At 71.0% G+C, this 57,671-nt stretch carries 48 protein-coding genes and 1 tRNA gene (2 of these 49 running past the window's edge); 17 read left to right on the top strand and 32 right to left on the bottom strand.

What is annotated here, in order from left to right; translation table 11 throughout:
• The 10 genes from PH203_RS31245 to bldG all read right to left on the bottom strand — a co-directional run.
• Positions 1–752, bottom strand: the 5' portion of a protein-coding gene (locus PH203_RS31245) for a DNA polymerase III subunit delta' (RefSeq protein WP_289924149.1). Its footprint begins 454 nt before the window's first position; the window shows 752 of its 1,206 coding nt (coding positions 1–752); the start codon lies at positions 750–752; the stop codon falls past the left edge of the window.
• A gap of 221 nt (positions 753–973) precedes the next feature.
• The gene (gene tmk / locus PH203_RS31250; RefSeq protein WP_289924150.1) at positions 974–4,177 is read right to left on the bottom strand and encodes a dTMP kinase; all 3,204 of its coding nucleotides are present in this window, start codon (positions 4,175–4,177) and stop codon (positions 974–976) included.
• Positions 4,178–4,354: 177 nt separating this feature from the next.
• Positions 4,355–7,201 carry a type I DNA topoisomerase gene (gene topA, locus PH203_RS31255; RefSeq protein WP_289924151.1) on the bottom strand — a complete coding sequence of 949 codons (2,847 nt, stop codon included), beginning with the start codon at positions 7,199–7,201 and terminating at the stop codon, positions 4,355–4,357.
• Positions 7,202–7,444: 243 nt separating this feature from the next.
• Positions 7,445–7,642 carry a hypothetical protein gene (locus PH203_RS31260; RefSeq protein WP_289924152.1) on the bottom strand — a complete coding sequence of 66 codons (198 nt, stop codon included), beginning with the start codon at positions 7,640–7,642 and terminating at the stop codon, positions 7,445–7,447.
• A 166-nt stretch (positions 7,643–7,808) separates the two neighbouring features.
• Entirely contained in the window at positions 7,809–10,301 is a 2,493-nt protein-coding gene (locus PH203_RS31265; RefSeq protein ID WP_289924153.1) for a serine/threonine-protein kinase, read from the bottom strand.
• A 214-nt stretch (positions 10,302–10,515) separates the two neighbouring features.
• Entirely contained in the window at positions 10,516–12,042 is a 1,527-nt protein-coding gene (locus PH203_RS31270) for a class I SAM-dependent methyltransferase (RefSeq protein WP_289924155.1), read from the bottom strand.
• A gap of 63 nt (positions 12,043–12,105) precedes the next feature.
• Positions 12,106–12,696 carry a small secreted protein gene (locus PH203_RS31275; RefSeq protein ID WP_289924157.1) on the bottom strand — a complete coding sequence of 197 codons (591 nt, stop codon included), beginning with the start codon at positions 12,694–12,696 and terminating at the stop codon, positions 12,106–12,108.
• Positions 12,697–12,891: 195 nt separating this feature from the next.
• Positions 12,892–15,297 (bottom strand): sodium-translocating pyrophosphatase, encoded by a 2,406-nt coding sequence (locus PH203_RS31280; protein ID WP_289924158.1) that lies wholly within the window; start codon positions 15,295–15,297, stop codon positions 12,892–12,894.
• A gap of 321 nt (positions 15,298–15,618) precedes the next feature.
• On the bottom strand, positions 15,619–16,056 hold the full coding sequence (locus PH203_RS31285; protein ID WP_289924159.1) for an ATP-binding protein: 438 nt from the start codon (positions 16,054–16,056) through the stop codon (positions 15,619–15,621).
• Positions 16,057–16,173: 117 nt separating this feature from the next.
• A complete protein-coding gene (gene bldG, locus PH203_RS31290; RefSeq protein ID WP_003975386.1) occupies positions 16,174–16,515 on the bottom strand; it encodes an anti-sigma factor antagonist BldG in 342 nt (113 codons plus the stop codon).
• 81 nt (positions 16,516–16,596) lie between these two features.
• On the opposite strand from bldG, the gene PH203_RS31295 reads away from it, so the two are divergent.
• Positions 16,597–19,248 carry a DEAD/DEAH box helicase gene (locus PH203_RS31295; RefSeq protein WP_289924160.1) on the top strand — a complete coding sequence of 884 codons (2,652 nt, stop codon included), beginning with the start codon at positions 16,597–16,599 and terminating at the stop codon, positions 19,246–19,248.
• Here the strand turns inward: PH203_RS31295 and PH203_RS31300 are convergent.
• The 7 genes from PH203_RS31300 to ssd all read right to left on the bottom strand — a co-directional run bounded on the left by PH203_RS31300 (position 19,208) and on the right by ssd (position 24,484).
• On the bottom strand, positions 19,208–19,666 hold the full coding sequence (locus PH203_RS31300; RefSeq protein ID WP_289924408.1) for an Rv3654c family TadE-like protein: 459 nt from the start codon (positions 19,664–19,666) through the stop codon (positions 19,208–19,210). The two genes, PH203_RS31295 and PH203_RS31300, sit on opposite strands and share 41 nt — an antisense overlap.
• A 38-nt stretch (positions 19,667–19,704) precedes the next feature.
• The gene (locus PH203_RS31305; RefSeq protein WP_289924161.1) at positions 19,705–20,064 is read right to left on the bottom strand and encodes a TadE family type IV pilus minor pilin; all 360 of its coding nucleotides are present in this window, start codon (positions 20,062–20,064) and stop codon (positions 19,705–19,707) included.
• On the bottom strand, positions 20,051–20,266 hold the full coding sequence (locus PH203_RS31310) for a DUF4244 domain-containing protein (RefSeq protein ID WP_289924162.1): 216 nt from the start codon (positions 20,264–20,266) through the stop codon (positions 20,051–20,053). Before PH203_RS31310 ends, PH203_RS31305 begins: the two co-directional genes overlap by 14 nt.
• Before the next feature lie 115 nt (positions 20,267–20,381).
• Positions 20,382–21,167 (bottom strand): type II secretion system F family protein, encoded by a 786-nt coding sequence (locus PH203_RS31315; RefSeq protein WP_289924163.1) that lies wholly within the window; start codon positions 21,165–21,167, stop codon positions 20,382–20,384.
• A gap of 37 nt (positions 21,168–21,204) precedes the next feature.
• On the bottom strand, positions 21,205–22,050 hold the full coding sequence (locus tag PH203_RS31320; protein WP_289924409.1) for a type II secretion system F family protein: 846 nt from the start codon (positions 22,048–22,050) through the stop codon (positions 21,205–21,207).
• A 23-nt stretch (positions 22,051–22,073) separates the two neighbouring features.
• Positions 22,074–23,381 carry a TadA family conjugal transfer-associated ATPase gene (locus PH203_RS31325; RefSeq protein WP_289924165.1) on the bottom strand — a complete coding sequence of 436 codons (1,308 nt, stop codon included), beginning with the start codon at positions 23,379–23,381 and terminating at the stop codon, positions 22,074–22,076.
• Positions 23,378–24,484, bottom strand: coding sequence for a septum site-determining protein Ssd (gene ssd / locus PH203_RS31330; RefSeq protein ID WP_289924166.1), 1,107 nt, complete (start codon positions 24,482–24,484; stop codon positions 23,378–23,380). Before ssd ends, PH203_RS31325 begins: the two co-directional genes overlap by 4 nt.
• 585 nt (positions 24,485–25,069) lie before the next feature.
• Between ssd and PH203_RS31335 the strand changes: the two genes are divergently transcribed.
• Positions 25,070–25,903 (top strand): HAD family hydrolase, encoded by an 834-nt coding sequence (locus tag PH203_RS31335; protein ID WP_289924167.1) that lies wholly within the window; start codon positions 25,070–25,072, stop codon positions 25,901–25,903.
• 357 nt (positions 25,904–26,260) lie between these two features.
• Here the strand turns inward: PH203_RS31335 and PH203_RS31340 are convergent, their stop codons facing one another.
• Positions 26,261–27,085: an oxidoreductase gene (locus tag PH203_RS31340; protein ID WP_289924169.1), complete on the bottom strand. Its 825-nt coding sequence runs from the start codon at positions 27,083–27,085 to the stop codon at positions 26,261–26,263.
• A 101-nt stretch (positions 27,086–27,186) separates the two neighbouring features.
• Here PH203_RS31340 and PH203_RS31345 point away from each other — a divergent pair, with 101 nt between their 5' ends.
• Positions 27,187–28,167 carry an ATP-binding protein gene (locus PH203_RS31345; RefSeq protein ID WP_289924172.1) on the top strand — a complete coding sequence of 327 codons (981 nt, stop codon included), beginning with the start codon at positions 27,187–27,189 and terminating at the stop codon, positions 28,165–28,167.
• Between the two features lie 14 nt (positions 28,168–28,181).
• On the opposite strand, the gene PH203_RS31350 is transcribed toward PH203_RS31345, so the two are convergent.
• Entirely contained in the window at positions 28,182–29,453 is a 1,272-nt protein-coding gene (locus PH203_RS31350; protein ID WP_289924173.1) for a hypothetical protein, read from the bottom strand.
• A 299-nt stretch (positions 29,454–29,752) separates the two neighbouring features.
• On the opposite strand from PH203_RS31350, the gene PH203_RS31355 reads away from it, so the two are divergent.
• On the top strand, positions 29,753–32,302 hold the full coding sequence (locus PH203_RS31355; protein WP_289924175.1) for a SulP family inorganic anion transporter: 2,550 nt from the start codon (positions 29,753–29,755) through the stop codon (positions 32,300–32,302).
• Between the two features lie 63 nt (positions 32,303–32,365).
• Here PH203_RS31355 and PH203_RS31360 read toward each other — a convergent pair whose 3' ends face one another.
• Both PH203_RS31360 and PH203_RS31365 read right to left on the bottom strand, forming a co-directional pair.
• A complete protein-coding gene (locus PH203_RS31360) occupies positions 32,366–32,956 on the bottom strand; it encodes a hypothetical protein (protein ID WP_289924176.1) in 591 nt (196 codons plus the stop codon).
• Between the two features lie 2 nt (positions 32,957–32,958).
• Positions 32,959–33,594, bottom strand: coding sequence for an RNA polymerase sigma factor (locus PH203_RS31365; RefSeq protein ID WP_289924178.1), 636 nt, complete (start codon positions 33,592–33,594; stop codon positions 32,959–32,961).
• Between the two features lie 255 nt (positions 33,595–33,849).
• On the opposite strand from PH203_RS31365, the gene acs reads away from it, so the two are divergent.
• The 5 genes from acs to PH203_RS31390 all read left to right on the top strand — a co-directional run bounded on the left by acs (position 33,850) and on the right by PH203_RS31390 (position 39,227).
• Positions 33,850–35,808, top strand: coding sequence for an acetate--CoA ligase (gene acs, locus PH203_RS31370; protein ID WP_289924179.1), 1,959 nt, complete (start codon positions 33,850–33,852; stop codon positions 35,806–35,808).
• Between the two features lie 155 nt (positions 35,809–35,963).
• Entirely contained in the window at positions 35,964–37,400 is a 1,437-nt protein-coding gene (gene nhaA / locus PH203_RS31375; RefSeq protein WP_289924180.1) for a Na+/H+ antiporter NhaA, read from the top strand.
• A gap of 93 nt (positions 37,401–37,493) precedes the next feature.
• Positions 37,494–37,982, top strand: coding sequence for a phage holin family protein (locus tag PH203_RS31380; protein WP_289924181.1), 489 nt, complete (start codon positions 37,494–37,496; stop codon positions 37,980–37,982).
• Entirely contained in the window at positions 37,979–38,920 is a 942-nt protein-coding gene (locus PH203_RS31385; RefSeq protein ID WP_289924183.1) for an alpha/beta hydrolase, read from the top strand. The genes PH203_RS31380 and PH203_RS31385 overlap by 4 nt, the downstream gene beginning before the upstream one ends.
• Positions 38,921–39,047: 127 nt before the next feature.
• Complete coding sequence (locus PH203_RS31390) at positions 39,048–39,227, top strand: hypothetical protein (protein WP_289924184.1); 180 nt, start codon at positions 39,048–39,050, stop codon at positions 39,225–39,227.
• Positions 39,228–39,267: 40 nt separating this feature from the next.
• On the opposite strand, the gene PH203_RS31395 is transcribed toward PH203_RS31390, so the two are convergent.
• The 3 genes from PH203_RS31395 to nth all read right to left on the bottom strand — a co-directional run bounded on the left by PH203_RS31395 (position 39,268) and on the right by nth (position 42,751).
• Positions 39,268–40,467 (bottom strand): MarP family serine protease, encoded by a 1,200-nt coding sequence (locus tag PH203_RS31395; protein WP_289924185.1) that lies wholly within the window; start codon positions 40,465–40,467, stop codon positions 39,268–39,270.
• A 48-nt stretch (positions 40,468–40,515) separates the two neighbouring features.
• The gene (locus PH203_RS31400; protein WP_289924186.1) at positions 40,516–41,205 is read right to left on the bottom strand and encodes a CoA pyrophosphatase; all 690 of its coding nucleotides are present in this window, start codon (positions 41,203–41,205) and stop codon (positions 40,516–40,518) included.
• 595 nt (positions 41,206–41,800) lie between these two features.
• Positions 41,801–42,751, bottom strand: a complete 951-nt coding sequence (gene nth, locus PH203_RS31405) for an endonuclease III (RefSeq protein WP_289924187.1) — start codon at positions 42,749–42,751, stop codon at positions 41,801–41,803.
• 276 nt (positions 42,752–43,027) lie between these two features.
• On the opposite strand from nth, the gene PH203_RS31410 reads away from it, so the two are divergent.
• Together PH203_RS31410 and PH203_RS31415 are read left to right on the top strand one after the other, a co-directional pair.
• On the top strand, positions 43,028–43,702 hold the full coding sequence (locus tag PH203_RS31410) for a Crp/Fnr family transcriptional regulator (RefSeq protein ID WP_266824125.1): 675 nt from the start codon (positions 43,028–43,030) through the stop codon (positions 43,700–43,702).
• Positions 43,703–43,804: 102 nt separating this feature from the next.
• On the top strand, positions 43,805–44,686 hold the full coding sequence (locus PH203_RS31415) for a nucleotidyltransferase domain-containing protein (RefSeq protein WP_289924190.1): 882 nt from the start codon (positions 43,805–43,807) through the stop codon (positions 44,684–44,686).
• Between the two features lie 38 nt (positions 44,687–44,724).
• On the opposite strand, the gene PH203_RS31420 is transcribed toward PH203_RS31415, so the two are convergent.
• The 4 genes from PH203_RS31420 to PH203_RS31435 form a co-directional block, all read right to left on the bottom strand.
• Positions 44,725–45,555 carry an MBL fold metallo-hydrolase gene (locus PH203_RS31420; RefSeq protein ID WP_289924192.1) on the bottom strand — a complete coding sequence of 277 codons (831 nt, stop codon included), beginning with the start codon at positions 45,553–45,555 and terminating at the stop codon, positions 44,725–44,727.
• Positions 45,556–45,589: 34 nt separating this feature from the next.
• Positions 45,590–46,453: an NUDIX hydrolase gene (locus PH203_RS31425; RefSeq protein WP_289924193.1), complete on the bottom strand. Its 864-nt coding sequence runs from the start codon at positions 46,451–46,453 to the stop codon at positions 45,590–45,592.
• A gap of 638 nt (positions 46,454–47,091) precedes the next feature.
• Positions 47,092–47,556 carry a RidA family protein gene (locus tag PH203_RS31430; protein WP_289924194.1) on the bottom strand — a complete coding sequence of 155 codons (465 nt, stop codon included), beginning with the start codon at positions 47,554–47,556 and terminating at the stop codon, positions 47,092–47,094.
• A complete protein-coding gene (locus PH203_RS31435) occupies positions 47,553–47,711 on the bottom strand; it encodes a DUF4177 domain-containing protein (protein WP_003967454.1) in 159 nt (52 codons plus the stop codon). The genes PH203_RS31430 and PH203_RS31435 overlap by 4 nt, the downstream gene beginning before the upstream one ends.
• Positions 47,712–47,838: 127 nt before the next feature.
• Between PH203_RS31435 and PH203_RS31440 the strand changes: the two genes are divergently transcribed.
• Together PH203_RS31440 and PH203_RS31445 are read left to right on the top strand one after the other, a co-directional pair.
• Positions 47,839–48,816, top strand: a complete 978-nt coding sequence (locus PH203_RS31440; protein WP_289924229.1) for an ArsA-related P-loop ATPase — start codon at positions 47,839–47,841, stop codon at positions 48,814–48,816.
• Positions 48,813–50,144 carry an ArsA family ATPase gene (locus tag PH203_RS31445; protein ID WP_289924230.1) on the top strand — a complete coding sequence of 444 codons (1,332 nt, stop codon included), beginning with the start codon at positions 48,813–48,815 and terminating at the stop codon, positions 50,142–50,144. The genes PH203_RS31440 and PH203_RS31445 overlap by 4 nt, the downstream gene beginning before the upstream one ends.
• Positions 50,145–50,308: 164 nt before the next feature.
• Here PH203_RS31445 and wblA read toward each other — a convergent pair whose 3' ends face one another.
• Positions 50,309–50,647 (bottom strand): transcriptional regulator WblA, encoded by a 339-nt coding sequence (gene wblA / locus PH203_RS31450; RefSeq protein WP_063757766.1) that lies wholly within the window; start codon positions 50,645–50,647, stop codon positions 50,309–50,311.
• Positions 50,648–51,121: 474 nt separating this feature from the next.
• Between wblA and PH203_RS31455 the strand changes: the two genes are divergently transcribed.
• Positions 51,122–53,389 carry a transglycosylase domain-containing protein gene (locus PH203_RS31455; protein WP_289924234.1) on the top strand — a complete coding sequence of 756 codons (2,268 nt, stop codon included), beginning with the start codon at positions 51,122–51,124 and terminating at the stop codon, positions 53,387–53,389.
• A gap of 171 nt (positions 53,390–53,560) precedes the next feature.
• On the opposite strand, the gene PH203_RS31460 is transcribed toward PH203_RS31455, so the two are convergent.
• Complete coding sequence (locus PH203_RS31460; RefSeq protein ID WP_289924236.1) at positions 53,561–54,028, bottom strand: GatB/YqeY domain-containing protein; 468 nt, start codon at positions 54,026–54,028, stop codon at positions 53,561–53,563.
• A 124-nt stretch (positions 54,029–54,152) separates the two neighbouring features.
• Between PH203_RS31460 and PH203_RS31465 the strand changes: the two genes are divergently transcribed.
• From PH203_RS31465 to PH203_RS31475, 3 genes are all read left to right on the top strand, one after another.
• Entirely contained in the window at positions 54,153–55,079 is a 927-nt protein-coding gene (locus PH203_RS31465; protein ID WP_289924238.1) for a metallophosphoesterase, read from the top strand.
• A gap of 151 nt (positions 55,080–55,230) precedes the next feature.
• Positions 55,231–56,028 carry a Pr6Pr family membrane protein gene (locus PH203_RS31470; RefSeq protein ID WP_289924239.1) on the top strand — a complete coding sequence of 266 codons (798 nt, stop codon included), beginning with the start codon at positions 55,231–55,233 and terminating at the stop codon, positions 56,026–56,028.
• Positions 56,029–56,070: 42 nt separating this feature from the next.
• Positions 56,071–56,144, top strand: a tRNA-Pro gene (locus PH203_RS31475).
• An 83-nt stretch (positions 56,145–56,227) separates the two neighbouring features.
• Here the strand turns inward: PH203_RS31475 and PH203_RS31480 are convergent.
• Positions 56,228–57,433: a site-specific integrase gene (locus PH203_RS31480; RefSeq protein WP_289924240.1), complete on the bottom strand. Its 1,206-nt coding sequence runs from the start codon at positions 57,431–57,433 to the stop codon at positions 56,228–56,230.
• A 74-nt stretch (positions 57,434–57,507) separates the two neighbouring features.
• On the bottom strand, positions 57,508–57,671 hold the 3' portion of the coding sequence (locus tag PH203_RS31485; RefSeq protein WP_289924242.1) for a helix-turn-helix domain-containing protein. Its footprint extends 46 nt past the window's final position; 164 of the gene's 210 nt are visible here — the last part of the coding sequence; the start codon falls outside the window, past its right edge — the gene reads right to left on this strand; the stop codon is at positions 57,508–57,510.

Raw genomic sequence — 57,671 nt, forward strand, 5'->3', positions numbered from 1 at the left:
CCGCCGATGTCCTCGACGCGCAGGGGCAGTTTCAACACCGCCGCCCTGCGCTCTCGCGCGGCCGGGTCGGTGGCCAGCCGCCGGGCCCGGTCGACATGCCCCTGCGTGGCCCGCGCGACGGCCGCGGCGACATCGGGCTCGATGCCTTCCCGCCGTACGAGCAGGTCGGCGACGGCGTCCACGGAGGGCGTCCGCAGATTGAGGTGGCGGCAGCGGGAGCGGATGGTGGGCAGGACGTCCTCGATGGAGGGGGCGCAGAGCAGCCAGACAGTACGGGGGGCGGGCTCCTCCACGGCCTTCAGCACCGCGTTGGCCGACTTCTCGTTGAGCCGCTCGGCGTCCTCGACGAGGATCACCTGCCAGCGCCCGGTCGCCGGCGACGTGAACGACTTCCGTACGGTGTCCCTCATGTCGTCGGCGAGGATCTGCGTGCCGACGGCGGCGACGGTGGTGACGTCCGCGTGCGTCCCGATGAGCGCCGTATGGCACCCGTCGCAGAACCCGCACCCGGGCACCCCGCCGAGCGCCCGATCCGGACTCACGCACTGCAGCGCGGCGGCGAAGGCCCGCGCGGCCTGCGTACGCCCGGCCCCGGGCGGCCCGGTGAACAGCCACGCATGCGTCATCTTCGACGCCTCGGGCGGCGGAGCGTCGACAGCAGCCGCGGTGACGAGCGCATCGGCATCCCGAGCGGCAGCGGTCAGCTGCTCACTCACCTTCTCCTGGCCGACAAGGTCGTCCCAGACGGTCATGCGCGGTGCCGCCCTTTCGTCATGGTCGCGGGTACGAAGTCCATTGTGGGGCCCACCACTGACAACGCCCCCTGCCGCTCCCCAGCTCACGGGCAGTCGTGCCGCTTGGGGCGGCACGGGTGGGCGCTGGGGGTCCCCCCTCTGGGGGAGGCACCCCGCCGGCGCGGGCGAGCGAACCCACCCGACAGCGCACCCGCCCCGGCCGCCCCGTCGAACCGGCCTCAGCCCCGACGCCCCCGACCACGCCTGCCCCGCTCGTCCCCGAACTCCTCGCCCTCCCGCGGACCGAGCAACTCGTCCGCCAGGGAAGGCAGGTCGTCCAACGGAGTCTCCTCGGCCCAGTCCGACCGGGCCCGCCTCCGGGGCGCCCCCGACTCATCGACCTGAGGCATCTCCCGCGTACGGTCCTCCGCCCCGTCGGGCGACGCCTGCTCCTCCCGGAAGAACCCCGGCGGCACCCGGTCCGCAGGAGCCTCCCCCGGCACCGGAGGCAGCACGGCGGTCTCGTCCGCCGCACCCGGCACGGGCGGCAGCACCGCGGTCTCATCCGCCGCACCCGGCGCCACAGGAGGCAGCACAGCCGTCTCGTCCGAGGCCCCAGCGCCGGCGCCGGCGCCGGCCGGAGGCTTCGGCAGCTCCGCCGTCACCTCGTTGTCGCCGCCCCCCGCGGCCTTCTCGTCCCGCACCGGCCGCAACACGGCCGTCTCCTCCACCGGCCCGCCCGACGCGTTCGTCGGAGTCACCACCGGCGTGGGCACAGTCGCCGCCTCCGGAGGAGCGGCCACCGGAGGCGTACCCTTCTTCGGGCCCGCCTCCGCGACCGCCGCCGCCTGCTCGGCGAGCCGCCGCGCCTCCTCGGCCCGCAGCAGCGCCTCCTCGGCCTTCCGCTGCTTCTCCACCCGCCGGGCCTCGGCTTCGGCCCGCAGCCGCGCCTCCTCCTCGGCCTGCTTGCGACGCCGGTCCTCCTCAGCCTTGCGCCGCGCTTCCTCCTCGGCCCGCGCCTTCTCCTCGGCAAGGAGCCGGGCCCGCTCCTCCTCGGCACGCTTGCGCGCTTCCTCGGCCCGCAGCCGGGCCTCTTCCGCCTGCCGTTCGGCCTCGCGCCGCTGCGCCTCCTCCAGCTCGCGCCGCTTGCGCTCCTCCTCCTCGGCGCGCAGCCGCTCCAGCTGCTCCTGGCGCTCGCGCTCCAGACGCTCTTCCTCGGCCTTGCGCGCGGCCTCTTCCTCGGCCTTGCGGCGCGCTTCCTCCTCGGCCTTGCGCCGGGCCTCCTCCTGCTCCCGGATCTCCTGCTCGGAGAGCGGCAGCAGCTGGTCGAGCCGGTGGCGTACGACGGTGGTGACCGCCTCGGGCTCCTGCCCCGCGTCCACCACCAGGTACCGCCCCGGATCGGCCGCGGCCAGCGTGAGGAACCCGGACCGCACGCGCGCGTGGAACTCCGCCGGCTCCGACTCCAGCCGGTCCGGCGCCTCGGTGAACCGCTCACGGGCGATCTCCGGCGAGACGTCCAGCAGGACCGTCAGGTTCGGCACGAGCCCGTTCGTGGCCCACCGGTTGATGCGGGCGATCTCCGTCGGCGACAGGTCACGCCCCGCCCCCTGGTACGCCACGGACGAGTCGATGTACCGGTCCGAGATCACGACCGCACCCCGCTCCAGCGCGGGCCGCACGACCGTGTCCACATGCTCCGCGCGGTCCGCCGCGTACAGCAGCGCCTCCGCCCGATGCGACAGCCCGGCGCTGGACACGTCCAGCAGGATCGACCGCAGCCGCTTGCCCACCGGAGTCGCCCCCGGCTCGCGCGTCACCACGACCTCGTGTCCCTTGGCCCTTATCCACTCGGCGAGCGCCTCGGCCTGGGTGGACTTCCCGGCCCCGTCGCCGCCCTCGAGCGCGATGAAGAAACCGGAGGACGCGGGCGCGGTCACCGGGTCGTCCCCGCCGAGCAGCGCGTCCCGCAGGTCCTGCCGCAGCGGCACCCCGGACCGGTCGTCGACCTTGGCCAGCACCAGCGCGGCGACGGGCAGCAGCAGCGCACCCACCAGCATCAGCGTGAACGCCGCGCCCCCGTGCGCGAACACGAACTTGCCGTTCTCCAGCCGGTGCGGCCCGATCAGCGCGGCCACCAGCGGTGCGATCACCGCGCCGAGCGCCACGAGGACCCGTACGACCGCGTGCAGATGCTCGGTCGTGCGTCCGCGCCGGTAGTCCTCGGTCTCCTGGTCCAGCAGGGTGTGTCCGGTGTTGGCGGCGACGCCCGCGCCGACTCCGGCCAGCGCGACGATCAGGATGACGGTGGTGACGTCCGGGACGAGCCCGGCCGCCAGCAGCGCGACGCCGGTGAAGGCGATCGCCAGCGCGAGCAGCCGCCGCCGCGACAGCGTGACGAGCACCTTGGGCGCCGTACGGATGCCGACGACGACCCCGCCGGTCAGCCCCAGCACCAGCAGGCCGTACGTCACCGGGCCGCCGCCCAGGTCCTTGGCGTGCAGCACGGACACCGCGACGGCCGCCGCGATCGCCCCGGCGACGGCCGCGGAGGCCAGCACCAACAGGGGCAGCGCGCCCGTGCGGCCCGTGTCGACGCCGGAGCCCGTCTTGGGGCGGCGCATGCCCTCCAGCGGGGAACGCGCGCGTGGCGTACGCGTGTCGGGCAGTTCGAGGAAGGTCAGGACGGACAGGGACGCGGCGAACAGGCCCGCCGCGACATATGAGGCGAGGGCCGCCTGGTGCTGGGCGAACCAGTCGATCCCGGCACCCAGCAGGTTGTTGAACAGCGAGGCGGTGACGAGCGCGGCGGCGGCGAGGGGGATCGCCACGAAGCTCGTACGCAGCGACAGGCGGCGCAGCGCGTCCATGTGGTCCGGCAGCGGTCGCACCGTCGCGCCCTCCGGCGGCGGCGCCGGCAGCAGGGCTGGCGCCGCGCTCTCCCGGCACACCGTCCAGAAGCGCTCGGCGACACCCGTCACGAAGGCGGTCACCAGAAGGACGGCCAGGGCGTCCTGCGGCGTCCAGTCGATCCACAGGGGGGCGACGATCAGCGCCAGCGCCCGTACGGCGTCCGCGCCGACCATGGTCCAGCGGCGGTCGAGCGGTCCCTCCTGGGAAGTGAGGGACGTCAACGGGCCAAGGAGCACCGCCCCGAACAGCAAGGTGGCCAGAATCCGCACTCCGAAGACGGTCGCCACTGCGAACGCCACACCGCGGTAGCCGCCGCCGAAGGAGCCCTCGGCGATCGCCGCCTGGAGGGCCAGGACGACCAGCACCAGCAGGGCGAGGGCGTCGCCGACACCCCCCACCAGCTGCGCGCTCCACAGCCTCCTGAGCTGCGGTCGCCGCAGCAGAGCGCGGACGGCACGCTCGCGGGAGTCCGCTGCAAGGGCGTCGTCGGGGGCCTGGTGGTGGGCCGTTGGCTGCTCGGCTCGCGTCATGCTTTCAGCCTATCGGGCAGCACCGACAGACCGCGGCGCCCGTCCGAACGTGCGCACGCCCCGACACCAAACCGATGCCGGGGCGTTCGTTTTGCGAACCGGTGGTGAAGTCCACGGCGCGACTCGGTCACATCAGACGCGGCAAGCCCGTCCGACACTTCGGTCGCGCCGGGCTCCTCAGTCCTCGGAGGCCGCCTTCGAAGCCGCCGCCTTCTTGGCCGTGGCGGTGGTCTTCTTCGCCGCCGTCTTCTTCGCCGCCGTCTTCTTCGCCGCGGTGGTCGTCTTCTTCGCGGCGGTCTTCTTGGCGGCCGTCGCCTTCTTGGCCGGGGCCTTCTTCGCGGGCGCCTTCTTCGCCGTCTTCTTGGCGGGGCCCTTGGCGCGCTTCTCGGCGAGCAGCTCGTAGCCGCGCTCCGGGGTGATCTCCTCGACGCTGTCGGCGGAGCGCAGGGTCGCGTTGGTCTCCCCGTCGGTGACGTACGCCCCGAAGCGGCCGTCCTTGACCACGACCGGCTTGCCGCTGACCGGGTCGGTGCCGAGCTCCTTCAGCGGCGGCTTGGCGGCGGCCCGGCCACGCTGCTTGGGCTGGGAGTAGATCGCGAGCGCCTCTTCGAGGGTGATCGTGAAGAGCTGGTCCTCGGTCTGGAGCGAGCGCGAGTCCGTGCCCTTCTTCAGGTACGGCCCGTAGCGCCCGTTCTGCGCGGTGATCTCCTGGCCCTCGGCGTCAGCGCCGACGATGCGCGGCAGCGACATCAGCTTGAGCGCGTCCTCAAGGGTCACCGTGTCCAGGGACATCGTCTTGAACAGCGAGGCCGTCCGCGGCTTCACGGCGTTCTTGCCGGTCTTCGGGGTGCCCTCGGGGAGCACCTCGGTGACGTACGGGCCGTAGCGGCCGGCGCGGGCGATGATCTGGTTGCCGCTGACCGGGTCGGCGCCGAGCTCGAAGTCGCCGCTCGGCTTGGCGAGCAGTTCCTCCGCGAGTTCGACGGACAGCTCGTCCGGCGCGAGGTCCTCGGGGACGTCCGCGCGCTGGTGGCCCTCGGCGTCCTTCTCGCCCCGCTCGATGTACGGGCCGTAGCGCCCGACCCGCAGCACGATGCCGTTGCCCACCGGGAACGACGACACCTCGCGCGCGTCGATCGCGCCCAGGTCGGTCACCAGCTCCTTGAGGCCGCCGAGGTGGTCCCCGTCGCCGTTGCCCGCCTCGGCCGCGCCGCCGCTCTCCGGGGTGCCCTCGCCGAAGTAGAACCGCTTCAACCACGGCACGGACTGCGCCTCACCGCGGGCGATGCGGTCGAGGTCGTCCTCCATCTTGGCGGTGAAGTCGTAGTCGACGAGCCGCCCGAAGTGCTTCTCCAGGAGGTTGACCACGGCGAAGGACAGGAAGGACGGGACGAGTGCCGTGCCCTTCTTGAAGACATAGCCGCGGTCGAGGATCGTGCCGATGATCGACGCGTACGTCGACGGCCGGCCGATCTCGCGCTCTTCGAGCTCCTTGACCAGCGAGGCCTCGGTGTAGCGGGCCGGGGGCTTGGTGGCGTGCCCGTCGACCGTGATCTCCTCGGCGGAGAGGCGGTCGCCCTCGCTGACCTGCGGCAGGCGGCGCTCACGGTCGTCCAGCTCGGCGTTCGGGTCGTCCGCGCCCTCGACGTAGGCCTTCAGGAAGCCGTGGAAGGTGATCGTCTTGCCGGAGGCGCTGAACTCGACGTCCCGGCCGTCGGCGGCGGTGCCACCGATCTTGACCGTGACGGAGTTGCCGGTCGCGTCCTTCATCTGGGAGGCGACGGTCCGCTTCCAGATCAGCTCGTACAGCTTGAACTGGTCGCCGGTCAGACCGGTCTCGGCGGGCGTGCGGAAACGATCACCCGAAGGCCTGATCGCCTCGTGCGCCTCCTGCGCGTTCTTGACCTTCCCGGCGTACGTCCGCGGGGCCGACGGCAGGTAGTCGGCGCCGTACAGCTGCGTGACCTGCGCACGGGCCGCGGCGACAGCGGTGTCGCTGAGCGTCGTGGAGTCCGTACGCATGTAGGTGATGAAGCCGTTCTCGTACAGCTTCTGCGCGACCTGCATGGTCGCCTTCGCGCCGAAGCCCAGCTTGCGGCTGGCCTCCTGCTGGAGGGTCGTCGTACGGAACGGGGCGTACGGCGAGCGGCGGTACGGCTTGGACTCGACGGAGCGGACGGCGAAGTCCGTGTTCTCCAGCGCGGCGGCCAGCGCGCGGGCGTTCGCCTCGTCGAGGTGGAGGGTGTTGGCGCCCTTCAGCTGGCCCAGGGAGTCGAAGTCACGGCCCTGGGCGACGCGCTTGCCGTCGACGCTCTGGAGCCGGGCGACCAGGGTCGACGGGTCGCTCGGGTCACCGGCGCGGCCGGTGCCGAAGGTGCCCGTCAGGTCCCAGTACTCGGCGGAGCGGAAGGCGATGCGCTCGCGCTCCCGCTCGACGACGAGCCGGGTGGCGACGGACTGGACACGGCCGGCCGAGAGGCGCGGCATGACCTTCTTCCACAGGACCGGCGAGACCTCGTAGCCGTAGAGGCGGTCGAGGATACGGCGGGTCTCCTGGGCGTCGACCATGCGCTGGTTGAGATCGCGCGGGTTCGCGACGGCGGCCCGGATCGCGTCCTTGGTGATCTCGTGGAACACCATGCGCTTGACCGGGACCTTGGGCTTGAGGACCTCCAGGAGGTGCCACGCGATGGCCTCGCCCTCGCGGTCCTCATCGGTGGCGAGGAAGAGCTCGTCGGAGTCCTTCAGCAGGTCCTTGAGCTTCTTGACCTGGGCCCTCTTGTCGGCGTTGACGACATAGATGGGCTCGAAGTCGTGCTCGACGTCCACGCCGAGGCGGCGCACCTCGCCGGTGTACTTCTCCGGCACCTCCGCGGCGCCGTTGGGGAGGTCGCGGATGTGCCCGACGCTCGCCTCGACGACGTAACCAGGGCCGAGGTAGCCCTTGATGGTCTTCGCCTTGGCAGGCGACTCGACGATGACGAGTCGGCGGCCGCCCTTTGCGGTCTCGCTGGTCGGGGACAACTTCGCTCTTCTCTCCGGTCGACGCTGGGGCCTCCCCCGCGTTCCCCCGGGGTCGGGTCATGGTGACGCTGCGGAGTGTGACGGTACATCCCGCCCCCGTGTCAAACGGGAAAAGCCCGCAACGGCCACTCGAACGGTAACCCGACTACCGCCATTCCTGCCGCCCGGAGTGCCCACCGGCTATTTCGAGCCTTACCGGAGGCGGACCTCCCAATTACTCGGACCTCGGCTTTTCCATGATCCTCAGATACGGGTGAAGCACCATGCGCCGACGGCCAGCGCCGCAACCGCGGCAAGGCTCGCGAGAGCGGCCGATGCGACCGGGTTCACACCGTGCGCGACCGGTTCGCGCTGTCGCAGCCGGGCCGCGGTCCACACCAGTAGTCCGCTTCCGAACAGGGCGAACACCACACCTGCGAAGATCGCCGGTCCCGTCTCCATGACGCCCCTGCCCCCTTTTGTCCCGTCCGCGAGTGTCCAGCCCCGGGAGGCTGTCACGCGCGGGCGGCGGCCAGGCGAACCTCAGGTGAACGCCGGGCCGACACGGCTGTGGACACTCCCCGGGGGCACCCCTGGACGCCCCCGGGCGGCACTCCCGCGGCCAGGCTCAGACGGCGCCGGGCGCGGGTATCTTTCCGGTCGTCTTCTCGTTGTCGGTCCGGCTCACGGTGCATACGGCCTTCTTGAACCCCAGATTCCAGTCGTCCTCATCCGCCACCCAGCCGTACACGGTTCGCTCCGAACCCGGCGCCCAAGTCGACTCGAATTTGTTCCCGCAGAGCTTGGTCGCGTTGTCCGCGCCTTTGTCGTAAGTCATGCTTCCGGGCGCCGCGACGGCCCCGATCACCTGGTCGGTGTGCGGTTTCGCGCAGTCGGTGAGCGGGGCGTTGTAGCCCTCCTCCTCTTCCTCGTAGACCCAGCAGTCGCCGACGCTCATCTGACCGACCCACAGATTGGAGCCCTCGTCCCGGAACCGGCCCACTTCACCGCCTATCGCGGCATGGCGGCCCAGTACGAGACATGCCGTACCGCTGTTGGCCGCGGTGAACCCCTCCTTCGTCGGTACGACGGCGTAGCCGCCCGCGTCCGGCAGGGCGTCGACGACCGCGCGCGTCTGGCTCTCACAGCGCCCCGCGCCCTCGGCGGCCGCGTCGGCGTGGTCGGTGGCCGTGTCGACCGCCACGACCTGCCCGTCCGGCCAGTCGTCGGTACAGCTCACCACGCCCAGATTCGGCGCCGACTTGAACGGCGTCCCCGACCACACCGCCTGCACACAGTCCCCGGTCTCCAACGGCTCGCTCAGCCCGACGACATCGCCGTACGGCAGCACGGGCCCGGACGGCGGCGCCGAGACCTTGGGCGAACTGGAGGTCGACGGCTTCTTCGGCGTGGCCACGTCGTCGTCGCCACCGCCGCCCCCGGTCAGCGAGACGGCCAGCCAGGTCCCGCCGGCGACGACGAGCACGACGGCCACGACGAGCGCGACGACCGCCAGCCGCTTCCGGGCGGGGTTGGGCGGTGGCATCGCCGGCCCGCCACCGGGCACCCCCGTCCCACCGGTCCCCCACCCGGCACCGAAGGTGCCACCGGGGTACGGCGCGTTGGAGGAACCGTCCGAGTAGGGCGGGTTCGGATTTCCCGCGCCGGGGACGCCACCCGCGTACGGCCCGTACGGCGTGGGGCCGCCGCCGCCCGCCGGGGGAGGCTGCGCGTAGGGATTTCCGGGTACGGCGGGCTGCGGCGGCGGAGCGGCCTGCCGCCACGGGTCGTAGGGCCCGGCACCCGGCGCTCCGGCCGGCGTCGCCGGTCCGCCGGCCCCGCCCGGACCGCCGGGACCGTACCCGCCCGCACCAGGACCCGCGGCTCCCGGCGTGGCCGGCCCCGCCGCCCCCTGGGGCGTACCGGCCGGGGTGTGCGGCGTCTGAGGCGTGCTCGGCGTCGGCGGCGCTCCCGGTGTCTGCGGGGCCCCGGGTGTCTGGGGTGTGCCCGGGGTCTGGGGTGTGCCCGGGGTCTGGGGTGTGCCCGGTCCCGCCGCCGCGGCCCATCCGGGCGGCGCGCTCGCGGCGTACCCGGGCGGACTCCCCACCGTCGGCAGGGCGTACCCGGGCGGAGGGCCGTCCGGCGGGGCTCCCCGGCCGCCGGGCGAGCCGCCCGCGACGGCCCCGAACGCCTGAGCGGGCGGCCCGAAGCCGTCCGGTGTGCCGCCCGCCGCCGCGGGCCAGGCCGGTGACGCCCCCTGCACCACCCGCTCCAGCCCCCGCGCCACCGTCTCCGGCGAGGACCTCCGCACCGGGTCCTTCACCAGCAACCCCTGCAGCACGGGCGCGAGTTCACCGGCCCGCACCATCGGTGTCGGCTCCTCGCCCAGCAGGGCCGTCAGCGTGGCGTAGTCGCCGTGCCGGTCGAAGGGCCCGCGTCCCTCCACCGCGGAGTACAGCGTCGCCCCCAGCGAGAACAGATCCGCGGCCGGTGTCGGCGGCTCCCCACGCGCGCGTTCCGGCGCCAGGTAGCCCGGTGTGCCGAGGATGCCTGCCGTGGCGGTGAGCCGGGGTTCGCGGGACTCGGGCTGGAGGGCGATGCCGTAGTCGGTGAGCAGCACGCGCGCGTACGGGTCGCCCGAAGCGTCCGACGCCAGCAGGATGTTGGCCGGTTTCACATCCCGGTGCAGGATGCCGATCCGGTGCCCGGCGGTCAGCGCGTCGAGCACGGCGAGCCCGATGCGGGCCGCCTGGACGGGCAGCAGCGGCCCTGAACGCCGTACGACCGCCTGGAGGTCCACCGCGTCGGGCACGTACTCCATGACGATCCACGGCAGGCCTTCATGCACCACCACGTCATGGACCGTCGCCACGTGCGGGTGGCCGCGCAGCCGCGCCGCGTGCCTGGCCTCGCTGCGGGCCCGGGCGATGCGCTGCGCGGGCTCGGTGGCGTCCATCGGCACGTCCGGGAGCGCGATCTCCTTCATCGCGACCTCGCAGGCCAACTCCTCGTCGTGCGCGAGCCAGACGCGGCCCATGCCGCCCGCGCCGAGCGTCCGCAGCAGCCGGTACCGGCCGTTGATGACCCTGCCTTCACCTTGATCCGGCGTATCCCCCGCCATCACGCCTCCCCCCGAGACCCGAGACAGCGCGCCTCCCCCGAGAACGCGTGAACTCTGTCTCTCGAAGGTAGCTTCGCACCTGCCACTGACAGGAGCCCTTTTCAGGAGCAATCCCAACAGATCGGGCACATGGGCCTCAGGGGTGCGCGCACGCCTCAGCGGTCACGCGGATCAGGCGTCAAGCGGAACCCGTCTCACACCGGATCAACGCGTTTCACGCCGGATCGAGGAACCCCTGCTCCACCAGGAGCCGGATCTGCGCCGGCGTACGGTCCCGCAGCAACACCGGATCCTCGCCGACCAGTTGGGCGATCGCGTCCAGGATCCGCCCCGCGCTCAGCGTCCCGTCGCACACCCCGGCGAACCCCGCGCCGACCGTGTCCACCTTGGTGGCCCGGCGCATTCCGCGGTTCTGCCGCAGCACCACATGCTCGGGATCCTCGGCACCGGGCAGCCCGACCTGCTCCTGGACGATCTCGGGCGCGAGCTTGAAATGCCCCGCCAGCAGCGCCGCGTCGTCATGCGCCCGCAGATAGTCGAGCCGCGCGAAGTGCGCCCGTACGGTGTCGCCGAGCGGCTGCTCGACGGGGTGCGGCCACTCCTCGGCGACGACGGAGGGCTCGGCGGCACTCGTCCTGCGCAGGGTGATCCAGCCGAACCCGACGGACCTCACCTTGCGCGCCTCGAACTCGTCCAGCCAGGCGTCGTACAGCGCCTGGTACTCGGCCGGGTCCCCGCGGTGGTCACCGGCGTCCCTGAGCCACAGCTCGGCGTACTGCGTGACGTCCTGCACCTCGCGCTGGACGATCCACGCGTCGCACCCGCGCGGCACCCACGACCTGAGCCTGTCCTGCCAGTCCTCCCCCTCCACGTGCTGCCAGTTGGCGAGGAACTGCGCGAACCCGCCCTCGTTCAGCCGCTCCCCCGCCTGCTGAACGAGCGACCGGCACAGATCGTCCCCGCCCATCCCGCCGTCCCGGTACGTGAGCCGCGCACCGGGCGAGATCACGAACGGCGGGTTCGACACGATCAGGTCGTACGTCTCCCCGTCCTTGACCGGCTCGAACAGCGAGCCCTCCCGCAGCTCGGCCGCCGGGACGCCGGACAGCGCCAGCGTGAGCCCGGTGATGTGCAGCGCGCGCGGGTTGAGATCGGTCGCCGTCACGCGCGTGGCGTGCTGTGCGGCGTGCAGGGCCTGGATGCCGGAGCCGGTCCCGAGGTCGAGGGCGGACGCCACCGGCGTACGGACCGTGATGCCCGCGAGGGTCGTGGAGGCGCCGCCGACGCCGAGCACGACGCCCTCGTCGCGGCTGCCGATGCCTCCGGCGCCCCCGACGGCGCATCCGAGGTCGGACACGATGAACCAGTCCTCGCCGGCGGGCCCGCCGTACGGCCGTACGTCCACGGTGGCGGCGACCTCATCGCCGGAAGGACCGCCGACCCGCGTGAGCCACCCGCTGTCCAGACACGCGTCGACGGGCAGTACGTCCGCCACGCGCGCGTGGAGCACCGGCTGCTGCAGCAGGAAGAGCCGTACGAGCGTCTCCAGCGGGGTGTCCCCGCGGGTCGCCCGGAGCGCGGGCACGGTCTCGCTGCGGGCGAGCGCCGCGTACGCGGGAGCGCCGAGCAGGTCGAGGAGCCCGTCGGCGGTGAAGGAGGCGCCCAGAAGGGCCTCCCTCAGGCGCGCGGCGACGTCGGGGCGGTCGGCGGAGGGCAGGGGGGCAAGGCTGGCGTTACTCACCCGTCCATTGTGAACCGGCGCCGCAGGCGATGCCTACGGCGCCGGGACCGCACAGGGGCGGAATCAGCTGGTGGTCGCCGACGCCGAGGCAGAGGCGCTCTTGCAGCTCTCCTGCTCGGACATCGCCTTGCCGACGTCGCCCTCCTCCAGGGTCTTCAGCGCATCGCTGCCGCTGGTGCTGAGCTTGTCGAGCTCGGTGGCGATGCCCTTGAGGCCGTCGGCGAACTTGGCCTGGTCCTTGGTGTCGAGCTTCTCGACCTTCTGCTGCAGGGAGGCGTACGACGCCGAGATGCCGTTGAGCTCCTTGACGGCGTTCTTCTGCTTCGTCTCGCCGTTCTCGACGTCCGGCGCCCCGGCCTTCGTCACCGCGGCCCCGATCGCCTTGTAGGCGTCGGACATGTCCTGGAAGGCCTGCGCGTCGGTCTTCTGGACGTCCTCCGGCGTGCTGTTGTCCGAGGTCTCCTTCTGGATCGCGGCGTTGGCGGCCTCGATCTTCTTGGCCTGCGGCTGTACGGCGTCGCAGACCTCCTTCGCCCAGGAGTTCAGCTTGTCGCTGTTGTCGTCGCTGCTGCATCCCGACAGCGCCAGTACCAGTACCGCACCGCCGGACAGTGCGGCCGCGAGCTTCTTGTTCACCGGATTGGTCCCTTCCATGGCTCTCGGCCCCGGAAGATACACGCCGGGCGGACCACGACCGCGCGCCGGTGCTCCGGTTAGGCATCTTTTGTAACCATTTGCACCAAGAGAGAGAAGGCTCACGATGAGGGCGCGAACGCACACAGGGCGGGCGGGCGACGCGTCAATGCGCGCCACCCGCCCGCCCCTTGAGCAGGCGCCCTCCAGGACCGTCTACGAAACCACCGCGGGATCAGCCGGCTTGACCGACCTTTTGGCGCTCTCCTCGTCTCCCACGGCGATCCCGCGCCGCTTGGAGACATAGACCGCACCGACGATCACAAGGAGCGAGAGCACGGCGATGGTGATGCGTACGCCGATGCTCTTGTCGTCGCCGTAGCTGAACTTGATGACCGCGGGCGCGATGAGCAGCGCGACGAGGTTCATCACCTTCAGCAGCGGGTTGATCGCGGGACCGGCGGTGTCCTTGAAGGGGTCGCCGACCGTGTCGCCGATCACCGTCGCCGCGTGGGCCTCGCTGCCCTTGCCGCCGTGGTGACCGTCCTCGACGAGCTTCTTGGCGTTGTCCCAGGCGCCACCGGAGTTGGCGAGGAACACCGCCATGAGCGTGCCCGCGCCGATCGCGCCGGCGAGGTACGCGCCGAGCGCGCCGACGCCGAGCGTGAACCCGATGAAGATGGGCGCCATCACGGCCAGCAGTCCGGGGGTGGCGAGCTCGCGCAGGGCATCCCGGGTGCAGATGTCCACGACCTTGCCGTACTCCGGCTTCTCGCTGTAGTCCATGATCCCGGGCCGCTCACGGAACTGCCGCCGCACCTCGTAGACCACGGAACCCGCCGACCGCGAGACGGCGTTGATGGCGAGTCCGGAGAAGAGGAAGACGACCGCGGCGCCCGCGATGAGGCCGACGAGGTTGTTGGGCTGCGAGATGTCCATCATCAGGTTCATCGGGGCGCCCTCGCCGGACACCTTCTCCCCGACGTCCTGCGCGCCCGTGATGATCGCGTCACGGTACGACCCGAAGAGCGCCGACGCCGCCAGGACGGCGGTGGCGATGGCGATGCCCTTGGTGATGGCCTTGGTGGTGTTGCCGACCGCGTCCAGGTTCGTGAGCACCTGCGCGCCCGCGCCCTCGACGTCACCGGACATCTCGGCGATGCCCTGGGCGTTGTCGGAGACCGGCCCGAAGGTGTCCATGGCGACGATCACACCGACCGTGGTGAGCAGACCGGTGCCGGCCAGCGCCACCGCGAACAGCGCCAGCATGATCGACGTGCCGCCGAGCAGGAACGCCCCGTAGACGCCGAGGCCGATCAGCAGGGCGGTGTAGACGGCCGATTCGAGACCGACGGAGATACCGGCGAGGACGACGGTGGCCGGGCCGGTGAGCGAGGTCTTGCCGATGTCCCTGACGGGACGCCGGGTGGTCTCGGTGAAGTAGCCGGTCAGCTGCTGGATGACGGCGGCGAGCAGGATGCCGATCGCCACCGCGATGAGCGCGAGGATGCGCGGGTCGCCGTCCTTGCCGGCGATCGCCGCGTCGGTGACGCCGTCGAGATCGGCGTACGACGACGGCAGGTACGCGAAGACGGCCACGGCCACCAGCACGAGCGAGATCACCGCGGAGATGAAGAACCCTCGGTTGATCGCGGACATGCCGCTGCGGTCGGACCGGCGCGGTGCCACCGCGAAGATGCCGATCATGGCGGTGATCACACCGATCGCCGGGACGATCAGCGGGAAGGCGAGTCCGGAGTCGCCGAAGGCCGCCTTTCCGAGGATCAGCGCGGCGACCAGGGTCACGGCGTACGACTCGAAGAGGTCGGCCGCCATGCCCGCGCAGTCGCCGACGTTGTCGCCCACGTTGTCGGCGATGGTCGCGGCGTTGCGCGGGTCGTCCTCCGGGATGCCCTTCTCGACCTTGCCGACCAGGTCGGCGCCGACGTCGGCGGCCTTGGTGAAGATGCCGCCGCCGACACGCATGAACATGGCGATCAGGGCGGCGCCGAGGCCGAAGCCCTCCAGCACCTTCGGTGCGTCGGCCGCGTACACCAGCACGACACAGGAGGCGCCCAGCAGACCGAGCCCCACCGTGAACATGCCGACGACGCCGCCCGTGCGGAAAGCGATCTTCATTGCTTTGTGCGAGACGGCGGTGAGATCCTTTTCCGGCTCACCTTCCGCAGGAGTCGCTTCCCGTGCCGCCGCGGCAACGCGCACATTGCTGCGCACGGCGAGCCACATGCCGATATACCCGGTGGCCGCCGAGAACGCCGCGCCGATCAAGAAGAAGACGGATCGACCGGCACGCTGATTCCAGTCGTCCGCGGGCAGCAGCATGAGCAGGAAGAACACGACGACGGCGAATACGCCGAGTGTGCGCAACTGCCGTGCCAGATAGGCGTTCGCGCCTTCCTGCACCGCCGAAGCGATCTCTTTCATGCTGTCGGTGCCCTCGCCCGCCGCGAGCACCTGGCGCACCAGGATGCCCGCGACCACGAGCGCGGCCAGTGCGACGGCGGCGATCACCCAGACGATGATCCGGTTGTCGTCGGTCAGAACCGCGGCTGCGAGGGAAGTGGGATGGTCCAACTGCTGAGGGGTAGAAAGCCCCGCCATTCGTCCTCCTTGACGCTTGGGCTGAGCTCAAGATGTGGACGGATTGTAGGTACCCCGCCCTGATCAAAACAGGGCGCGGTAAACGGAATTGGTCTTCACGGCTCTTCAGCAAAAGATCGACGTCACGCCACAGGACCCTAAAGAGCTAATGCCCCAAAGGCATTGACGTCTCCATAGGCCCTTGATCGAATTATCGCGCGATTGATCGTGAATTTCTTCACGAATTCCCGCGCACGATCACTCTACGGGCGCGCACGGCCCCCGGACATGCCGAAGGGCCCTACTCGGTAGGGCCCTTCGGGCACAAAGCGTGAGTGAGGGTCAGGGAAGCGTCGCGGCCGGCGGAGTGGACGGCCAGGTCATCCTGATCGACCCGCCGTGCTCCCCTGCGGTGACCTCCACGTCGTCCACGAGGCCGCTGATGACCGCGAGGCCCATCTCGTCCTCTTCGGACTCCACATCGGGATCCTCGGCGGCCCCGCCGGGCACCCGGTCACCCGGGGCCGAGCGCGGCGCCTCGTCGCCGACCTCGATGGAGAACTGCTTCTCCTCCTCGATCAGCAGCACCTTCACGGGTGCGGTGATGCCACTGTTCTGGTGCAGCCCGACGGCACGGGTGCAGGCCTCGCCGACGGCGAGCCTCACCTCGTCGAGAACGGCCTCGTCCACTCCGGCCCTGCGCGCCACCGCTGCCGCCACCAGTCGGGCGGTCCGGACGTGCTCGGGCAGCGCGCTGAAGCGGAGTTCAACGGTGGCCATGCATCCCCCTCGGAACTACGGGCGTGCTGTCGGGGGACCGGGCTGCCGATAGCCCGGACCCCCCATGTACTACGACCGCCCCGGGCACGGTCCTTTTCCGCGCCCGGGCCGGGTGGATCAGTCGGTGGCCGCCACCGCTTCCTCGACCGAGGTGTGGATCGGGAACACCTTGGTGAGACCGGTGATACGGAAGATCTTCAGAATGCGCTCCTGGTTGCAGACCAGGCGCAGCGAGCCCTCATGGGCACGCACCCGCTTCAGTCCGCCGACCAGCACGCCGAGCCCGGTGGAGTCGAGGAAGTCCACGCCCTCCATGTCGACGACGAGGTGGAAACTCCCGTCGTTCACCAGCTCGACCAGCTGCTCGCGCAGCTTGGGCGCGGTATATACGTCGATTTCGCCACCGACCTCGACGACCGTACGATCGCCGACGGTACGGGTCGACAGGGACAGGTCCACGGATCCTCCAGCACCTTGCTATCGAGCGGTCGCCCGTTAGGACACTCTCGGCAGAGCCCCCAGGACGGTTCGCCAGCCGCGATGGCATTCAATCACTTACCGGCAGGCGTGCACGACGCCTTGGTCCCATTGTCCGTCACGCCAGTGACACACTCGGTGCCGATGGCCAAGAATCACCGATCCGATCGACCCTCGGCGGACACCGTCTCCCGGCCGGAACCGGGCACGGTCCTGGACCGGCTCGCCTCCGGGCCGAGCCGGGCTGCGCGCATCACTCATACGGAGCACTTGCCCCCGCGCGAGGGCCGCCATGCCGTCTGGCCTGACCGGATTCGTTCGGAGGTCGTCGCCGCGGTGCAGGCGGCCGGTGTCGAACACCCCTGGGCCCACCAGGCACAGGCGGCCGAGCACGCCCTCGACGGCGACTCGGTGGTCGTCGCGACCGGCACGGCCTCCGGCAAGTCCCTGGCGTACCTCATGCCGGTCCTGTCGGCCCTCCTGGACGGCTCCGAGGCCCCCAACGGCCGCGGGGCCACGGCTCTCTACCTCGCCCCCACGAAGGCGCTGGCGGCCGATCAGTGGCGTTCTGTGAAGGAACTTTCACAACCGCTGGGCAATTCAGTTCGACCAGCGGTCTACGACGGCGACACCCCGTTCGAGGAACGCGAGTGGATCCGCCAGTACGCCAACTACGTGCTGACCAACCCGGACATGCTGCACCGCGGCATCCTCCCCTCCCACCCGCGCTGGTCCTCCTTCCTCAAGGCGCTCAAGTACGTCGTCATCGACGAGGTGCACACCTACCGCGGCGTCTTCGGCTCCCACGTCGCCCAGGTCCTGCGCCGCCTGCGCCGCCTCTGCGCCCGTTACGGCGCCTCCCCCGTCTTCCTGCTGGCCTCCGCGACCGCCGCCGAGCCCGCGGTCGCCGCACGCCGCCTCACCGGCCTCCGGGTGGTGGAGGTCGCCGACGACGCCTCACCCCGTGGTGAACTGGTGTTCGCCCTCTGGGAGCCCCCGCTCACCGAGATGCAGGGCGAGAAGGGCGCACCGGTCCGCCGCACCGCCACCGCCGAGACGGCGGACCTCCTGACCGACCTGACCGTCCAGGGCGTCCGCTCGGTCGCCTTCGTGCGCTCCCGGCGCGGCGCCGAGCTCATCTCGGTCATCGCCCAGGAGAGGCTGGCCGAGGTCGACCGCTCCCTGGCCCGGCGTGTTGCGGCCTACCGGGGCGGCTATCTCCCGGAGGAACGCCGCGCCCTGGAACAGGCCCTCCACTCGGGCGAGTTGCTGGGCCTCGCCGCGACGACGGCCCTGGAACTCGGCATCGACGTCTCCGGCCTGGACGCCGTGGTGATAGCCGGCTACCCGGGGACGCGCGCGTCCCTGTGGCAGCAGGCGGGCCGGGCGGGCCGCTCGGGCCAGGGGGCGCTGGCGGTCCTGGTCGCCCGGGACGACCCCCTGGACACGTTCCTCGTCCACCACCCCGAGGCCCTCTTCGACCAGCCCGTGGAGTCGACGGTCCTCGACCCCGACAACCCCTACGTGCTGGCCCCGCACCTGTGCGCCGCGGCGGCCGAACTACCCCTGACGGACGAGGACCTGGAGCTGTTCGGCCCGGCGACCGAGGGCCTGCTCCCCCAGCTGGAGGCCGCGAAGCTGCTGCGCCGCCGTACGAAGGCCTGGCACTGGACCCGCCGGGAATCCGCGGCCGACCTCGCCGACATCCGCGGCGGGGGCGGCAGCCCGGTCCAGATCGTCGAGTCCGGCACGGGCCGCCTCCTGGGCACGGTCGACGCGGGCGCCGCGCACACGACGGTCCACGCGGGCGCGGTCCACCTCCACCAGGGGCGCACCTATCTCGTCCGCTCCCTGGACCTCGACGAGTCGGTGGCCCTGGTCGAGGAGGCGAACCCCACGTACTCGACCGTGGCCCGCGACACGACGTCGATCTCCGTCCTGGAGACGGACATCGAAGTCCCGTGGGGCGAGGGCCGGTTGTGCTACGGCTCGGTCGAGGTCACCAACCAGGTCGTCTCCTTCCTGCGCAGACGTCTGATCACGGGCGAGGTCCTGGGCGAGACGAAACTCGACCTCCCTCCCCGTACGCTCCGCACCCGCGCGGTGTGGTGGACGGTCACCGAGGACCAGCTGGACGAGGCCCGCATCAACCCCGAGATCCTCGGCGGCGCCCTGCACGCGGCGGAACACGCCTCGATCGGCATGCTCCCGCTGTTCGCGACGTGCGACCGCTGGGACATCGGCGGGGTGTCGATCCCGCTGCACCCCGACACGTTGCTCCCCACGGTCTTCGTCTACGACGGCCACCCCGGCGGCGCGGGCTTCGCCGAGCGCGCCTTCCACACCGCCCGTGCCTGGCTCACCGCCACCCGCCAGGCCATCGCCGCCTGCGAATGCGACGCCGGCTGCCCGTCCTGCATCCAGTCCCCCAAGTGCGGCAATGGGAACGACCCGTTGCACAAGAGGGGGGCGGTGCGGTTGCTGACGGTGCTGTTGCGGGGGGCGCCGGAGGAGAAGGCGGAGGAGGAGAACGCGGAGGGGGGAGCGACCGAGGGGACGGTGCCAGCCGAGTCGGCCTCGGCGGTCACCCCGGCGGAGGGAACCGCTCCGCCGGAGGGAGCTGCCCCGCAGGACGGAGCCGCCCCGGCGCACGGAGCCGCCCCGCCGGCCCCCGCTACGGAACCTCCGGCGGCGGAAGCGACTCCGCAGGGCTGACCGGTGAGGTCCCGGGCGGCGGTGGCTGCCCCGGGGTTCCGGCAGCTGCCGACGGGGTCAGTTCCGCCGGTCCCGCCCGTGCCCTGACCTCCGCCACGAACACCCCCCGGCCCGCCGTCGCCGTCACATCCGAGATCTCGCCCACCATCGCGCACCGCACGAGCCGGGTGCCCTGGGCACGGGCCACCCGCTCCGCCCGGGCACAGGCCCCCGCCCCGCCCGCCGCCCAGTGATCCGCCGCCGCGAGCGCCGCGAGATCCGCACCGCCGGCCGCCCGGTGCCGGACCACGACGGCCTGCCCCAGGGCGAGCACGACTCCGAACACGACACACAGCACGGCGATCGCACCGACGCTCCAGACGGTGGCGGAGCCACGGTCGGAGGCGAGGCGACGGCGCGGCGGCGACCCCTCTCGCAGCTCCCCTGCTCCCTCGCCGACCCGTCCCAACCCCCCGCTCACGTGCCCGCCCCCTCCACCCAAGCCACCGCTTCCTCCCGTACCTCGAACGGCAGCCCGTGCAGTACCGGCGGCCTGGCCACGACCACCACACGGACCCGGTCCGCCTCCCGGCTCACCGTGACCGTGGCGCCCCGTGGAGCCGCCTCCCGGGCCACCGAGACGACCGCGTCGGCCGGATCCTGCCGCGCCGCCGCCCGGGCCCCCGTACGTGCCGCGTCCACACACTGGATCTGGGCGGCCACCACGAGCAGCCCCCACACCAGCGCCATCGCGAACATGACCAGCACGGGCAGCACCACGGCCGACTCCGCCGTCACGAACCCCCGGTCCGATCGGCCCCGTTCACATCCGCGCATCGAGGGCCTGCTTCACGATCCCCTGCAGCTCCGCGCTGACGGCTCCACTGGTCACCACCTTGTAGAGCACCGCCGCGAACGCCACCGCCGCGACGATCCCCACCGCGTACTCGGAGGTGACCATCCCCGCGTCCCTCCGCACCGCACGCGCCGCCACCCCGCACACCAGGACACGCACCCGCGCCCGTACCGCCTTGCACATCTCAACCCCCGTAAAGGTCAGTTCCGTTGACTGATGTTCCAGTCGACCGCTCTTCTCTCCTGCCGACCGCTTCTGTGCCGACCGGCTCCAGCGCACTCCACCGCTCACGCCCCCTTCATCCACCACCACCTCCCAGCACCGGCCCCGCCAGCCCGATCACCACGGGCAGCACCCCGACCGCGATGAACGCGGGCAGGAAACACAGCCCCACCGGCGCGGTCACCATGACCGCCGCCCGCCGGGCTCGCGCCGTCGCGGTGCGCGCCCAGTCCGCGCGGGCCTCCGCGGCCAGCCGGGCGACCGGTGCGGCCGCGGGAAGCCCGGACACATCGGCCCGTTCCAGCAGCCGCGCCAACGGTCCGGCGCCCGGCATCGCACCCAGCCGCCGCCACGCCTCCCCGGGCGCCCCGCCGAGCCGGACCTCCGCCGCACCCCGTGCGAGCCCCTCCCCGACCGGACCGCCCAGCGCCTCGCCCACCGCCTGCGCGGCGATCACCGGACCGGCTCCGGCCGCGATACAGGCCGCAAGCAGATCGGCGGCGAGCGGCAGTTGGCGTACGGCCTCTGCGGTGTCGTACTCCTGCTCGGCACCGGAGACCGGCTGCCGCTCGCGCCACCACCACAACCCGGCCGCGACGAGCAGCCCCACCACGGCTCCGGCGGCTCCGCCGATCAGCGCCCACCCGCCGGCCACGACGCCCAGGAGGGGCAGCCGGCGCCGCAGAGCCGCGGTCGTCTCTCCCCGCCCGTCACCGGAGTTCGCCTCCCGGCCCAGCAGCCGAGCCAGTCGCCGCCGGAGTCTGCGCTCCCGTCGCATCCCCGCCGTCCACCGGGCGAGCCACCCGAGGACCAGCGCGGCCCCCACAACCGCCCCCAGCCTGTGGACAACTTCCGCACTCACCACGCCCGCCTCTCCGGACCTGACCCGATTCCCGTTCTCACGCCGCCTCCGCTCTCCGCACGATCCGTGTCGCCCACCACATCCCCAGCCCCTCCAACAGGCCGCCGATCACCAGGCACCCGAGGCCCGGGCCCGTGTGCAGCAGGACATGCAGCGGGTCGGAGCCGAGGGCCGTGCCGAGGACCAGCCCCAGGGCGGGAAGTCCGGCGAGCATGAAGGCCGTGGCGCGGGCGCCCGCCAACTGGGCGCGCAGATCCGCACGCTGGTCCCGCTCCGCGCGCAGCGCCGCTTCCAGCCGGTCGAGTCCGGCGGCGAGTCCCGCACCCCGGTCCACGGCCACCCGCCAGCACGCCGCGAGGCCCAGCAGCCCGTCGGCTCCCGGTCGCCGTGCGGCCTCCGCGAGGGCGCCCGGTACGTCACCACCGAACCGTGCCGCCGCCAGTACCGCCGGCTGCGCCTCGCCGAGCCCTTCGGAGTCGCGTGCGGCTCGCAGCACGGCCTCGCTCGGCTGCCGTCCGGCCCGCACCTCTCCGGCGAGCGCCCCGCACAGCGCGATGACCGCGTCCCCCCGCCGCTCCCGGGCCCGCCGCGCCTCCCCGGCCAGCCGGACCCGCCGCAGCAACGGCACCCCGGCCGCCCCGAGGACCAGCGGCAGCACCGAGGCCCCCAGCACGGCCAGCGCCAGTCCGGCCGCGACCGCCCACCACTCGCTCCCCAACCTCCGCACTCCACCGGCCAGTTGGCGCCAAGCAGGCGGACCGGTCCCGACCGCCCCACCGGCCCCCGCGAGCAGCAGCTCCGCGCGCCGCGCCCCGGAACGCCGTCCGGCCGAGAGCCAGACCGCCGCCGCCCCGGCACCCATCAGGGCCGCCCCCGCCGACATCCCGGACCCTCCGCTCACGCCGATCACCCCATGTCCTCCCGTCCCCCGGCACCTCGGTCACTCATGACCCCGGCTCCCCTCGCCACCGCACAGCCCGCTGCCCATCGAGGCCCGAGCAGCCCTCGCAGCCGCTCCCACCCCCGCTCGTACGCGAAGCCCTCCGCACCCCACCGCAGCGCCGGCACCGTCCGCACCAGCCCCGACGGTTCCCGCTCCAACACATGCACCTCGGCGATCCGCCGCCGCCCGCTCCGGTCCCGGGCGAGATGCAGGACCACCGAGAGCGCCGCCGCCAACTGGCTGTGCAGGGCGGTCCGGTCGAGCCCGGCGGCCGTCCCCAGCGCCTCCAGCCGGGCCGGCACATCGGCGGCCGCGTTCGCGTGGACCGTCCCGCAGCCGCCCTCATGTCCCGTGTTCAAGGCAGCCAGCAGATGCACCACTTCAGGCCCGCGCACCTCCCCGACCACCAGCCGGTCCGGCCGCATCCGCAGCGCCTGCCGGACCAGGTCCTGGAGCGTGACGAGCCCCGCACCCTCCTGGTTGGCGGGTCTGCTCTCCAGCCGTACGACGTGCGGGTGATCGGGCCGCAGCTCCGCGGAGTCCTCGGCGAGCACGATCCGTTCGTCAGGTCCGACAAGCCCCAACAAGGCACTCAGCAACGTGGTCTTGCCGCTTCCCGTCCCTCCGCTGACGAGATACGACAGCCGCGCCTCCATCAACGCCCGCAGCACCCGGTCCCCGCCCGGCGGCACCGTGCCCGCCGCCACCAGCTCGTCGAGCGTGAACGCGCGCGGCCGTACGACCCGCAGCGACAGACAGGTGCAGTCGACGGCGACCGGCGGCAGCACCGCGTGCAGCCGGGTCCCGTCGGGCAGCCGGGCGTCCACCCAGGGCCGCGCGTCGTCCAGCCGCCGTCCGGCCACCGCGGCCAGCCGCTGCGCGAGCCGTCGTACGGCGGCGGCATCGGGGAAGGACACCGTCGTCAGCTCCAGCCCACCGCCCCGGTCCACCCAGACCCGGTCCGGCGCCGACACCAGGACGTCCGTCACGGACGGGTCGGCGAGCAGCGGCTCCAGCGGCCCACTGCCGACCAGCTCGGAACGCAACCGATCGGCCGCCCCGAGGACTTCGGCGTCCCCGAGCACCCGCCCCTGCTCCCGCAAGGCCTGCGCGACCCGCGCGGGCGTCGGCTCGGCACCGCTCTCGGCCAGCCACTGCCGTACACCGTCCAGCAGCGTCGGGGACAGGTCGGCGCGGCTGTCCACGGCACGGACGCTTCTTGCGGGCACGGCCCGCGTGCCCTCCCGCTCGAACATCACTCCCCGCCTCATGCCGCCTCCACCAGCGCCCGCTCCCAGAAGCCCTTGCAGAACCGCGCCAACGGACCCCGCCCGGCCGCCCCCGGCGGTGTCCTGCTCTCGTGCGGCCGCAGCAGCCCGGCCTCCACGGGCACCTCGCCCACCAGCGGCAGGCCGAGCAGCCGGGCCACCTCGCGGTCGTCGAGTCCGGGTGCGTAGGGCCCGCGTACCGCGACGCGCAGATCGCGTACGACCATGCCGACCGCGGAGGCCACTCGTCCGGCCGCCGCGAGGGCACGGAGTTCGGCGGGGACGACGAGGATGCCGAGGTCGAGCTGGGCGAGGGTCTCGGCGACGCCGTCGTCGATGCGGCGGGGCAGGTCGACGACGACCGTGCCGCCCCGGCGGCGGGCCGCGGCGAGCACCGCGCGGACGGCCTGGGGAGGGACGGCGACGCAGTCGCCGCGGTCCCAGCTCAGGACCCGCAGGGAGTGCAGTTCGGGCAGGGACTCCTCCAGGGCGCCGCCGCCGACGCGGCCGCGCGAGGCGGCGAACGCGGGCCAGCGCAGTCCCTCGGCGGTCTCGCCGCCGAGGAGTACGTCGAGTCCGCCGCCCAGGGGATCGGCGTCCACGAGCAGGGTGCGCAGTCCCTCCCGCGCGGAGGTGACGGCGAGGGCGCACGCGAGCGTGGAGGCCCCGGCGCCGCCCCGGCCGCCGATGACGCCGACGGTGAGGGCGGGCCGGCCGATGCCCTCGGCGACGTCGGCGATGCGGTCGACGAGCCACTGCTCACCGTCGGGCAGCATCAGGACATGGTCGGCGCCGATCTCGACGGCCCGGCGCCAGACCCCGGAGTCGTCCTGGTCCCGCCCGACGAGCACGACTTGGCCCCGGCGGCCCGCTCCCCGCACCCGGCGGACGGCGTCGTCGCCGACCAGGACGAGCGGTGCGGCGTCCCAGCGGCCTCTCGGTTCCGGCATCCCCGGATGGACCTCCGGGGTGGCGCCTGCCGCCGCGCACAGGCGCAGCAGGTCGTCCAGAAGCACCGGGTCCTCGGTGACGATCAACGGTCCGCCCTGCCGCCCTCCGGCGGCGGACGGCGGATCGTGTGTGACGGCTGCGGCCACGATTTCCATCCCCCTTCGCTGCTTCTCGCGCGGGCCCCGAGGGCCCCGCGATTCCCAAACGTGTGAAGAACCGGCAACCGGCCTCCATATGAACGGCCGATACGAACCGGCCAAACGCGGCCGGCTAACCGGATCCGGCCAACAAGTGGCCGTCGGCGGGCCGCGCTGGAATCACGGTGCAGCGATCCCGGAAATCGTGTGGATCTTGGTCAAAAACTGTGGACAACTCAGTGGTTGTGAATATCGCCGTCACCCATACCAGTGTGTCCTGTACTGCCGCCTGTGCGACTTCCGCAGAGCAGTGCGACAGCTACGCACAGTGACGGATCATGGGCATACGGAAGGGACGGCCTCAGCCGCCTCGACGCGGGCACAGCGCCGCACAGGGAGATGAAAGGAAGAGGAAAACCCACCCGGACATGCGACGACCCCCACCGGGGGGGAGAGTGGGGGTCGTCTCCACGGCCGACTCGGGGGGGGGAGGAGCCGGACCGGGTTAGCACGGTCGCGAACGATCCGTGACTTCCATGGTGTACCCGAGAGCCCTCTCAGGCAAACCCACGCGCCCCACCTTACGCCGAATGGGCTGCGCCTATGCTCGGGGTCGTGGAAAACCACTCCTTGCCCCGCACAGCGGCCTTCTTTGACCTGGACAAGACGGTCATTGCGAAGTCGAGCACGCTCACCTTCAGCAAGTCGTTCTACCAAGGCGGGCTGATCAACCGCAGGGCCGCCTTGCGTACCGCATATGCCCAGTTCGTCTTCCTCGTGGGCGGCATGGACCACGACCAGATGGAACGGACCCGCGAGTACCTCTCGGCCCTCGTGCGCGGTTGGAACGTCCAACAAGTGAAGGAGATCGTGGCCGAGACCCTTCACGACCTGATCGACCCGATCATCTACGACGAGGCCGCCTCCCTCATCGAGGAGCACCACATCGCCGGCCGCGACGTCGTGATCGTGTCCACCTCGGGCGCCGAGGTGGTCGAGCCGATCGGCGAACTGCTGGGCGCGGACCGGGTGGTGGCGACCCGGATGGTCGTGGGCGAGGACGGCTGCTACACCGGCGAGGTGGAGTACTACGCCTACGGCCCGACGAAGGCGGAGGCGATCAAGGAGCTGGCCGAGTCCGAGGGATACGACCTGGAGCGCTGTTACGCCTACAGCGACTCGGCGACCGATCTGCCGATGCTCCAGTCCGTCGGCCATCCCCACGCCGTGAACCCGGACCGTACGCTGCGCCGCGAGGCACTCGCGCGCGGGTGGCCGATTCTCGATTTCCACCGGCCGGTCCGGCTCAAGCAGCGGCTCCCCGCGTTCTCCGCACCGTCGCGTCCGGCGCTCGTCGCGGCCGCGGCCATAGGAGCGGCGGCGGCCACGGCGGGCCTCGTCTGGTACGCAAGTCGGCGCCGGGCGACGGCTCTCTGACGTGCAGACCGGCCGACGGCTGTCCGTTTAGAACCTGTTTGAGAGTAAAAGTAAAGAACTGCAGCCAGGGCTTCCGCTTGCCCGGGTCCTGGAGTACAAAGGATTCAACGGCCCGCGAGACCAAGGACATCCGAGAGGATCACCTTAATAACGCATTTGGCCCCACGGACCGCGCATGATCACCAGGCACCCACGCGACGTCGACCCGTCGATTACGGGCCAGCCGCACCAGGTGACGGGCAAAGTTCCCGACCTGATGGGCAACATATCGAGGACGCTTGGTAACCAGGTGAGAATGCCAGCGGCGGTACGAATCCTCGTACCGCCGCAACCCTTTGTCCGGGCCCTCTCACACCGTTACGCCGCCCCGCGCTGAAGCGCCTCGCACACCGCCGTCGACTCGCGCGCACCGAGCACGATCGCCTTGCCGCAGTGGTCGATCCAGGCGGCCATCCCCTCCGGAGTCCCGGAGACATAGCCCTCGAGCGCCGCCAGATAGGCCGCCCGCCCGAGTTCGGCATGGCCGACCTCCGCCGGACAGATGGACTTCGGGTCCAGGCCGCTGCCGATCAGGACGATGCGTTCGGCCGTACGTGCGACGAGGCCATTGTGGGAGGTGAAGGGCCGCAGGGCGAGGATCTCGCCGTGCACGACGGCCGCCGTCACCAGGGCGGGGGCGGAACTGCCCGCGATGACCAGCTCGGACAGACCCTCCAGCCGGCCGTGCACGTCCCCCGCGCTCGGCAGCGCGAGCTCGATCAGCGGCTCGTCGACCGGCTCGCCCGCCTGGCGCGGACGCCCGACCTCGTCGCCGTTCGTCGCGGCCGCCACCAGGTGCAGCCGGGCCAGCACCCGCAGGGGCGACTGCCGCCAGATGGACAGCAGTTGACCCGCCTCGGCGGTCAGCCGCAGGGCCGCGCCCACGACACGCGCCTCGTCGTCGCCGCTGAAGTCGGAGCGCCGGCGCACCTCTTCGAGGGCCCAGTCGGCGCCGGACAGCGCCGCGGAGCCACGGGCGCCGCGCAGGGCCGCCTCGGAAGTGATCGCGGTGCTGCGGCGCCGCATGATCCGGTGCCCGTAGACCCGGTCCACGGCCTTGCGCACGGACTCCACGGAGTCGGCCACACCGGGCAGCGAGCCCAGGGCCGCGAGCGGATCGGCGGTCGCGCCTGTCGTACTCATGAGTACGACATTACGCAACCGCGGCCCGCACCCCACGAAGGAGTGGTCTTCTTCACGCACGCCTGCCACGTACAGCCATCGCGCCACTACCCTTCGTGAACATGAAAATTGCTTTCGTCGGGAAGGGCGGCAGCGGCAAGACCACCCTGTCCTCCCTGTTCATCCGCCATCTCGCCACCACCGGCGCACCGGTGATCGCCGTCGACGCCGACATCAACCAGCACCTGGGCGCCGCCCTCGGCCTCGATGAGGCGGAGGCCGCGGCGCTGCCCGCCATGGGAGAGCGGCTGTCGCTGATCAAGGACCACCTGCGCGGCACCAACCCGCGCATCGCCTCCGCCGAGACGATGATCAAGACGACCCCGCCCGGCGACGGCTCCCGGCTGCTGCGGGTGCGCGAGGACAATCCGGTGTACGACGCCTGCGCGCGGCCGGTGGAACTCGACGGCGGCGCCGTCCGTTTGATGGTCACCGGCCCCTTCACGGACGCCGACCTGGGGGTCGCCTGCTACCACTCCAAGACAGGAGCGGTGGAGCTCTGCCTGAACCACCTGGTGGACGGGCGGGACGAGTACGTCGTGGTGGACATGACCGCCGGCTCGGACTCCTTCGCCTCCGGCATGTTCACCCGCTTCGACATCACGTTCCTCGTCGCCGAGCCGACCCGGAAGGGGGTCTCCGTCTATCGCCAGTACAAGGAGTACGCCCGCGACTTCGGCGTCGTCCTGAAGGTCATCGGCAACAAGGTGCAGGGCCAGGACGACCTCGACTTCCTCCGCGCCGAGGTCGGGGACGACCTGCTGGTGACGGTCGGGCACTCGGACTGGGTGCGCGCCATGGAGAAGGGCCGGCCGCCCCGGTTCGAGCTCCTGGAGGACGTCAACCGCCGCGCCCTGCGCCGGTTGCAGACCGCCGTCGAGGCGACCTACCAGCTGCGCGACTGGGAGTCCTACACGCGGCAGATGGTGCACTTCCATCTCAAGAACGCCCAGTCGTGGGGCAACGAGCGCACCGGGACCGACCTCGCGGCGCAGGTCGACCCCGGGTTCGTACTGAGCGAGAGCGTGGCGGCGAACGCCTGACGGCCGCCGTACGACTACTGCTTGGCCGCCGGTGCTCCCGGTACCCCCTTCGGGGCCGGGGCGGGGCGGTCGGAGAGGAAGGACGCCCAGCTCTGCTTCGGGGCCTGGCCGACGCCGAGGGTCCGCAGCTTGGCCAGGGCCTTCGGGTCCTGGGCGTCCAGCCAGTCGGCGAGCTGGCGGAAGGAGACGCAGCGCACGTCGGGCTTGTTGCAGACACGCTCGATGGTCTCCTCGACGGCGCGCATGTAGGTGCCGCCGTTCCAGGACTCGAAGTGGTTGCCGATGATCAGGGGCGCACGGTTGCCGTCGTAGGCTCGCTGGAAGCCCTTGAGCAGGCTGTCACGCATCTGGTCGCCCCAGAACTCGTGCTTGTTCGGGTCGCCGTACATCGTGCCGGACTGGTTCACGGCGAAGTTGTAGTCCATCGTCAGCTGCTCGAAGGAGCGGCCGACGAACGGCACGAGCTGCATCGACAGGTCCCACAGGCCTTCCTTCTTCTTCGGCCAGACCTGGTTGTTGACGCCGCTGGTGTCGTAGCGGAAGCCCAGTTCGCGGGCGGCCTTCATGAAGTTCTTCTGGCCCTCCAGGCACGGGGTGCGGGCGCCGATGAGCTCCTTGTCGTAGTCGAAGGGCAGTGGCGCCGCGTTCTGCATGCCGGTGTTGGTCTTCCAGGACTTCACGAACTGCTTCGCCTGGGAGATCTCGTCCTTCCACTCCTCGACCGACCACTGGCCGACCCCGCCGCCGCTGCCGCAGAAGTGGCCGTTGAAGTGGGTGCCGATCTCGCTGCCCTCCAGCCACGCCCCGCGCAGCTGCTTCACGGTCTCGGCGATGCCCTCCTCGTCGTTGAAGCCGATATCGGAGCGGCCCGGGGAGTGCTGCGGGGGCCGGTAGAGGTCGCGCTTCCCCTCGGGGAGCATGTACACGCCGCTGAGGAAGTACGTCATGGTCGCATTGTTCGCCTTGGCGACCTTGCGGAAGTGGGAGAACAGCTTCTGGCCGTCCTCTCCGGCGCCGTCCCAGGAGAACACCACGAACTGCGGGGGCTTCTGACCGGGCTTCATGCGCTCCGGTCTGGGCAGGTGCGGCTGCGCCCCGGTGTAGGCGGTGGAACCGTCGCCGATCAGGCGGACCGCGCTCTTGGGCGGCGCCTGGGCCGGCTTCGCCTTCTGGGGTCCCGGGACTCCCTTCTCGGCGCCATCGGTTCCGATCGCGCAACCGGCGAGTGATGCGGCACAGACCGCGGCGACCACGGCGCCCGCGGCGATCCTCTGGGTGGCGGCCATGTTCCGCCCACCTACTTCCTTCTCTCGGGGCCAAGAACAGCGCCGCCAAGCTCGCACGGGACCCGGAAGGAATTAGTAGGACAAGCCGATGAAATATCCGCATCACCCTGATGAGTGACTTATTCGCCCATTTGCCAGGAAAGTCTATGCCTGTCCTTTACTCTGAATTACGATCCGTTTACCGAGCGTTGATTCATCCCGCCGCTTGAACGCCGTGACCCACGGCCGCGACCGACCCCCCGCACCAGACGGGGGACCACCAGATCCGCGACCGCGCTGCCCCGGAGGAGACGGGAAACATGTCCGCCTGCGCACCCACCCGCGCCACCGATTCGACTCGTATGAAGCGCATCCACCGACCCCACAGCCCGCCGCCCTCCGGCCCCCGCCGCTTCCGTATCGCGGGCGCCGACGTGTCGGCCTCGATCGCGGTCTTCCTGATCGCCCTGCCCCTGTCCCTCGGCATCGCCCTCGCCACCGGCGCGCCCCTCCAGGCCGGCCTCGTCGCCGCCGCCGTGGGAGGACTCGTCGTCGGCCGGCTGGGCGGCTCCCCGCTCCAGGTGAGCGGCCCGGCGGCCGGACTCACGGTCGTCACCGCCGACCTGATCCACCGCTACGGCTGGCGTACGACGTGCGCCATCACCGTCCTCGCCGGCCTCGCCCAACTCGGCCTCGGCTGCCTGCGCGTGGCCCGCACCACACTCGCCGTCAGCCCCGCCATCGTGCACGGCATGCTCGCCGGCATCGGCGTCACCATCGCCGTCGCCCAGCTGCACATCGTCCTCGGCGGCACTCCGCAGAGCTCCGTCCTGGCCAACCTCCGGGCGCTGCCCCACCAGTTGGCCGAGGTGCACCCCGCCGCCGTGTCGGTGAGCGCGCTGACGCTGGCCCTGCTACTGCTCTGGCCGCGCATCCCCGGCCGGGCCGGCCAACTGCTGCGCAAGGTCCCGGCCGCGCTCGTCGCCGTCACCGGAGCCAGCGCGGCCGCGGCCCTCGCCGGACTGACGCTGCCCAGGGTCGACCTGCCCTCCTGGAGCAGTCACGCCCTGGCCGGACTCCCCGAAGGGCCCGTGCTCGGAATCGTCGCCGCCGTGCTGACCACGACGCTGGTGTGCAGCGTGCAGTCGCTGCTCGGCGCGGTCGCCGTGGACAAGATGGCCGCCGCCCGACCGGGCCTGACCGCCCAGGTCGGCCGCTCCAACCTGGACCGCGAACTGCTCGGCCAGGGCACCGCCAACATCGTCTCCGGCTCGCTCGGCGGGCTCCCGGTCGCCGGGGTCGCCGTCCGCAGCGCGGCGAATGTGCACGCAGGTGCCGTGAGCCGGAACTCCACGATGCTGCACGGCGTTCTCGTAGTGATCGCCGCGCTGCTCATGGTCCCGCTCCTGGATCTCATCCCCCTCGCCTCGCTCGCCGCCCTGGTGATGGCCGTCGGCATCCAGATGGTGTCCCTGCACCACATTCGCACGGTGACCCGCCACCGAGAGGTCCTGGTCTACGCCGTCACCACCCTCGGCGTGGTGTTCCTCGGCGTCCTGGCGGGCGTCATGCTCGGCATCGCCGTGGCCGTCGGCGTCGCCCTGCACCGCGTCGCCCGCACCCGTATCACCCATGACGAGAAGGAAGGAGTCCATCACGTACACGTACGAGGGCAGTTGACGTTCCTCGCGGTGCCCCGGCTCAGCCGTGCCCTGCATCTCGTGCCCCAAGGCACCTATGTCGTCGTCGAGTTGGACGGCTCCTTCATGGACCACGCGGCGTACGAGGCACTGCAGGACTGGCAGAACACGCACACCGCGCAGGGCGGCACCGTGGAACTGACCGGCCGCCGGGCCGGGGTGCGGATCGCCGAGCCCGGCGAGGTCGCCCACACCGACGCTCACTCTCACGCCCACGCCGAGTCCGAGTCCGGGTCCCGGTTCGGGTCCGGCGCCGGCACCGACGTCGCAGGCAGCCGCGCCGGGAAGGAGGCCGGCTCCACCGACCCCGCCACCCCCGCCGGTTGCCGCTGCAGCCCCTGGACACCGTGGCGCAATCACCAGTGCGAGGACCCGCGGTCCGCGCCGGCACCCGGCGGACACCCGGGCGAGTCCGGCAACCCCGGCGACCCCGCCCACTCCAGCGGGACGGACGGCTCGGGCGGCACCGGCATCGGCACCGGCCCCGCCACCCCCAGCGGGCATGAACTGGCGCGCGGCATCAGCGCGTTCCAGCGCAACACCGCTCCCCTGGTGCGGGGAGAGCTGGCCCGGCTGGCCCGGGAGGGGCAGCGTCCGGTGCAGCTCTTCCTGACCTGTGCCGACTCACGTCTGGTCACCTCGATGATCACCTCCAGTGGTCCGGGCGACCTGTTCGTGGTGCGCAACGTGGGCAACCTCGTGCCGCTGCCCGGCGAGGAGAGCGGCGACGACTCGGTCGCGGCCGCGATCGAGTACGCCGTGGACGTGCTGAAGGTGCGCTCCATCACGGTGTGCGGACACTCGGGGTGCGGGGCCATGCAGGCGCTGCTCAACTCCGAGCCCGGTGGCACCCGGACGCCGCTCAAGCGGTGGCTGCGGCACGGGCTGCCGAGCCTGGAGCGCATGGCCGACGACAGCCGGCCCTGGGCCAGACTCGCCGGCCGGGCGCCCGCGGACGCGGTCGAGCAGCTCTGTCTGACCAACGTGGTCCAGCAGTTGGAGCACCTGCGTGCGCACGAGTCCGTGGCCCGGGCGCTGCGGAAGCGGGAGTTGGAGCTGCACGGGATGTACTTCCACGTGGGCGAGGCGCAGGCGTATCTGCTGACCGGGGTGAGCGGGGACGAGCTGTTCGACCACGTGGATGTGGAGTCGGCCGACCTGTCGGCCTGAGGCCGGGTTCACGCGGTGTGCGGCCCCTTTCCCGCAAGGGGCCGCACACCACCCGCAGGACCGCTAGGACCGGTTCGGCGTCGGCTTCACCTGGACGCAGGGCTCGACGTCGTCCTGCGACGGGTAGACGTCGACCTTGTGCGGCTTGTCCCCCGCATTGGTGTTCACGAAGACCAGCACATTGCCTCGGCGCAGGGTGGTCTCCTTGTTCCACTGCAGGACATAGAGGGGCGTGACTCCGCCCTCCCGCTTCACCGCCCACAGCACCGTGTCGCCCTCACAGACGTAGCCGGGGCGGAGCACCTGGATGTCCACCTCAATGCCGTAGAGGCTCAGTTTCCGCGCGAGTTGGCGCTGGGCCTCTACGTCGATGTCCTGATCCTTCACCGTGAGCATGACGGTGCCGTCGCCCTTCCGCTCCACCGCGTACGCCGGTGAGTCGGCCGGTGAACCCGGGACCAGCACCACCGCGAGTCCGGCCAGCGCGCAGGTCGCGGCCGCGAGGGTGAGTCGGCGGCCCGTGACCAGGCGGCGCCGGGCGGCGGGAGCCGGGGCGGCGGGAGCCGGGGCGGCGGGAGCCTGGGTGTCGGCCTCCCGGCGTTCGATCTCACCTCGCAGCTCCGCGAGCAGTCGGTCCTCGAACGTCGTCTTCATGGTCATGCCCCTCCCCCATTGCCTCGGGCGACCTCGAGTTCTCCAGTGACGTACGGCAGCTCGGCGCCGCCCCGGACCAGCGCCGCCGAACCCGCCTCCGAACCCGCCTCCGCGCGCAGCGACTTGCGCGCCCGGTGCAGCCGTACGCGCGCGGTGACCTGGGTGATGCCCAGTGCCGCGGCGGCCTCGGAGACCGTCAGCTGGTCGACCGCGATCAGTTCCAGGACGGCTCGCTCCCCCGCGGGGAGCCGTTCCAGGGCGGCGAGGGCGTGGCGGCCGGGGCTCTCCGCGTCGAGTTTGTCCTCCAGGCGGGCGATGTCGTCGGGCTCCAGGAGCCGTCGGCCCGAGATACGGCGGTCGCGTGCCGTCTCGCGGGCCACCCGGCGGTGCTCCCCCGCGACGACGTTGCGGGCGATGCCGTACAGCCAGGCCGTCTCGCTGCCCCGTCCCGGGCGGTAGGTGTGGGCGGAGTCGAGGACCGCGAGGAAGATCTCGGCGGTGAGGTCGGCGACCGTGTGCGGGTCCGCGACACGCCGGGCCACGAAAGACGTCATGGCGTCCACATGGCGCCGGTAGAACTCCTCGAAGAGCTCAGGGTCGCGGACCACGGCCTGCGGCCCGCCCCGTATGCCTTCCACTCGGAACTCCCTTCTCGTCGGTGGCGTTACACCCGTACTTGGGCCGGAGTGTGAGAGGCGTTACAGACCATGAACTCTGCCTGGTCGGCGTCCGTGAGTACGTGTGACTCCGGCCGCCGAAGCCGACGTACGAGAAAGTCCCCACGAGACCGCCAATAGGTCTAAACCAATTTTCCATCGGCCCTTGTCAGCCGGGCTTCGGTCTGATGAGCTGTGGCCTGGGACACAACGGACACCCTGGGAAAGGGAGATGTCGTGAGCAACGAGAGCCTGGCCAACCTCTTGAAGGAGGAGCGACGCTTCGCGCCGCCCGCTGACCTGGCCGCGAACGCCAACGTCACGGCCGAGGCGTATGAACAGGCCAAGGCTGACCGGCTCGGTTTCTGGGCCGAGCAGGCCCGCCGGCTGAGCTGGGCCAAGGAGCCGACGGAGACGCTGGACTGGTCGAACCCGCCGTTCGCCAAGTGGTTCAAGGACGGCGAGCTCAATGTCGCGTACAACTGCGTCGACCGGCATGTCGAGGCCGGGAACGGCGACCGGGTCGCCATCCACTTCGAGGGGGAGCCCGGCGACAGCCGCGCGATCACCTACGCCGAGCTCAAGGACGAGGTCTCCAAGGCCGCGAACGCCCTGCTGGAGCTGGGGGTCCAGAAGGGCGACCGGGTCGCCGTCTACATGCCGATGATCCCGGAGACGGCGATCGCGATGCTGGCCTGCGCCCGGATCGGCGCCGCGCACTCGGTCGTCTTCGGCGGGTTCTCCGCGGACGCGCTCGCCACCCGTATCCAGGACGCCGACGCCAAGGTCGTCATCACCTCCGACGGCGGTTACCGCCGCGGCAAGCCGTCCGCGCTCAAGCCGGCCGTCGACGAGGCCGCCGACAAGGCGGGCAACGTCGAACACGTGCTCGTGGTCCGCCGTACCGGCCAGGACGTCGCCTGGAACGACAGCCGTGACGTGTGGTGGCACGAGATCGTCGACCGCCAGCCGGCCGAGCACACCCCCGAGCCGTTCGAGGCGGAGCAGCCGCTCTTCATCCTCTACACGTCCGGTACGACGGGTAAGCCGAAGGGCATCCTGCACACCTCCGGCGGCTACCTCACCCAGGCGTCGTACACCCACCACGCCGTCTTCGACCTCAAGCCGGAGACCGACGTCTACTGGTGCACGGCCGACGTCGGCTGGGTCACCGGGCACTCGTACATCGTCTACGGCCCGCTCGCGAACGGCGCCACGCAGGTCATGTACGAGGGCACGCCCGACACCCCGCACCAGGGGCGGTTCTGGGAGATCGTGCAGAAGTACGGGGTGACCATCCTGTACACGGCGCCCACCGCCATTCGTACGTTCATGAAGTGGGGCGACGACATCCCCGCGAAGTTCGACCTGTCGTCGTTGCGCGTCCTCGGTTCCGTCGGTGAGCCCATCAACCCCGAGGCCTGGATCTGGTACCGCAAGCACATCGGCGCCGACGTCACGCCGATCGTGGACACCTGGTGGCAGACCGAGACCGGCGCGATGATGATCTCGCCGCTGCCGGGTGTGACGGAGACCAAGCCCGGTTCCGCGCAGACCCCGCTGCCCGGCATCTCCGCGACCGTCGTCGACGACGAGGCGAACGAAGTGCCGAATGGTGGCGGCGGTTACCTGGTCCTCACCGAGCCGTGGCCGTCGATGCTGCGCACCATCTGGGGCGACGACCAGCGGTTCCTCGACACGTACTGGTCGCGCTTCGAGGGCAAGTACTTCGCCGGTGACGGGGCGAAGAAGGACGACGACGGGGACATCTGGCTCCTCGGGCGCGTGGACGACGTCATGCTCGTCTCCGGGCACAACATCTCCACCACCGAGGTCGAGTCGGCGCTCGTCTCCCACCCCTCCGTCGCCGAGGCCGCCGTCGTCGGTGCCGCCGACGAGACGACCGGGCAGGCCATCGTCGCCTTCGTGATCCTGCGCGGCACGGCCAACGCCGAGGACGAGAGCCTCGTCAACGACCTGCGCAACCACGTCGGCGCCACCCTCGGCCCGATCGCCAAGCCCAAGCGGATCCTGCCGGTGGCCGAGCTGCCGAAGACCCGCTCCGGCAAGATCATGCGCCGGCTGCTGCGGGACGTCGCGGAGAACCGTCAGCTGGGTGATGTCACGACCCTGACCGACTCCACGGTCATGGATCTCATCCAGGCGAAGCTCCCGGCGGCGCCCAGCGAGGACTGAGTCACCGAGCCCGTTTCGGAAGGGGTGCCCGGCGCGAGAACGCGCCGGGCACCCCTTTTAGGTAAACTAAACAAAACTAGCGTGACTCCACAGGTGTGCCGGGAAGTCTGGTCGGCGAGCGACTCAGTCCTACCCACCGACCGGAGGTCCTCCCGATGGCCGCGCCCCGCACCCCCAGCTCCCGCAAGGTCTTCGGACGGCTCTCCCTGCCCGAGCGGACCTTCGTCGCGGACGCGCTGCGCACCGAGACCGTCGGTGGTGTCCTGCTCCTCGTCGCCGCCGTCGCCGCGCTGATCTGGGCGAACGTCCCCGCGCTCCACGACAGCTACGAGCGCGTCAGCCACTTCCACCTCGGCCCCGGCTCCCTCGGCCTGGACCTCTCGATCGCGCACTGGGCGGCCGACGGCCTCCTCGCGGTCTTCTTCTTCGTCGCCGGCATCGAACTCAAGCGCGAGCTGGTCGCCGGTGACCTCAAGGACCCCAAGGCAGCCGCCCTCCCGGTCGTGGCAGCCCTGTGCGGCATGGCCGTACCGGCCCTCGTCTACACCCTCACCAACCTCAGCGGCGGTGGATCGCTCGACGGCTGGGCGGTCCCGACCGCCACCGACATCGCCTTCGCGCTCGCCGTCCTCGCGGTCATCGGTACGTCGCTCCCCAGCGCCCTGCGCGCCTTCCTGCTCACCCTCGCCGTCGTCGACGACCTCTTCGCGATCCTGATCATCGCGGTCTTCTTCACCTCCGACATCGACTTCGCGGCCCTCGGCGGCGCGGTGGTCGGCCTGGTCGTCTTCTGGCTGCTGCTGCGGAAGGGCGTACGCGGCTGGTACGTGTACGTGCCGCTGGCGCTCGTCATCTGGGGGCTGATGTACAACAGCGGCGTCCACGCCACGATCGCGGGCGTCGCGATGGGCCTGATGCTGCGCTGCACGCCGCGCGAGGGCGAGGAGCACTCGCCCGGCGAGCACATCGAGCACCTCGTGCGGCCGCTCTCGGCGGGGCTGGCCGTTCCGCTGTTCGCGCTGTTCAGCGCCGGTGTGTCGGTGTCCGGGGGCGCCCTGGGCGACGTATTCACCAAGCCGGAGACGCTCGGAGTCGTCCTCGGGCTGGTCATCGGCAAGGCGCTCGGCATCTTCGGCGGGACCTGGCTGACTGCGCGCTTCACCCGGGCCTCGCTCAGCGACGACCTCGAATGGGCGGACGTCTTCGCGGTGGCGACCCTGGCCGGCATCGGGTTCACGGTGTCGCTGCTGATCGGCGAACTGGCCTTCGACGGGGACGCGGTACTGACCGACGAGGTCAAGGCGGCCGTCCTGATCGGCTCCCTCATCGCGGCGACCCTGGCCACGGTGCTGCTGAAGATAAGGAACGGCAAGTACCGCCGGATGTGCGAGGCCGAGAACCGCGACGACGACCTCGACGGCATCCCGGACATCTACGAGGAGGACGAGCCGGAGTACCACCTCCGGATGGCCGCCATCTACGACAACAAGGCCGCCGAGCACCGCCGGATCGCCGAACTCAAGGCGGCCGAGCGACAGGGGCTTGCCGAAGTGGCGGGCGGGGCAGGCGGGAAGGACAACCGTCGGGCATGATCTGACGGGACGGTACAAAAGACTTCTCCGCACCGGAGATTTCCGTACCGGGAGATTTCCAGTCACGCACTCGGCAGATTCAGGGAGAACGCGATGAGCGCACCCGACGGCAGCCCGGTCGGCGCCGAACGCAGTATCGGCCAGTTGTTCGCCTCGGCGACGACCGAGATGTCCGCACTGGTGCACGACGAGATCGCGCTGGCCAAGGCGCAGCTCAAGCGGGACGTGAAGCGCGGCGCGACCAGCGGCGGCGCGTTCATGGTGGCCGGCGCGGTGCTGGTGTTCTCCCTGCCGATGCTGAACTTCGCCCTGGCGTACGGCATCCGCACCTGGAGCGACTGGAACATGGCGGTCTGCTTCCTGCTGTCCTTCGCGGCGAACGTGCTCGTCGCGGGCCTCCTCGCGCTGATCGGCGTGGTCTTCGCGAAGAAGGCGAAGCAGAGCGGCGGCGCACAGAAGACGGCCGCGTCGATGAAGGAGACGGCGAGCGTCCTGCAGAAGGCCAAGCCGCACCCGCGGCCCGAGCTGGCGGCGGACCGCGTCCCGGAGGCCATCGAAGCTGTGGCACGCTCGTCGTCATGACGGACCCCGCCACACCTGCCTCGATAGTACGACCGGACACGCTGCCCGGCGGGAGACAGGTGACCCACCGCGAGGTGGCCGCCAACGGCGCCCGCTTCCACATCGCCGAGATGGGCGACGGGCCGCTGGTCCTGCTGCTGCACGGCTTCCCGCAGTTCTGGTGGACGTGGCGGCACCAGCTGCCCGCGCTCGCCGACGCCGGGTTCCGGGCCGCCGCCATGGACCTGCGCGGCGTCGGCGGCAGCGACCGCACCCCGCGCGGCTACGACCCCGCCAACCTCGCCCTCGACATCACCGGCGTGATCCGCTCCCTCGGCGAGCCGGACGCCGCGCTGGTCGGCCATGACCTGGGCGGATACCTCGCCTGGACGGCGGCTGCGATGCGCCCGAAGCTGGTACGGCGGCTCGCGGTGGCCTCGATGCCGCATCCGCGGCGCTGGCGCTCGGCGATGCTCTCGGACGTCAAGCAGACGCGCGCCGGTTCCTACATCTGGGGGTTTCAGCGCCCCTGGATCCCGGAGCGGCAGCTCACCGCGGACGACGGCGCGCTGGTCGCCCGGCTGATCCGGGACTGGTCCGGGCCGGTGCTGCCGGAGGACGACACGGTGGAGACGTACCGCCGCGCGATGTGCATCCCGTCTACGGCACACTGCTCGATCGAGCCGTACCGCTGGATGGTGCGCTCGCTGGCCCGCCCGGACGGCATCCAGTTCAACCGGCGCATGAAGCGGCCGGTGCGGGTGCCGACGCTGCATCTGCACGGCTCGCTGGACCCGGTCATGCGGACCAGGAGTGCGGCGGGATCCGGGGAGTACGTCGAAGCGCCGTACCGCTGGCGGCTGTTCGACGGACTCGGGCACTTCCCCCACGAGGAAGACCCGGTCGCTTTCACGACAGAACTGGTCAATTGGCTGAAAGACCCCGAGCCCGATCGGTGACCGTCCGGACGCGCCCGGTATCCGGACCTGAACGCCTGTCCTACGAACAGCCAATTGCCCGGCGCATAGGCCAATTGGGGGCCCTGGGGGTGGTTATCGACCTTGGGGCAGGGGCACACGTCGGGGTATGGGCTGGACGCACGACTACAGTGACGCAGCACGCACTCGCCGCTCGGGCCACGGTCTGAGCCCCCACCAAGGAGGGGCCCCGCAGATGCAGGGCACGGACCTCCGAGTGGGCATTCCGCGCATCCTGCGCCGCCGGGCCCGCTGGGTCTCGGTGCGCCTGCGTCATCCTCGAGGCTGACGCGCCTTCCTCTTAAGAACCCTTTTTTTGCGAGCGGGCCTCACAGCGCGCAGCTGTCGCTGTCCACCTGCTGGTTCGCGGTGCGCCCCTTGACGATGTCCTCCTGGATCTCGTCCACGGTCAGCGCGTACCCGGTGTCGGCGTCGTCGAGCGACTTCGCGAACACGACGCCGTAGACCTCGCCTTCGGGCGTGAGCAGCGGGCCGCCGGAGTTGCCCTGTCGGACGGTCGTGAAGAGGGAGTACACATCGCGGTGCACGGTGCCGCGGTGGTAGATGTCCGGACCGTTGGCCGGGATGCGGCTGCGCACGCGCGCGGCCCGGACGTCGTACGCGCCGTTCTCCGGGAAGCCCGCGACGATCGCGTCGTCGCCGCTCTTGGCGTCCGTGGACGTGAACTCGAGGGCGGGTGCCCTCAGGTCGGGCACGTCCAGTACGGCGATGTCGCGCTCCCAGTCGTAGAGGACGACCGTCGCGTCGTACTTCTTGCCCTCGCCGCCGATCTGGACGGTGGGCTCGTCGACGCCGCCGACGACATGCGCGTTGGTCATGACGCGGCGCTCGCCGAAGACGAAGCCGGTGCCTTCGAGGACCTTGCCGCAACTCTGGGCGGTGCCCATGACCTTGACGATGGACGCCTTCGCGCGGGTGGCGACCGGGCTGCTCGCGAGCGCCGGGTCGGGCGGCTTGACCTCGTTGATCGGCTCGTTGGAGAACGGACTGAAGACCTGCGGGAAGCCGTTCTGCGCGAGGACCGAGGAGAAGTCCGCGAACCAGGTGTCGGCCTGGTCGGGCAGGGCCCGTGAAACCCCCAGCAGCACCTTGGAGTTGCGGACCTCCTTGCCCAGCGTGGGCAGAGTGGTGCCGGCGAGGGCGGAGCCGATCAGCCACGCCACGAGAAGCATCGCGACGACGTTGACGAGGGCGCCGCCGGTGGCGTCCAGGGCGCGGGCCGGGGACCAGGTGATGTAGCGGCGCAGCTTGTTGCCGAGATGCGTGGTCAGGGCCTGGCCGACGGAGGCGCAGACGATGACGACGACGACCGCGACAACGGCGGCGGTCGTGCTGACCTCGGAGTTGTCGGTCAGGGCGTCCCAGATGACCGGCAGCAGGTATACGGCGACCAGGCCGCCGCCCATGAAGCCGATCACCGACAGGATGCCGACGACGAAGCCCTGGCGGTAGCCGACGATCGCGAACCACACGGCGGCGACCAGCAACAGGATGTCCAGCACGTTCACCGGTTCAGGCCTCGCCTCATCACACGACACAACACGTCGGACACCCTGTCATGACCGCCAGTCGAGTGGGACCTGCCTGTCCCGGTCCCAGGGGTGCTCCCAGCCCGAGTAGTGCAGCAGTCGGTCGATGATTCCGGCCGTGAAACCCCAGACCAGGGCCGATTCGACCAGGAATGCCGGGCCTCGGTGGCCGCTGGGGTGGACGGTTGTGGCCCGGTTGTCGGGATTCGTGAGATCCGACACGGGCACGGTGAAGACGCGGGCGGTCTCGTTGGGATCGACGACACCGACGGGCGTCGGCTCGCGCCACCAGCCGAGGACCGGGGTGACGACGAACCCGCTGACCGGGATGTACAGCTTGGGCAGCACCCCGAAGAGCTGTACGCCCGCCGGATCCAGCCCGGTCTCCTCCTCGGCCTCACGGAGAGCGGCCCTGAGCGGGCCGTCGGCCTTCGGGTCACCGTCCTCGGGGTCGAGAGCACCGCCGGGGAACGAGGGCTGCCCGGCATGCGACCTCAGCGAACTCGCCCGCTCCATGAGCAGCAGCTCGGGGCCGCGCTCGCCCTCCCCGAAGAGGACGAGTACGGCCGACTGCCGCCCCGCCCCGTTCGCCGGCGGCAGGAACCGGCTCAGCTGCAACGGCTCCACCGTCTCCACGGCATGCACCACCGGGTCCAGCCACTCCGGCAGACCCTCCTTGCTGAGCGTCACGTCCTGAGCCTTGCTCGCGCGCGTCATCGCCACCCCCGTCCTTCCGAGTCCAACGCCTGGCCGGACCGAGATCGTTCCTGAAGCAACGCCGGAGGGTTCGCCGACCGGGCTGGGGCGGGGGTGGGGATGGGGGGAGCCGAGGGCTGGGCGGGGGTTGAGGGCTGGGCGACCGAGGGCCGGGCGAGGGTCGAGAGCTGTGCGGCCGGGAGCCCAGCGGGGGGCGAGAGCAGGGCGCGGGCCGGGAGCACAGCGGGGGTCGAGAGCAGGGCGCGGGTCGGGAGCTGGGCGGCCGAGGGCCAAGCGAGGGTTGAGGGCTGGGCGAGGGCCGCGGATCGGGGAGAGACCGCTGCCCGGACGCACCCCGGAGCCACTGTCCGCACGCAGCCCGGCGCCACAGTGCCCACGCCGCCGGCCGTCGCCGCCCGCTCCCGGACCATGCCGCCGACCGCCCGGACGCACTCCGGCACCACGGTCCGCAAGCACCCCGACACCGACACCGGCACCCGCACCCGCACCCGCACCCGCACCCGGCCGACGTCGCCAGCCATCCGGCCGATCCCCCCGACCCCGATCCGCAGCCCCGTCCGTCCCCGCACCGGGAGCGCGCCCCAGCTGCCGCTCCTCATCCGGCCCCCAGCGGCGGCGCCGCCTTGCCGCCCGCGTCCAGATACGCCTGCGGAGGGTTCAGACGCTGGCCCGGGAAGCCGCCCTTCTCGTACTTCAGGAGCTTCGTCGCCTTCTCCGGGTCGGTCTCGCCCTCGCCGTAGGCCGGGCAGAGCGGGGCGATGGGGCAGGCGCCACAGGCCGGCTTGCGGGCGTGGCAGATGCGGCGGCCGTGCCAGATGACGTGGTGGGAGAGATCGGTCCAGTCGCTCTTGGGGAAGAGCGCGCCGATCGCGGCCTCGATCTTGTCGGGGTCCGTCTCCGCGGTCCACTGCCAGCGGCGTACGAGGCGCTGGAAGTGGGTGTCGACGGTGATGCCGGGGCGCCCGAAGGCGTTGCCGAGGACGACGAACGCCGTCTTGCGGCCCACACCGGGCAGCTTGACCAGGTCCTCAAGGCGGCCCGGGACCTCGCCGCCGAACTGCTCGACCAGCGCCTTCGACAGCCCTATGACCGACTTGGTCTTGGCCCGGAAGAAGCCGGTCGGGCGGAGGATCTCCTCGACCTCCTCGGGGTTGGCGGCGGCCAGGTCCTCGGGGGTCGGGTACTTGGCGAAGAGCCCTGGGGTCGTCTGATTCACCCTCAGGTCGGTGGTCTGGGCGGAGAGGACCGTGGCGACGACGAGCTGGAAGGGGTTCTCGAAGTCCAACTCGGGGTGGGCGTACGGATACACCTCCGCGAGTTCGCGGTTGATCCGGCGGGCGCGGCGGACGAGGGCGGTGGGCGACTCGGCCTTCACGGGCTTGACGGCCACCTTCTTCGCCGGAGCGGCGGCCTTCTTGACCGGGACCTTCTTCACCGGGGCCTTCTTCGCGGGCGCCTTCTTGGCCGCGGCCTTCTTCACGACCTCAGGCGCCCCTTTTGCTGCTTTTGCCGTTTTCTTTCCGCCACCGGAGACCTGTTCGCCCACAGCGGAATCCCGACGTACAACCACCCGCCCAGCCCCCTTGGCCTGTGCTCTCACCGGCGATTTGGACACCCGGCCAGCCTAAAGCCCGACACCGACAATCGCCCCGGACCCGGGAGATCGGCCCCCGATTGGACCCCTGCCGCTTACCTCGGGACACGTGTGCGGCATCCTTGTGACAGATCACACTGTTTGGACCGTCCGGCAAAATGGGGAACACGGTCCCCTGGTACCAAGGGGGAGCAAGATCCCCTGAGCAGGTCGACAAGGAGAGAACTCGTGGACGACGTTCTGCGGCGCAACCCGCTCTTCGCGGCACTCGACGACGAGCAGTCCGCGGAACTGCGCGCCTCCATGAGTGAGGTGACCCTCGCCCGTGGCGACTCCCTGTTCCACGAGGGCGACCCGGGCGACCGGCTCTACGTCGTCACCGAGGGCAAGGTCAAGCTCCACCGCACCTCCCCCGACGGCCGCGAGAACATGCTCGCCGTCGTCGGCCCCGGCGAGCTGATCGGTGAGCTGTCCCTCTTCGACCCGGGCCCGCGCACGGCGACCGCCACCGCGCTGACCGAGGTCAAGCTGCTCGGCCTCGGCCACGGCGACCTCCAGCCCTGGCTGAACGTCCGCCCGGAGGTCGCCACCGCCCTCCTGCGCGCCGTCGCCCGCCGGTTGCGCAAGACCAACGACCAGATGTCCGACCTGGTCTTCTCCGACGTCCCGGGCCGTGTCGCGCGCGCCCTGCTCGACCTCTCCCGCCGCTTCGGCGTGCAGTCCGAGGAAGGCATCCACGTCGTCCACGACCTCACGCAGGAAGAGCTCGCCCAACTGGTCGGCGCCTCCCGCGAGACGGTCAACAAGGCCCTCGCCGACTTCGCCCAGCGCGGCTGGCTCCGCCTGGAGGCGCGTGCGGTGATCCTGCTGGACGTCGAGCGCCTGGCGAAGCGTTCGCGGTGACCGTTCCGGGGGCTGCCGTCCCCGGTCCCCCGCCCCCGGTCCCCCGCTTTCGGCCTAAGCGGCCTCGTCCTCAAACGCCGGACGGGCTGCTGTAGTTAACCCATGTCTCAAAATGTGCCCTCCAGAGGTCTCGACCCGCAGGGCTACATCGAGCGTGAGGGCTCCCTCGCGCGCGTGCCGCACGCCTTCCGTCCCGTCGTCGCCGTGGCACGGGACCGGCTGCTGGACGTGTTCGGGGCACGGCTGCACAGCGCGTACCTCTACGGCTCGATTCCACGCGGCACCGCGCGCGTGGGACACAGCGACCTCGATCTCCTCGTCGCACTGCACGAGGAGCCGACGGAGTCGGACCGGGAGGCAGCGCGGGCGCTCGACACCCAGCTGGACAAGGAGTTCCCGGAGATCGACGGGGCCGGGACGCTGCTGTACGGCCGCGCACGGCTCCTGAGCGAGCCGGAGACGTACGACCTCGGCTGGTTCGTGGCCTGTCTGTGCACCCCGCTCCTCGGCGACGACCTCGCGGAGTACCTCCCGCGCTACCGCCCCGACGCGCACCTCGCGCGCGAGACCAACGGCGACCTCGCCCTGCTGCTGCCGCGCTGGCGCGAGCGGATCGCGGCGGCCGGCGACTCCGAGGAGGCCCTGCGGTCCCTCGTGCGTGCCACGTCCCGCCGTCTCGTCCGCACCGGCTTCACCCTCGTCATGCCCCGCTGGAACGGCTGGACGAGCGATCTGACGGAGATGGCGGAGACGTTCGGCGCGTACTACCCCGAGCGGGCCGAGCAGATGCGGGCGGCGGCGGTGCGCGGGGCCGAGCCGAGGGGGGACCGACTTGGCGGGGACGGACCGGGCGGGGAGGGTCCGAGCGACGGCAGTCCGAAGGGTGACCGGGATGTGCTCATGTCGTACGTCGACGATCTCGGGCCATGGCTGGCGGAGGAGTACGCGCGCGTGCACGGGGTGAAGGCGCCGCGGCCGGAGTAGCCGTACGCGGCCCGCGCCCGTGGACAGCCGGCCCTGGCTCAGATCAGTCCGTGCTCCTCCAGATACTCCAGCTGCGCCCGGACCGACAGCTCGGCCGCCGGCCACAGCGACCGGTCCACATCCGCGTACACATGGGCCACGATCTCGCCCGGCGTCCGGTAGCCGTCCTCGACCGCCGTCTCCACCTGGGCGAGCCGATGGGCGCGGTGGGCGAGATAGAACTCCACCGCCCCCTGGGCGTCCTCAAGGACCGGCCCGTGGCCCGGGAGGACCGTGTGGACGCCGTCGTCGACCGTGAGGGACCTCAGGCGCCGCAGGGAGTCCAGATAGTCGCCCAGGCGGCCGTCCGGGTGCGCCACGACCGTCGTACCGCGGCCGAGGATCGTGTCGCCCGTCAGGACCGCCTGATCGGCCGGGAGGTGGAAGCACAGGGAGTCCGAGGTATGCCCGGGCGTCGGTACGACGATCAGCTCAAGGCCGCCGACCCTGACCACGTGCCCGGCGGCAAGACCCTCGTCGCCCAGCCGCAGCGCCGGGTCCAGCGCCCGCACCCTCGTACCGGTCAGCTCCGCGAAGCGGACGGCGCCCTCGGCGTGGTCCGGGTGACCGTGCGTCAGCAGAGTGAGGGCGATGCGCTTGCCGGCCTTCTCGGCGGTGTCGAGGACGTTCTGCAGATGCCCCTCGTCCAGCGGTCCCGGGTCGACCACCACGGCCAGTTCGGAGTCGGGTTCGGCGAGGATCCAGGTGTTGGTGCCGTCCAGGGTCATGGCGGACGCGTTGGGCGCGAGGACGTTGACCGCGCGCGGGGTGGCGGGGCCCGAGAGCACCCCGCCCCTCGGCTGGCCGGGAAGGGCTGCGGCGTCGGTCATACGAGGGCTCCTTCTGGCGGCGTCGACCGCGCCGTCATGCCGTGGCTCCACCGGTCGGGATGTGCTTCGTGAACTCGTCGTGCCCCGGCCAGGACAGCACGATCTCGTCGCCGTCCAGGCGGGCCCGAGCGAGGACCGGGGTCAGGTCGCGGCCGGGGGCGGCGGCCAGGGCGTCGGCGGCCGTGTCGTACGGCGTCAGCTGGCGCAGGGTCGCGATCGTGGGCGGCATCATCAGCAGCTCGCCCTTGTCGTACGACGACGCCGCGTCCTCCGGCCGGATCCACACCGTCCGGTCCGCCTCCGTGGAGGCGTTGCGGGTGCGCTGCCCGGCCGGGAGTGCGGCCACGAAGAACCAGGTGTCGTAGCGTCGGGACTCGAACTCTGGGGTGATCCAGCGGGTCCAGGCGCCCAGCAGGTCCGAGCGCAGGACCAGGCCGCGGCGCTCCAGGAACTCGGCGAAGGACAGGTCCCGGGCGACCAGGGCCTCGCGATCCGTCTCCCAGTCCGCGCCCGTGGTGTCGCCGACGACCGAGTCCGGGGCCGGACCGGCGAGCAGGACGCCCGCCTCCTCGTACGTCTCGCGTACGGCCGCGCAGACGATCGCCTGGGCCTCCGCCTCGTCGACACCGAGCCGCTTCGCCCACCACGCGCGCGTGGGGCCCGCCCAGCGGATCTGGTGGTCGTCGTCGCGGGGGTCCACACCGCCGCCCGGATACGCGTACGCGCCTCCGGCGAAGGCCATGGAGGCGCGTCTGCGCAGCATGTGCACGAAGGGGCCGGCGTCGGTGTCCTTCAGGAGCATCACGGTCGCCGCGCGCTTGGGGACGACCGGGGTGAGCGTGCCCTCGGCGAGCGCACGGATGCGTTCCGGCCAGTCCTGCGGAAACCACTTCGCCATGGGCGGAGGCTATCCCGTGGTGCGCGAATGTTCGAGAGGTCCCCGAGGTCAGCGGGCCGACGCTGGACCCGAGGCCCCCGCCGACAGCCCGAGGCCAACCGGAACGACCTCGGCCGTCTTCGGGCTCCGGCCCGCCCCTCCTCAACCGACCACCAACCGACTACCGCCGCCGACCGGACACGCGTCCCGGCAGCCATGAGCCGGCCTCCACCGGCCGCGGCCCGCGCCCCAGCCGCTTCAGCCGGCCTCCGCCACGGCATGCGCCCCGGCCCACTTCGACCGCCTCCGCCAGCACCGGCCGCCTCTGGCAGCCCCGCCGCCGTCGGCACACATCCCAGCCGCCTCGGGCTGACCCGGCACAGGCTCAGCCGCCTTCAGCCGGCCTCCGCCAGCCGCAGCGCTCGCCCCGGCCCACTTCGACCAGCCCCAGTCGCCTCGGTTCTCGCCTCGGTCCTCGCCTCAGGCTCTCCTCGGCAGTCGCCTCAGGCGCCCTCGGCCCTCGCCACAGCCCTTCTCGGCCTTGGCCTCAGGCGCCCTTGACCCTTGCCCCTCGGCCCAGCCTCCTCGCACCTCGGCCCAGCCATCCTCGGCCCTGGCCTCAGGCACCCTCGGGCCCCGCCCCGCCTTCCTCCGCCCCGCTAGGGAACGAGCTCCACCTGGACCTCGACCTCCACCGGCGCGTCCAGTGGCAGGACCGCCACGCCGACCGCGCTGCGGGCGTGGACGCCCTTGTCGCCGAGGACCGCGCCGAGCAGTTCGCTCGCGCCGTTGATCACGGCGGGCTGGCCGGTGAAGTCCGAGGCCGATGCGACGAAGCCGACGACCTTCACCACGCGTGCGACGCGGTCCAGGTCACCGGCGACGGACTTGACGGCCGCCAGCGCGTTGAGGGCACACGTGCGTGCCAGCTCCTTGGCCTCCTCAGGGGTGACCTCCGCGCCCACCTTGCCGGTGACCGGGAGCTTGCCCTCGACCATCGGCAGCTGGCCGGAGGTGTACACGTACACGCCCGACTGCACGGCCGGCTGGTAGGCGGCCAGCGGAGGGACGACCTCCGGCAGCGTCAGACCGAGTTCGGCGAGCTTCGCCTCGACCGCGCTCATGCCTTCTCCCGCTTCAGGTAGGCCACAAGCTGCTCGGGGTTGTTCGGCCCGGGCACGACCTGGACGAGCTCCCAGCCGTCCTCGCCCCAGGTGTCCAGAATCTGCTTCGTGGCGTGTACGAGCAGCGGCACAGTCGCGTATTCCCACTTGGTCATGTGGCCGACTTTAGCCGCTGAGCAGATACAGGCTCCGCTCCCGGGGGTCCGGGGGCCGTCCCCTGGAAAAACGCGTTATCCACAGCCTGCCGGTTGGTACCCGCATCGAATGGTTACGCTCGAATACGTGAGCAGGCTCCAGGTCGTCAGCGGCAAGGGCGGAACCGGTAAGACCACGGTGGCCGCCGCCCTCGCGCTGGCCCTGGCCACCGAGGGGAAGCGCACGCTTCTCGTCGAGGTCGAGGGCCGGCAGGGCATCGCACAGCTCTTCGAGACAGAGGCGTTGCCCTATGAGGAACGGAAGATCGCGGTCGCGCCGGGCGGCGGGGAGGTGTACGCCCTCGCCATAGACCCCGAACTGGCCCTTCTGGACTACCTCCAGATGTTCTACAAACTCGGTGGAGCCGGCCGCGCCCTGAAGAAGCTCGGTGCCATCGACTTCGCGACCACCATCGCGCCGGGGCTCAGGGACGTCCTGCTGACCGGCAAGGCGTGCGAGGCGGTGCGGCGCAAGGAGAAGTCGGGGCGGTTCGCGTACGACTACGTCGTGATGGACGCACCGCCCACCGGGCGCATCACCCGCTTCCTGAACGTCAACGACGAGGTCGCCGGGCTCGCGAAGATAGGGCCGATACACAATCAGGCGCAGGCCGTGATGCGGGTGCTGAAGTCTCCGGAGACGGCCGTGCACCTGGTGACGCTGCTGGAGGAGATGCCCGTCCAGGAGACCGCGGACGGCATCGCCGAGCTGCGGGCGGCCAAGCTGCCGGTCGGCCGGGTCATCGTGAACATGGTCCGCCCCGAGGTGTTGGACGCCGTCGAGCTGGAACTCGTACGAGAGACCGCTCGTTCCTCCTTCGCGCAGTCGCTGTCGGCCGCCGGGCTCGGCGGGGCGCGGCGCGGTGGGCATGCCGAGCGGCTGGTGGACCCGCTGCTGGCCCAGGCCGAGGAGTACACCGAGCGGTACGAGCTGGAGCACGAACAGCGCGCGGTGCTGGGCGAGCTGGGGCTGCCGCTGCACGAACTGCCGTTGCTCGCCGAGGGCATCGATCTGGCGGGTCTGTACGAACTGGCCACAGAACTGCGGAAGCAGGGGATGTCATGAGCCGCCCGGAGCAGGACCGGCACCACCGCCTCTCTCCCGCGCGCGTGCTCGACCTCGACCCGCTGCTCGACGACCCGGCCACCCGCATCGTGGTGTGCTGCGGCTCGGGCGGGGTCGGCAAGACCACGACGGCGGCCGCGCTCGGTCTCAGGGCCGCCGAGCGCGGCCGGAAGGTGGTCGTGCTGACCATCGACCCGGCCCGCCGGCTCGCCCAGTCGATGGGCATCGACTCGCTCGACAACACCCCGCGCCGCGTGAAGGGCGTCGAGGGCGACGGCGAGCTGCATGCGATGATGCTCGACATGAAGCGCACCTTCGACGAGATCGTCGAGGCGCACGCGGACCCCGACCGGGCGGCCGCGATCCTGGGCAACCCCTTCTACCAGTCGCTCTCGGCGGGCTTCGCAGGCACGCAGGAGTACATGGCGATGGAGAAGCTGGGGCAGCTGCGGGCGAAGGACGAGTGGGACCTCATCGTCGTCGACACCCCGCCGTCCCGGTCCGCGCTGGACTTCCTGGACGCGCCCAAGCGGCTCGGGTCGTTCCTCGACGGCCGGCTGATCAGGCTGCTCACCGCCCCAGCGAAACTCGGCGGCCGCGCGGGCATGAAGTTCCTGAACGTCGGGATGTCGATGATGACCGGCACCCTCGGCAAGCTGCTGGGGGGTCAGCTCCTCAAGGACGTCCAGACGTTCGTGTCCGCGATGGACACCACCTTCGGCGGGTTCCGCACGCGCGCGGACGCGACGTACAAACTGCTCCAGGCGCCCGGGACGGCGTTCCTGGTGGTCGCGGCGCCGGAGCGGGACGCGCTGCGGGAGGCCGCGTACTTCGTGGAGCGCCTCGCCGCCGAGGACATGCCGCTCGCCGGTCTGGTCCTGAACCGGGTCCACGGCAGTGGCGCCGCCCGGCTCTCGGCCGAGCGGGCACTCGCGGCCGCGGAAAATCTTGAGGAGTCCCGCATTGTCGATCAGGAGGACGGGAAAGCTGGAGTTCGTAACTCTCCCGACACAGACGGCAGTTCAGATTCCCCCACGTCCGACCACGCATCCGGTCCGGTGTCCGCCGAAGGCTCCCCCGCCGCGGACCGCACCGTCGAACAACTCACCGCAGGCCTGCTGAGGCTGCATGCCGAGCGTATGCAGCTGCTCTCCCGCGAGCAGCGCACGCGCGACCGCTTCACCGCGCTCCACCCCGAGGTGGCGGTGGCAGAGGTGGCCGCGCTGCCCGGCGATGTCCATGACCTCGCGGGCCTGCGTGACATCGGCACCCGGCTCGCGGCCGGCGTGCCGGCGCTGCCCGAGTCGGCCGAGACCGCGGACGGCTGAGGCTGAGCCGAGACCGCGCACGGCTGAGCCCAGGCGGACGGGCCGACCTAGCCGATACCGGCGGGCCGGGCCGACCGGGACTGGCGGACCGAGCCGAGACCGAGACCGGCGGACCGAGCCGAGGCGGACGGGCCCCCAGGAGCCTCGCCCTCACGACCTCGCTGTCAGCCCACCGCCGCGTAGTTCTCGTACACCTCGTCGTCGTCGAGGGGCAGGATGCCGACCCCTCGCTCGTACTCCGTGCGCGCCGTCTCCAGCAGGCGGCGCCAGGAGGTCACGGTGGGCCGCCTGCGCAGCAGTGCGCGGCGCTCCCGCTCGGTCATTCCTCCCCACACGCCGAACTCGACGCGATTGTCCAGCGCATCGGCCAGGCACTCGGTCCGCACCGGGCATCCGGTGCACACCGCCTTGGCCCTGTTCTGCGCTGCTCCTTGAACGAACAGTTCATCCGGATCGGTAGTGCGGCAGGCCGCCTGCGCACTCCAGTCGGTTACCCAGCCCATACCGGCGCCGTCCTCTCCCGAATCGAGGCTCCCCCACGGCGGCAGCGGCATATTCACCGCCGCCAGTTGAGGACGTTACGGAAGGTGGGCACAGCGCAACACCCCCTTCGGGCCCAATCTTGAATGGCCCGAACGGACTATGCGTAAGCGGCAGATCACCCGGGGGAGTGAGCTGGCGACATGCGTGATCATCCCGACAAAGCGGGACAGTTCAGTTGAGTCACAACGGGCACCAGGTGACACACAAGGCGGATTCGGACACGCCCCCAACAGAAAGCCGGGAAACCTCCGGAACGATTCGGGGTCGCCGGACGTATTGATACGTGGCCGCACTGCTGTGACAGTTGTGAGCAGCTTAGGCCAAGGCCTGCACGCGTGTCCGGCGAACGAGAAGGTAGGCGCTCTCTTTGCCATGCGCTCGAAACGGCCAAAGGACTTCGTCGAACGTTCATGAGTACGGATTAGGCTGCCCCCATGTCGAAGAAGCGCTCCGGTGGTGGGCTGTCCCCCGCCCAGCAGGCCGCCAAGTTCCTAGGTGTCAGCGTGCTCTCGGGCGCGGTGCTGGCAGGCATCGCGCTGCCAGCGTTCGGTGCGCTGGGGCTCGCCGCCAAGGGCTCGGTGGAGAGCTTCGACGAGCTCCCGGCCAATCTGAAGACACCACCGCTGAGCCAGCGGACCACGATCCTGGACGCCAAGGGCGGCACCATCGCCACGGTGTACTCGCGCGACCGCACGGTGGTCGAGCTCAAGGACGTCTCGCCCTACATGCAGCAGGCGATCGTCGCGATCGAGGACTCCCGCTTCTACAAGCACGGCGCGGTGGACCTGAAGGGCGTGCTGCGCGCGCTCAACAAGAACGCGCAGAGCGGCGGGGTCGCCGAGGGCGCCTCCACCCTCACCCAGCAGTACGTGAAGAACGTCTTCGTGGAGGAGGCCGGTGACGACCCGACCAAGGTCGCCCAGGCCACCCAGCAGACCCTCGGCCGCAAGATCAAGGAACTGAAGTACGCGATCCAGGTCGAGGAGGAGCTCGGCAAGAAGAAGATCCTCGAGAACTACCTGAACATCACCTTCTTCGGCCAGCAGGCCTACGGTGTCGAGGCCGCCGCCGGGCGCTACTTCTCCAAGTCCGCCAAGGACCTCACCCTCGCCCAGTCCGCCCTGCTCGCCGGCATCGTCCAGTCGCCGAGCCGCTACGACCCGGTCAACGACGAGGCCGAGGCGACCAAGCGGCGCAATGTCGTGCTCCAGCGCATGGCCGAGGTCGGCAACATCTCCCGTACCGAGGCCGCCAAGGCCCAGGAGGAGCCGCTCGGCCTGAAGGTCAGCCAGCCCAAGAACGGCTGCATCACCGCCGTGAAGGGCGCCAGCTTCTTCTGCAAGTACGTCGAGGCCGTCTTCAAGAGCGACCCGGTCTTCGGCAAGACCAAGGAGGACCGCGCCAAGGTCTGGAACCAGGGCGGTCTGACGATCAAGACCACGCTGGACCCGCAGGCCCAGGACTCGGTCCAGGCCTCGCTCAAGGACCACGTCTACAAGTCGGACAAGGTCGCCGCCGCGGCCACGCTCGTCGAGCCCGGCACCGGCAAGATCGTCGGCATGGGCCAGTCGAAGCCGTTCGGCTACGGCAAGAACGAGACCGAGATCAACTACTCGGTCGGCTCCGGTATGGGTGGCTCCAACTTCGGCTTCCCGACCGGTTCGACGTTCAAGCCGTTCGTCGCGGCGGCCGCGCTGGAGGAGGGCCGGCCGGTCACCCAGCGGTACGCGTCGCCGTACGAGATGGACTACCCGAGCCCCGTCCAGACCTGCGACAGCAAGCCGTGGGTCAACACCGACGGCGCGACCGTGGAGAACGAGTCGGAGTCGGAGCGTGGCCCCTACAGCCTGAAGAAGGCGATGGAGCTGTCGGTCAACACCTACTTCGTGGAGATGATCTCCGACATCGGTCTGTGTCCCGTGGTCAACATGACCAACAAGCTCCAGGTCGTCCAGGGCAACGGCGACAAGCTGCCCGAGGTCCCGGCGATCTCCCTCGGTTCCAAGGGCATCTCCCCGCTGACGATGGCGACCGCGTACGCCGCCTTCGCCGCCCGCGGCATGTACTGCACGCCGATCGCCATCGAGTCGATCACGCAGAAGGTCGGCCAGCAGCAGAAGTCGCTGGAGGTCCCCAGGTCGACCTGCTCGCGCGCCATGTCCGAGACCACCGCGGACACCATCAACAACCTGCTCGAAGGCGTGGTCGACTCCGGCACCGGCCAGGCGGCCGGCCTCTCCGACCGCGCCAACGCCGGTAAGACGGGTACGACCGACTCCCGCAAGAACGCCTGGTTCGTCGGCTACACGCCGAACCTGTCGGGCGCGGTCTGGGTCGGCAGCGCCTCCCAGAAGGTCGAGATGAAGAACATCACGATCGGCGGCGAGTACCACCCGCTCGTCTACGGCGGCAAGGTCCCGGGCCCGATCTGGAAGGACGCCATGACCGGCGCCCTCCAGGGCAAGGACGCCCCGAACTTCACCTTCGTCCGCATCCCGGAGGACAAGCCCGACCGCGGCGACGGCGACGGCAACGGAAATGGGAACGGCAACGGGAACGGCAACGGCGACGGGGACAACGGCGACGACAACGGCGGCCAGGACAACGGCGGCACCGACGGCGGCGCCTTCCCGGACCCGTCCTTCTCGATCCCGGAGAACCTGTTCCAGGGGAACAACGGGAACGGCGGCCGCAACGGCTGAGAGACGGGGCGGCGAGGGGCGAGGGGCGAGGCGAGGCGGCTGAGCCACCGGCGCTCTCAAGGCAACGGCCCCTTCACCGTCGTACAGAATCGTCTGTACGACGGTGAAGGGGCCGATCGCTATGCGGAGCCGGCCGCCTTGCGGGGGCCGGTGACTCTGTGGGGCCGTCGGTCAGCCGGCCAGGAGCTTCTTCACCGTGGCGGCGACGCGGCCGCCCTCGGCGAGGCCCGCGACCTTGGGGTTCACGATCTTCATGACGGCACCCATGGCGCGGGGGCCCTCGGCGCCGGCGGCCTTGGCCTCCTCGACGGCCTGGGCCACGATGTCGTTCAGCTCCTCGTCGGACAGCTGCTTGGGCAGGTAGTCGGCGAGGATCGCGCCCTCCGCCTTCTCCCGCTCGGCGCTCTCGGCACGACCACCCTGCGCGAAGGCGTCGGCGGCCTCACGGCGCTTCTTCGCCTCCTTGGTGATCACCTTGAGGACCTCGTCGTCGGAGAGCTCGCGCTTCTCCTTGCCCGAGACCTCTTCCTTGGTGATCGCGGCGAGCGTCATGCGCAGCGTCGAGGAGCGGAGCTCGTCGCGCTCCCTGATCGCGGCGGTGAGGTCGTCCTGCAGCTTCGACTTGAGCGTGGTGGTCATGGGCTCGATTCTCGCAGGTACCGCGGACCGGGCGCCCGTCTATTTGGACGGGCCCGCGTAAGTGGGCTTGCGCACAGGGGCGGTGGGCGCCGGAGCACTTGCCGGGTCTGACACGATGGGACGTATGCGCGCGCGATACGGAGTACCTCTGTCGGTCGCGGCGGCTGGCGCCGCCGGTCTGGTCTACGCGGCGGGCTTCGAGGCCCGCTCCTACCGGCTCCGACGGGTGACCGTGCCCGTCCTCCCCGCCGGGATGCGCCCACTGCGGGTGCTGCAGGTCTCCGACATCCACATGGTCGGCGGCCAGCGCAAGAAACAGCGCTGGCTGCGGTCGCTGGCGGGGCTGCGCCCCGACTTCGTGATCAACACGGGCGACAACCTCTCGGACCCGGAGGGCGTACCGGAGGTCCTGGACGCGCTGGGGCCGCTGATGGAGTTCCCGGGCGCGTACGTCTTCGGCTCGAACGACTACTACGGGCCCAAGCTCCGCAACCCCGCCCGCTACCTCTTGGAGAAGGCGAGCGGCCGCCACGGCCTGAACGGCAACGCACCGGCCGTCGGCGCGATCCACAACCCGTGGGAGAACCTGCGGGACGGTTTCGACTCGGCGGGCTGGCTCAACCTGACCAACACCCGCGGCATGCTGAAGATCGAGGGCGTGTCGATCGAGCTGACGGGACTGGACGATCCGCACATCAAGCGGGACCGGTACGCGGAGGTCGCGGGCGGGCCGTCCGGGGCGGCGGACTTCTCGATGGGTGTCGTACATGCGCCGTATCTGCGGGTGCTGGACGCGTACACGGCGGACGCCTATCCACTGATCCTCGCCGGACACACGCATGGCGGGCAGCTGTGCATCCCCTTCTACGGGGCGCTGGTGACCAACTGCGACCTCGACACGGAGCGGGTGAAGGGGCTGTCCACGCATACGGCGGAGGGCCGGACGTCGTATCTGCATGTGTCGGCGGGGTGCGGGACGAATCGGTATACGCCGGTGCGGTTCGCTTGTCCGCCGGAGGTTACGTTGTTGACGTTGGTGGGGCGGGAGTAGGGGGTCCGGGGGTCCGGGGGTCCGGGGGTCCGGGGGTCCCGGGGGTCCCGGGGTGACTAGGAAGTCCGTGGCCTCGGGATGAACTCGGGTTGGTTAACCCGCACGGACCGCCCGTATCGCCCCTTTTATGTGGCCTGCTTAGCGTGAGGGCATGACCGCCCCGATACCCAGAGACATCCCGGACCTGCCCGCGGTCCCGGGCGTACCCGCGCTGCCGCCCTCCCCCGTCCCCGCCACAGCGGTGGTGGCCCCCGTACGCCGCCCGCTGACCGCCGCGTACCGCCTGCTGGTCGCCCTCGCGGCCGCCGCGGCCGTGACGATCGACCTGATCCTCGGCAGCCCGACCCGCGTACTGAGCTATTTCTCGGTCCAGAGCGCGATCCTGCTGGCGCTGGTCTTCACGGTGTCGGCGAAACGCGCGTGGAGCGCCCGGCGCCCCCTGTCCGGAACCCTGACCGGCGCGACACTCCTCTACGTCCTGATCACGGCCTCGGTGTACCACCTGCTTCTGGCCGACGCGGCGACACCGTTCTCCATGACCGGCGGCACGACGCCCCCGACCGGCTGGCAGGCCCTGGCGAACCACGCCCTCCATACGGCGATCCCAATCGCGGCGGTCGTGGACTGGCTGCTCCTGACCCCACCCGGCCGCCTCCACCTCCGCCGGGCGGCGACCTGGCTCCTCTATCCCCTGGCCTACCTGGCCTTCTCCTTCACCCGAGGCGAACTGCTCCTCCCCGGCACACCGGCCCGCTACCTCTACCCCTTCCTCGACGTCGACCTCCACGGCTACAAGAGCGTCCTCGGCAACGCCCTCCTCCTCGGCCTCTCCTTCTACGCCCTCGCCGTCCTCCTCGTGGCCCTCGACCACGCCCGCCCCAACCCCATCCGCCACCGCTCCCATCACCACGCCAAAACCGGATTTCGTCTCCAGCCACCGGTGGGCTAAAGTAAACGTCGTCGCCGCGACAAGCAGGACTAGCAGCGACATCGGGGTGTAGCGCAGCTTGGCAGCGCGCTTCGTTCGGGACGAAGAGGTCGTGGGTTCAAATCCCGCCACCCCGACGCAGGTCAGAGGGCCATTCGCATGATCGCGAATGGCCCTCTTTCATGCCCACGGGGCCAAACGGGGGGCCAAACGAATTTGATCAGGCCACCGCGTCGCCCTCTTCCTCGCCCTCCGCGTCCTCCCCTTCCTGATCTTCGGCGAAGATGTGATCCATCGCTTCGGCACCCTGCGTGATCACGGGCCGGAGCTGCTTGCGGTAGACCGCCTCTGTGGTCGCCTGACTGCTGTGACCGACCAAGAGCGCGATCCGTTCCAGGGGGATGCCGTGATCGGAGAGCAGGGACACGAAGCTGTGCCGGAGTTCCCGCGGCGTCCACTCCGGCTTCAGTCCGGCCTTCTTCACGATGGCCTTGAAGTCTCGCCGGACGTTGGCCGCGTCAAGCGCCTCGCCGCTCCGAGTCGTGAAAACGCGGCCGGTCGGGCTCCACTCCATCCCTCTCGATGCCCGCTCCTGCTTCTGCCATCGCATGTGCTCTTCGAGGACGTCGACCACCTGCTTCGGCAGAGCGATGGTCCGGCGGCTCTTCCTGGTCTTGGTCTCACCGTGCTTGCGCACCGAACGCCACACCGCGACGTGAGGCGGGATGCCGTCCGTCGTCTCCAGGAAGACGTGATCCCAGGTGAGGGGCCGCGCCTCTTCCGTGCGCACACCGCTGAGCAGCGAGAGCACGAGGTAGGCGTACAGCCGTGACGGACGCGCGGCGGTGAGCACGGCTTTCGCCTGCTCCAGGTTCAGTGCCTTGCTCGGTCGGCCGGGGCGCCCCTCCGGAGCGGTGACGAGTAGGGCGACGTTCCGCGCAGCCTTGTCCCTGCGCTGAGCGTGTGCGATGGAGCGGCGCAGGATGGCGAGCAGGTCACGCAGGCTTCGCGTCGCAAGGAATTCGGCCCTGTCGTCCAACCAGTCGTCAACGTCGTCCGCGCTGAGTTCCTTCAGCTTGGCCTTGCCGATGAACGGGATCAGGTGCTTGTTCGCCATCGAGCGGTTCTTGCCGATGGTGCCCTTCTCGTCGCGCCCCTTAAGCCCGCGCTCCAACCAGTCGTTCACCGCGTCGGCCACGGTGTAGTTGGCCGGCGCCTTGACGCCCGTCTGCACCTCCTTCTTCAAGTCCCGGATCTTCTGGCGGACTTCGGTCTTCGTCTTGCCGTACACCTTCGGTCGACGGCGCTTGCCGTTCGGGCCGTGTCCCAGGGAGACGGCCCCCACGAAACTCTTCTTGGCCGGGTCCCAGTAGATGGTGTCCGCACCATGGCCAGCCCTTTGGGCGCGCTTCGGGGTGTCGGTCATGCTCTGTCGTGCCTCCATAGGACAGGGCCGCGCCCTGAAGGACGCGGCCCTGTGGAACTCGGGTGATGGGAAGTTCAGGCGGTGGCTTCTGCCTCACGCTTGAGGAGTTCGACGTACCGCTCGATGTACTCCGGCGGCACGAGACGGCGACGGCCGATGCGGACGGTCTGAAGTCGTCCGAGGCGTATCTCCTCGTAGACCATCGAGCGTCCGATCCTGAGAGCCTTGGCCGCCTCTT

The organism is Streptomyces sp. S.PB5 (assembly GCF_030403745.1).
In the GTDB taxonomy this organism is placed as follows: Bacteria; Actinomycetota; Actinomycetes; order Streptomycetales; family Streptomycetaceae; genus Streptomyces.

Excerpts from the sequence above, each read along its gene's own strand:
- tmk (WP_289924150.1), bottom strand. The coding sequence starts at position 4,177 with ATGACGCGAGCCGAGCAGCCAACGGCCCACCACCAGGCCCCCGACGAC.
- PH203_RS31260 (WP_289924152.1), bottom strand. The coding sequence starts at position 7,642 with ATGGAGACGGGACCGGCGATCTTCGCAGGTGTGGTGTTCGCCCTGTTC.
- PH203_RS31265 (WP_289924153.1), bottom strand. The coding sequence starts at position 10,301 with ATGGCGGGGGATACGCCGGATCAAGGTGAAGGCAGGGTCATCAACGGC.
- PH203_RS31275 (WP_289924157.1), bottom strand. The coding sequence starts at position 12,696 with ATGGAAGGGACCAATCCGGTGAACAAGAAGCTCGCGGCCGCACTGTCC.
- PH203_RS31280 (WP_289924158.1), bottom strand. The coding sequence starts at position 15,297 with ATGGCGGGGCTTTCTACCCCTCAGCAGTTGGACCATCCCACTTCCCTC.
- PH203_RS31285 (WP_289924159.1), bottom strand. The coding sequence starts at position 16,056 with ATGGCCACCGTTGAACTCCGCTTCAGCGCGCTGCCCGAGCACGTCCGG.
- PH203_RS31295 (WP_289924160.1), top strand. The coding sequence starts at position 16,597 with ATGGCATTCAATCACTTACCGGCAGGCGTGCACGACGCCTTGGTCCCA.
- PH203_RS31305 (WP_289924161.1), bottom strand. The coding sequence starts at position 20,064 with ATGCGCGGATGTGAACGGGGCCGATCGGACCGGGGGTTCGTGACGGCG.
- PH203_RS31310 (WP_289924162.1), bottom strand. The coding sequence starts at position 20,266 with ATGTGCAAGGCGGTACGGGCGCGGGTGCGTGTCCTGGTGTGCGGGGTG.
- PH203_RS31320 (WP_289924409.1), bottom strand. The coding sequence starts at position 22,050 with ATGTCGGCGGGGGCGGCCCTGATGGGTGCCGGGGCGGCGGCGGTCTGG.
- PH203_RS31325 (WP_289924165.1), bottom strand. The coding sequence starts at position 23,381 with ATGAGGCGGGGAGTGATGTTCGAGCGGGAGGGCACGCGGGCCGTGCCC.
- ssd (WP_289924166.1), bottom strand. The coding sequence starts at position 24,484 with ATGGAAATCGTGGCCGCAGCCGTCACACACGATCCGCCGTCCGCCGCC.
- PH203_RS31335 (WP_289924167.1), top strand. The coding sequence starts at position 25,070 with ATGCTCGGGGTCGTGGAAAACCACTCCTTGCCCCGCACAGCGGCCTTC.
- PH203_RS31340 (WP_289924169.1), bottom strand. The coding sequence starts at position 27,085 with ATGAGTACGACAGGCGCGACCGCCGATCCGCTCGCGGCCCTGGGCTCG.
- PH203_RS31345 (WP_289924172.1), top strand. The coding sequence starts at position 27,187 with ATGAAAATTGCTTTCGTCGGGAAGGGCGGCAGCGGCAAGACCACCCTG.
- PH203_RS31350 (WP_289924173.1), bottom strand. The coding sequence starts at position 29,453 with ATGGCCGCCACCCAGAGGATCGCCGCGGGCGCCGTGGTCGCCGCGGTC.
- PH203_RS31355 (WP_289924175.1), top strand. The coding sequence starts at position 29,753 with ATGTCCGCCTGCGCACCCACCCGCGCCACCGATTCGACTCGTATGAAG.
- PH203_RS31360 (WP_289924176.1), bottom strand. The coding sequence starts at position 32,956 with ATGAAGACGACGTTCGAGGACCGACTGCTCGCGGAGCTGCGAGGTGAG.
- nhaA (WP_289924180.1), top strand. The coding sequence starts at position 35,964 with ATGGCCGCGCCCCGCACCCCCAGCTCCCGCAAGGTCTTCGGACGGCTC.
- PH203_RS31380 (WP_289924181.1), top strand. The coding sequence starts at position 37,494 with ATGAGCGCACCCGACGGCAGCCCGGTCGGCGCCGAACGCAGTATCGGC.
- PH203_RS31385 (WP_289924183.1), top strand. The coding sequence starts at position 37,979 with ATGACGGACCCCGCCACACCTGCCTCGATAGTACGACCGGACACGCTG.
- PH203_RS31390 (WP_289924184.1), top strand. The coding sequence starts at position 39,048 with ATGGGCTGGACGCACGACTACAGTGACGCAGCACGCACTCGCCGCTCG.
- PH203_RS31400 (WP_289924186.1), bottom strand. The coding sequence starts at position 41,205 with ATGACGCGCGCGAGCAAGGCTCAGGACGTGACGCTCAGCAAGGAGGGT.
- PH203_RS31415 (WP_289924190.1), top strand. The coding sequence starts at position 43,805 with ATGTCTCAAAATGTGCCCTCCAGAGGTCTCGACCCGCAGGGCTACATC.
- PH203_RS31420 (WP_289924192.1), bottom strand. The coding sequence starts at position 45,555 with ATGACCGACGCCGCAGCCCTTCCCGGCCAGCCGAGGGGCGGGGTGCTC.
- PH203_RS31425 (WP_289924193.1), bottom strand. The coding sequence starts at position 46,453 with ATGGCGAAGTGGTTTCCGCAGGACTGGCCGGAACGCATCCGTGCGCTC.
- PH203_RS31430 (WP_289924194.1), bottom strand. The coding sequence starts at position 47,556 with ATGAGCGCGGTCGAGGCGAAGCTCGCCGAACTCGGTCTGACGCTGCCG.
- PH203_RS31435 (WP_003967454.1), bottom strand. The coding sequence starts at position 47,711 with ATGACCAAGTGGGAATACGCGACTGTGCCGCTGCTCGTACACGCCACG.
- PH203_RS31445 (WP_289924230.1), top strand. The coding sequence starts at position 48,813 with ATGAGCCGCCCGGAGCAGGACCGGCACCACCGCCTCTCTCCCGCGCGC.
- wblA (WP_063757766.1), bottom strand. The coding sequence starts at position 50,647 with ATGGGCTGGGTAACCGACTGGAGTGCGCAGGCGGCCTGCCGCACTACC.
- PH203_RS31455 (WP_289924234.1), top strand. The coding sequence starts at position 51,122 with ATGTCGAAGAAGCGCTCCGGTGGTGGGCTGTCCCCCGCCCAGCAGGCC.
- PH203_RS31460 (WP_289924236.1), bottom strand. The coding sequence starts at position 54,028 with ATGACCACCACGCTCAAGTCGAAGCTGCAGGACGACCTCACCGCCGCG.
- PH203_RS31465 (WP_289924238.1), top strand. The coding sequence starts at position 54,153 with ATGCGCGCGCGATACGGAGTACCTCTGTCGGTCGCGGCGGCTGGCGCC.
- PH203_RS31470 (WP_289924239.1), top strand. The coding sequence starts at position 55,231 with ATGACCGCCCCGATACCCAGAGACATCCCGGACCTGCCCGCGGTCCCG.
- PH203_RS31480 (WP_289924240.1), bottom strand. The coding sequence starts at position 57,433 with ATGACCGACACCCCGAAGCGCGCCCAAAGGGCTGGCCATGGTGCGGAC.